The sequence below is a fragment of the Gilliamella sp. ESL0250 genome (assembly GCF_013345045.1).
Classification (GTDB): Bacteria; Pseudomonadota; Gammaproteobacteria; order Enterobacterales; family Orbaceae; genus Gilliamella; species Gilliamella apicola_H.
Genome location: NZ_JAAEDV010000017.1, coordinates 1 through 57,671, shown reverse-complemented (window position 1 = coordinate 57,671; position 57,671 = coordinate 1). Strand labels below are relative to the sequence as shown.

The following is a 57,671-nucleotide window of genomic DNA, read 5'->3' as shown; positions in this document are numbered from 1 at the left end:
TGCATGCCATGATTTTAAATTGCTTATGTCAATTAATTGAAAATACGTTGTTTATTCATAGCGAATAAGTTGAAATAAAAATAGTTTAGTTCTGCATTCATAGTGATTTTATGCTATAATTATCAACTATTTTGAAGACTTAAATTAATAAGAGAACATGGTGTTATGACCGAATTAGCCAAAGAAATAACTCCCGTTAATATTGAAGATGAATTAAAATCCTCTTATCTTGATTATGCAATGTCTGTTATTGTTGGGCGTGCTTTACCTGATGTGCGTGATGGGTTAAAACCTGTTCACAGACGTGTTTTATTTGCTATGCATGAAGCGGGATATGATTGGAATAAACCTTATCGAAAATCTGCTCGTGTTGTTGGGGATGTTATCGGTAAATACCACCCACATGGTGATTCTGCTGTTTATGACACAATTGTGCGTATGGCTCAACCATTTTCATTGCGCTATATGTTGGTTGATGGTCAAGGAAATTTTGGTTCTGTTGATGGTGATTCAGCTGCAGCAATGCGTTATACCGAAATTCGGATGCAAAAATTTGCTGGAGCGTTATTGACTGATCTTGATAAGGAAACAGTTGATTTTTCACCTAACTATGATGGATCAGAAATGATCCCCGATGTATTACCGACTCGTATTCCAAATTTATTAATTAATGGCTCTTCAGGGATTGCGGTTGGTATGGCAACGAATATCCCACCTCATAATCTTGCTGAAGTGATTAATGGCTGTCTTGCTTTTATTGAAGATGAAAATATTTCAATTGATGGTTTAATGGAACATATCCATGGTCCAGACTTCCCGACCGCAGCACTCATTAATGGGCGTAAAGGTATTGAAAATGCTTATCGTACTGGTCGTGGTATTATTTATATTCGTTCTAAAGCCACAATAGAAGTTGATGACCATTCCGGACGAGAAACTATCATTGTTAACGAAATTCCATATCAAGTTAATAAGAAAAAATTAATCGAGAAGATTGCAGAATTAGTCAAAGATAAGAAAGTAGAAGGGATTTCGGCATTACGCGATGAGTCAGATAAAGATGGTATGCGTATTGTTATCGAAATCAAACGAGATGCTGTCGGTGAAGTTGTATTAAATAACCTTTTCTCATTGACGCAATTACAAGTTTCATTTGGCATCAATATGGTGGCGTTACATAAAGGCCAACCGAAACTATTAAACTTACGTGAAATGATTGAAGCCTTTGTACTTCATCGCCGTGAAGTAGTCACTCGCCGAACCATATATGAATTACGTAAAGCACGTGAACGTGCTCATGTATTAGAAGGTTTGGCGATAGCGCTTGCTAATATCGATCCAGTTATAGAATTAATTCGTTCTGCATCAACGCCTAGTGAAGCTAAAACAAAATTATTAGCGCAAGCTTGGCAGCTAGGTCATGTTGCAGCTATGCTAGAAAAATCTGGTAATGATGCGGCTCGTCCAGAAGATTTAGCGCCAGAATTTGGCATTCGTGAGGGGCACTATTATTTATCTGAAGCTCAAGCTCAAGCCATTTTAGATCTTCGCTTACATCGACTGACAGGACTTGAGCACGAAAAAATTCTTGATGAATATAAAGAATTACTTGTGCAAATTGGTGAATTATTACATATCTTGGCTAGTTCAGAAAGATTAATGGAGGTGATTCGTGAAGAGCTTGAAGCTGTTCGAGATCAGTTCCAAGATGTGAGAAAAACTGAAATTACTGCAAGTAGTGCAGATATTAATATTGAAGACCTTATTGCGCAAGAAGATGTCGTTGTCACACTTTCTCATCAAGGCTATGTAAAATATCAACCGCTTTCTGATTATGAAGCTCAACGTCGTGGTGGTAAAGGTAAATCTGCAACTAAAATTAAAGAAGAAGACTTTGTCGAAAAATTATTGGTAGCAAATACCCATGATACGATTCTTTGCTTTTCAAGTCGTGGTCGTTTATATTGGATGAAAGTCTATCAGTTACCTGAAGCCAGCCGTGGATCACGTGGGCGTCCAATTATCAATTTATTACCGCTTGAGGCGGGTGAGCGTATTACTGCGATTCTACCTGTTCGAGAATTTGATGATGAACATTGCGTATTTATGGCAACAGCGCAAGGTACCGTTAAGAAAACGTCTTTAATTGAATTCAGCCGACCTCGTAGTGGCGGTATTATTGCGATTAATCTACGTGATGATGATGAATTAATCGGTGTGGATTTAACTAACAACGACCATTTAGCTGCTACTGATGATGAAGATCTGAATGATGATGCCACTATTGATGAAGGTGAAGATGAGGATAATGAAGTCGCCGAGAGCTCTAATACAGAGGATATTATGCTGTTTTCTGCCAATGGTAAAGTTGTTCGATTCCCAGCTAATAAAGTTCGCTGTATGGGGCGAACTGCCGCAGGTGTTCGAGGTATAAAACTTGATAGTGATGATAAAGTGGTTTCATTAATTGTACCTCGAGGTAATGGTGCAATTCTAACTGCAACTCAAAATGGTTATGGTAAACGTACACAACAAGAGCTATACCCGACAAAATCAAGGGCAACGAAAGGCGTTATATCTATTAAGGTTAGTGAGCGAAATGGCTCAGTTGTTGGCGCTGTACAAGTTGATGAGACTGATCAAATTATGTTAATTACGGATGCGGGTACATTAGTTCGTACTCGTGTTTCAGAAGTGAGTGTTGTTGGTCGAAATACTCAAGGTGTTATGCTTATTCGAACTGCCGAAAGCGAAAAAGTTGTGGGATTACAGCGAATTGCCGAAACAGAAGATGAAGATGGTGAATCTGAATTATTGTCACTAAGTGAAGAACGGAGTGATTCAGAACATGAATCTGAAGAATAATTTTTAATTATTTAAAAGGATTAGTTAAGTATAGCTAATCCTTTTTTATTTAGAATAATCTCGAAAAGGAATAGTATTTGATGTCATTTTCTATAAAAAAAATCTTAACAAATCTTGCATGGCAAATTTTGATAGCTTTGATGTTAGGGGTTGCAGTAGGCGCTTATTTATTTGAACTTTCAGTTCCAAGTCATCCATTACATTCATATTACCAATTTTCAATAGTGAATATATTTCAACCTGCAGGCGATATCTTTATTCGATTAATTAAAATGATTGTGCTGCCAATTATACTGAGCACATTAACGCTAGGTATTGCAGGTATTGGTGGTTCTAAACGATTAGGGACATTAGGTTTTAAAACAATTCTCTATTTTGAAATTATTACAACGATTGCTATTTTATTAGGTCTTTTTTGGGGTAATATTTTTGCACCAGGCGCAGGGATTGATTCCTCCACACTAGCAACGGCAGATATTAGTAAGTATACCCAAGCCGCTGAAGAATTAAGTGGCAAGCCTCATGGTTTAATTGTCATGATTCTTGATATGATTCCTGCCAATATCTTTAAAGCTATGACTGATGGTGCTGTTTTACCTGTCATTTTCTTCTGTGTCTTTTTTGGTTTAGGCTTAATGTCTTTACCAGATAAACAACGCGAACCATTTGTATTCTTCTTAAAAGTAGTGTCTGACACTATGTTTAAAGTCACTAATATGATCATGCGTTATGCGCCTGTGGGGGTATTTGCACTAATTACTGTAACGGTGGCCAAATATGGATTTGCATCTCTACTTCCTTTACTTAAATTAATTTTAACCGTCTATTCAGCAATGATTGTTTTTACATTAGTGGTCTTAGGACTTGTTTGTAAACTTTGCCAATTTAATATTTTTACATTATTGAAAATATTAAAAGAAGAATTGGTTATTGCATTTTCGACCGCAAGTTCAGAAACAGCATTACCTAAAATCATTGAAAAGATGGAAGCTTATGGTGCTCCAAAATCGATAACGAGCTTTGTTATTCCGACAGGTTATTCATTTAATCTTGATGGTTCAACACTTTATCAAAGTATTACGGTAATCTTTTTAGCACAGTTATTCCAGATAGATTTAACTATTTTAGATCAGATTATTATTGTCATCACTTTGATGATAGCATCAAAAGGGATTGCTGGTGTACCAGGCGCTTCAATTCTTGTTTTATCTGCAACGCTTGGTAGTGTAGGTATTCCTCTTGAAGGGATTGGTTATATTATGGGAGTTGAACGTATTTTAGATATGGGCAGAACGGTCGTTAATGTGGTAGGTAATGCATTAGCAGCGATTGTTATTGCACGTTGGGAACATGCTTTTGACGATAAAAAAGCAAGAGCTTATGAACAGCAATATTTGAAATAAAACTACTGCTGTCTTTTAGCAAGCTTCAGGTTAAAAACTGGAGCTTTTTTATTGCTTAGTGCACTCACTAGAGCGATATCAATTAACAAAATATGCGGGTATGTTGTGTGTTAAAAAGGTATAAAAAACCCAGCATAAGCTGGGTTTTTTATTAATTTGTCTAAAACTATTTAATTTTAGCTTCTTTATAAATAACATGCTGACGAACAACAGGATCGTATTTTTTGATCTCCATTTTTTCAGGCATAGTTCTCTTATTTTTGCTAGTGGTATAAAAATGACCTGTACCAGCAGAAGAAACTAATCTAATTTTTTCGCGCACACCTTTTGCCATGATATTGTTTCCTTATTAGTACTTTTCACCACGGGCACGAAGTTCAGCTAAAACCGCATCAATACCCTTTTTATCGATAGTACGCATACCTTTAGCAGATACACGCAATTTTACAAAACGTTTTTCACTCTCAATCCAGAAACGGTGAGTTTGAAGATTTGGTAGAAAACGACGTTTAGTAGCATTCATCGCATGAGAACGATTATTTCCTACTAAAGGACCTTTTCCTGTTACTTGGCATACTCGTGACATGTCAATAATTCTCCGAAATTTCAATGCTTAAGCCTTGGGCGTAATATGTTAATGGAATTAACCTCGTCAGGCTTTTAGTTTGCTGCAGTTCTATCTGAGAAGCAGTCTAACCTCTCACACTACACCCATAATAATGAGGTAGCGAAGTATACGCTGTTATACGCAATTTCTCAAGCATTATCTTATTTTGGTGTAAAAATAGGCGAATTACCTAAATGAATATTAACGAATAGATAACCATTATTGCTATAAAACTATTATTCTATAGTTAGGGTTATCTTAGTTAAATACAAAAACTGTTTAATTTTATAATAAATATGTTTTAATACTATTGATTATAGATTTTATCTATTAGGTCTAATTTTCTAACTTTCAAGGAGATTGTATGAACCCGTTCACGCCATATAGTATATACGGTATTATCGGTTATCCTTTAGGACATAGTATGAGCCCCCTTATTCATACTACATCATTTCAGGATTACGGTATTCCCTCAGTTTTAGTTCCTTTTGCTACGCCACCAGAAGATATTTCAACCTTATTCAAATCTGTAAGATTATTAAACATTCGAGGATTGTGTGTCACAATTCCGCATAAGCAAACGATTATTCCCTATTTAGATAAAGTGACTGAGCATGTAAAAAAAGCCGGTGCTGCTAATTTAGTTTATTGGGAGGGTGATAAGCTTTGTGGTGACAACACCGATATTGTTGGTTTTATGCAACCTCTTGAACAGAAGAAATTACCAGCTGAATATAAAAAAGTTTTATTACTAGGAGCTGGCGGTGCGGCACGCGCTGCGGTTGTCGGATTACAGGATCTTGGTTATACCGATATTACCGTGACCGACATAGCGAGTGACTTACCCAAAGCATTAGCTAAAGAATTTAATCTTAAAATAGTTGCTTGGGAAGAACGTAGTCAAGTTGAAGCGCAAATTATTATTAACTCTACCCCCTTGGGTATGCAAGGCAAGTTTGAAGATCAGACACCTTATGAACAAGCTTGGTTTAAAGGGAAAGGATTAGCTTATGATATTGTTTATACACCATATAATACACGATTTAGACAAGAGGCTGAAAAAGCTGGCTGGGAATCTATTTCAGGGCGTGAAATGTTTATAGGGCAAGCAAATGCACAATTTAAAATTTGGACAGGAAAAGATCTTTCCGATAGGGCAAAACAAGCTGTAATAGCTACTTTAGCTGAAAAATAAAAATTGAAAATAGAACATACATTTCATTAAAGTGAATGAGATGTATGTTAAATAAAATTAGATAGTTACTTTTAAAATAAGTCATATTATTAAAAGGAGTATTTATGACAAACTTAGAATTGCAAGCTTATCGTCGTTTTCTGATGCTAAAAGTATCAGAAGCTAGCCAATATATTGGTAAAACGGATGCTAAAACATGGCATGATTGGGAGAGCGGTACTATACCCGTGCCTGAGTTTGTTGAAATAACAATGCAAAAGCTGAAAAAGCTTCGCAATGATAAAATTAATATTATTATCAATAGTATCAATGATCGTGTTGGCAGTAATACAATACGCTACTTTATGACGTATGAAGAATTTAAAAAAGTGAATTCTGATCTAGACGTGGTGCAATGGCGGTTACATCAATCAATCGCCACAGAGCTTTATTTTCGTGGTTTAGAAAAACTATGTTAATTGACTTTATCAAGATGACTTTTGGAGCCTAAAAGGCTTTTTTATAACCTTAGTAAATAATTATTTACAAAAAATCTTATCGGAATTTAATTTAATTATTTAAAAGATAAAAATTTTTTATTATTTCTATAATATGTAAAAAATATATTGCAAAAATAAGAGTGAATCACTAGCATGGTTAATATATTCTGTAAATCTGAAAAAAATAGAACCCGATATGAATAAAACAATTTTTTTAGTTGGTGCAAGGGCAGCAGGTAAAACAACAATGGGAAAAATGTTAGCAAATAAGCTATCGTTTTCTTTTATTGATACCGATAGCCATTTGTTTGAAACTACTCAAAAAACAGTGGCTGAAATTGTTGAACAAGAAGGTTGGGAAGGATTTAGAGCAAGAGAAAGCCAAGTGCTTGTTGATACAACTAAACCCAATCGTGTCATTGCCACTGGTGGAGGCATGGTATTAGCTGAGCATAACCGCGATTTTATGAAACAAAATGGCACGGTTATCTTTTTATCTGCGTCAGCGGCAACGCTAGCTGCTCGTTTAATGAAAGATCCGAATGTTGCTCAAAGACCCTCGTTAACGGGCTTATCTATTGCTGATGAAATAGATAAGGTATTAGCTGAAAGACTACCTTTATATCATGATGCTGCTCACTATGTGGTGAATGTTGATCAAGATGAAAGCTTGATCCTAGCTAAAATGCTTGAAATGCTTGAAGGCTGAATTTAAGTTTTTTATCAGATACCACTTAAAAAGTGGTATTTTTATTGGTATAGACAACAATAAAATTTAATAAAAATTCTATATAATTTTAATTTTCTGTCAGATTTTTACTATTTTTTAGGAATAAAAAAAGATAAAAGCCAAGTAACAAATCTAAACTTACTTTTTCCGCTTAATATTGATACATATATATTGAATAGAACTAAAGTGTTATGTTTTACATATGGAGTATGACAAATGGAAAATCGAAAGGTCAATTCTTATGGAATTGTTGGATCTATTTATGCCAACTATATTATTCAAAGTATTGCGCTAATTGTGATTATGCAATTTTCTCAAGCGCTTTCAAAGCAACTAAATACTGATATAGTTGGGCTTGGTTATGTTGCATCAGGCATAGGAATTGGCAAAATCTTTTTAATGTTCGTTGGTGGGGTGCTATCAGATAAATTTGGTAGAAAGTTATTTATTTATCTAGGTATGATTTGTTACGCCATTTTTTTTATAGGGATAATTTTTTGTACCAACATTCATATAGCTTTTTGTTTAGCGATTGCCGTGGGAGCGGGTAATTCTTTTTTAGATACAGGTTCTATGCCTGCCTTAACTGAATGCTTTCCTGGATCTGCGAGCTCTGCGAGTGTCCTTATAAAAGCTTTTATTTCCATCGGAACGCTAGTTCTACCTTTTATTGTTACTTTTTTTGATACCAACAAAATATGGTATGGTTGGGCGTTTCTCGGTTTTACTGCTTATTTAATCATTAACAGTTTATTATTATTACCTCAACAATTCCCACATAAAGATACGACAATTAAAGGTTGTGAAGGTTCAGTAAACTATTTTACAGGTAATCCTCGATTTGAATTTGAAGGTATTTTACTGATTATCATGGGATTTACTACAACAGCAACATTTGTCATTATTTTACAATGGTTGCCAACTATCGCTATTAAAGGTGTTAATATGAGCTATATCGATGCAAAACAACTGATCAGCTATTATAGTACCGCATCCATTATTTCGGTATTTGTTACAGCATTTGTGGTTAAACGTTTCTTAAAACCAATATTTTGTATTATTATTCTGCCTGCTTTGTCTGCCTTAGTATTAATTGTGTTTTATTTCAATATTTCACCCGTCATGTGTGTCATTGCCGCAATTGGCGTAGGATTAACTGCTGCAGGTGGCGTGTTACAGTTGACTTTGGTTGTAATGCAACAACTGTTCCCAACTCGTAAAGGTCTTGCAGTTGGTTGTATGTATACATTTAGTGGACTATCGTTTGTTGTCATTCCGCGAATAGTGCCCAAATTGGCGATGCTTAACGTCAGTTACGCTATTTTAATTGATATTTTTATTGCGGCATCAAGTGTTGTACTTGGTTCAATTGTTTTTTATCGTTTTAAAAAAGTGATTGATTTAACAAAAATATAGATCATAACTTTAATAATTTTCAAAAAAATTAATTGATAAGGAAAGAAAAATATATAGGCAAGTTAGTTTGTCTATATATGTAAGCATCTCACCATCGTTAGTACAAAAACCACATCGCAAATTACGTTGCGTGTTTTAGTTTTATATTCAATTGGGGACCATATTATTTATATGCTTAGTGGGGCTTGCCGTGCTATAAATCGTCAACGATTCTTCGGTTTCCATTCTTGCTTACTCGTGGTTGTTAAAAAGATATAAATATACTACTTTATTTTGGTACGATTAAATTGTTCAGTATACTCTATTGATAAAGGGGCTGGGAAGAATGGAATCTATGATTACATTGGATAATTTTATCCATTTTGCAAAAAATGTCTCGGTGAGATCTGATTCGTTATTCACACATAATCTTAATGAAGCCCCTTATTATTCAGTGAGCTTATTAAGATAGTAAATAATTTGCATGAAATATTAGTGCTGTTTACTGAATTTGAGCTATGATTGTCATGGATAGATAAAAAAAATTAACGTTTTATCAAAGACAAGAGATAGAGCGATGATATCATAAAGAAAAAATAACCGTCACAGATTCCCACAAAGCAATTTTTGATAACGCTTTATGAGCTTTAGTGGATTATTTTTATAATAAAATGAAAACACAGAGGTATTTTCTGCGCATTATGCACTCTTTTCGTCTATAGCATGAGTTAACGGTTGAGCGTGATGAGCATTGTTAATTTGAATTGAGATATTATTTGGTGACTGCTGATTATATTTACTTTTATAGATGCAATTAGCATAATCAACCATACCGCTAGTTAGAAAAATGTCTAGAATCCATCCAATACCGAACAAACCTAAAGTAAATAACCAAATAAAACCTGAAATCCATTTACCGCAGTACATTCGATGGATTCCCCAAAAACCGAAAATATCATTTCTCGAAATAAAATAAAACTAATTTTTATACTCAAACATCTAGTTACCTGAAACTTTTTGACAAAAATTTCAAAATCACACTAGCCCCAAAAAACTCTAAAACATCTAAACTAAAAAACAGAAACTATCATATAAATGCTTTATTTTTTAAAGTTACAAAATAAAATAAATAATATCAATTACATAGATGAAGTGTTTTTAATAAAAATAACAACTATTATGGAATACCTATATAATAATACAATAAATAAACCCGCTGATTTAAAGCGGGTTTATTTTTTAATTTAAAATAATAGTTAAACTTCTAAGTAATCTAAGATTCCTTCTGCCGCTTTGCGCCCTTCACTAATCGCCGTTACCACTAAATCTGATCCCCGAACAGCATCGCCACCGGCAAAGATTTTAGCATTACTAGTTTGGTAGCCATTAGCTTCTGGAGCAATGATTCGACCTTGCGCATCAAAATCAACACCTTGTTCTTCCAACCAAGGCATAGCATGTGGTTTAAACCCAAATGCCATCACGACAGCATCGGCAGGTAGGACAAATTCTGAACCTTCAATCATGACTGGTGAACGTCGACCTTTTGCATCGGGTTTTCCAAGCTCTGTACAGGCCATTTTTACGCCTGTCACTTGCCCAGTGCTGTTAATTTCAATGCTTAGTGGCTGTACATTAAATTGAAACTGTGCGCCTTCTTCTTTGGCATTTTTTACTTCTCGCTTTGAGCCTGGCATATTGGCTTCGTCCCGGCGATAAGCACAAGTGACTTCGGTAGCGCCTTGACGAATCGAGGTTCGTACACAGTCCATTGCAGTATCACCACCACCAAGCACAACCACACGTTTATTTTTCATGTCAATGTAAGGTGTATCTTGGGTTTGTTGATGTTGCATGAGGTGCTTGGTATTGGCAATTAAAAATGGCAGTGCATCGTAAACACCATTAGCATCTTCGTTCTCAAGCCCTGCTCGCATTGATTGATAAGTACCTGCACCAACAAATACGGCATCAAATTCATTGATTATGTCAGCTAATTGAACGGTTTTGCCTACTTCAGTATTTAGCCTGAATTCAATACCCATTTCGGTAAAAATGCGACGTCGGTTAATGAGTACTTCTTTGTCCAATTTGAAAGCGGGGATACCAAATGTCAGTAATCCGCCAATTTCAGGGTGGCGATCAAACACCACAGGTGTTACACCATTGCGCACTAAGACATCAGCACATGCAAGGCCTGCTGGGCCTGCACCAATAATAGCGACTTTTAACCCTGTTTGTTCGACATTCGATAGGTTGGGTTTCCACCCCATTTTAAAGGCTTCATCAGTAATATAACGTTCAATATTTCCAATGGTAACCGCACCAAATTCGGCATTTAAAGTGCAAGAGCCTTCACAAAGACGATCTTGTGGACAGACTCGACCACAAACTTCGGGCAGGCTGTTGGTTTGGTGCGAGAGTTCTACCGCTTCTATAATTTTACCTTCGTTAACCAGTTTTAACCAATTGGGAATATAGTTATGTACAGGGCAGCGCCATTCACAATAAGGATTACCACAAGCCAGACAACGATCGGCTTGTGCTTGTGATTGCGAAGCAGAAAAGCCCTCATAAATTTCAACAAATTCAATTTTGCGGATGTTTAACGATTTTTTAGGCGGATCAACACGTTGTAAATCGATAAACTGATAAACATTTTGACTCATTTTCGTGTTCTCCTTACTGTGCTTGAACGTGCAGTTCTGTCGATGAGCGACTGCGATGTCCAAGTAATGCTTTGACATCACTGGATTTTGGTTTGACTAGGGCAAATTGCTTAGCAAAATTGTCCCAATTAGCCAAAATATTTTCGGCTCGTGATGAGTGGGTTAGTTGAGCATGTTCCATAATTAAACCGCGAAGGTGTTCTTCATGAATGGCGTAATTTGCGACGTTTAGCATTTCGACCAGTTCTTTATTGATGCGTTTGTGTAGTTCGCCATCTTCATCTAAGATATAAGCAAACCCACCAGTCATACCAGCACCGAAGTTAACCCCCGTTTTTCCAAGTATACAAACAATACCGCCTGTCATATATTCACATCCATTATCACCAATGCCTTCAACAACGCTGATGGCACCGGAATTACGTACGGCAAATCGTTCACCTGCTCGGCCTGCGGCAAATAATTTGCCACCTGTTGCGCCGTATAAGCAGGTGTTGCCCGCGATGGTCGCTTCATGGCTTAAAAATGCCGAGCCTTGCGGTGGGCGAATGACAATACGTCCACCAGCCATGCCTTTACCAACATAGTCGTTGGCATCGCCAGTTAGGGTTAGATCTACACCACCAGCATTCCATACACCAAAACTTTGCCCCGCCGTGCCGTTGAAGTTTAGCGAGATCGGATCGGTGACTAAGCCTTGATCGCCATATTTTTTGGCAATATAGCCTGATAGGCTTGTGCCAACCGAGCGATCAGTGTTTTGAATGTCAAAATAGAAGCTTTTGCTTTGACGGTTATCAACAAATTGTTGTGCTTGTGTGAGGATCTCTTTATTGAGTACCCCTTTATCAAATGGTTTGTTATCTTCTATGCAGTAAACCGGTTTACCTTCAAGCGGGGTAGCGGTTTTTAGCAGTCCAGATAGATCCAGTTTTTGTTGTTTTGCCGTGATGCCGTCAAGTTCTAATAATAAATCAGTTCGTCCGATTAAATCGACAATTCGACTTACGCCTAGTTCTGCCATCACTTCTCGTGTATTACGTGCAATAAAGCGGAAGTAGTTCATGGCTTTTTCAGGCAGGCCATGATAGTGCTCGCTACGTAATTTTTCATCTTGTGTTGCAACACCTGTTGCACAGTTATTAAGGTGACAAATACGGAGATATTTACAACCCAAAGCGACCATTGGACCGGTTCCAAATCCGAAGCTTTCTGCCCCTAAAATGGCTGCTTTGACAATATCGGTACCGGTTTTTAATCCACCGTCAACTTGTAGACGGATTTTGTGGCGTAACCCATTGGCGACTAAGGATTGTTGTGTTTCAACCAGACCAAGTTCCCAAGGTGAACCGGCATATTTGACTGACGTTAATGGGCTAGCACCGGTTCCCCCGTCATAACCAGAAATGGTGATGAGATCAGCATAAGCTTTAGCAACACCGGTTGCAATGGTTCCAACCCCGGGTTCAGATACTAATTTGACCGAAATCATTGCGTTAGGGTTAATCTGTTTAAGGTCAAAAATAAGTTGTGCCAAGTCCTCAATTGAATAGATGTCGTGATGAGGCGGCGGCGAAATCAATGTGACACCGGGTACCGAAAAACGTAATTTTGCTATATACGGTGTGACTTTATCACCAGGTAGCTGACCACCTTCACCTGGTTTTGCTCCTTGTGCGACTTTAATTTGAATAACATCAGCACTCATTAAGTAACTTGGCGTTACGCCAAAACGGCCTGATGCAACTTGTTTTATGCGTGAAACTTTTATGGTGTTGTAGCGTGCTGGATCTTCACCGCCTTCACCTGAATTGGAGAAACCACCGAGTGTATTCATGGCTTCGGCAAGCGATTCGTGCGCTTCAGGGCTCAGCGCACCAATTGACATAGCGGCTGAGTCAAATCGTTTGTATAGCGATTCTTCAGGTTCGACTTGTTCCAGTGGAATAGCTGCATCTTTAGGTGGATTGAGCCTTAATAAATCACGTAATGTGGCAATAGGGCGATTATTGACGATATCAGCATAACGTTTGTAATCGTCATAATTGCCATTATTGACCGCTTTTTGTAGTGACTGTACCACATCAGGGTTATAGGCATGATATTCGCCACCATGGACAAATTTAAGTAGTCCACCTTGTTCTAATGGTTTTCTTTTTAACCATGCACTTTTCGATAAGTTAAATTGGTCTTGCGTAAAATCATCAAAATTAGCGCCACTAATACGACTAGTGACACCTTGGAAACAAAGTTCAACCACATCCTTATGTAATCCAACCGCTTCAAACAATTTTGAGCAGCGGTAAGAGGCAACGGTTGATATCCCCATTTTAGACATGATTTTATATAGGCCTTTGTTAATTCCATTACGGTAATTAAGAATTGCTTCACGATAAGATTTATTTATCGTGCCATTATCGACCATTTGACCTAAGGTTTCATACGCTAAGTAAGGGTAAATTGCCGTTGCTCCAAAACCAAGCAGCACTGCAAATTGATGTGGGTCACGACAACTTGCGGTTTCAACAATGATATTGGCATCACAACGTAAATTCTTTTCAACTAAGCGCTGTTGTACAGCACCAACCGCCATTGGTGCCGGAATTGGTAAGCGATCGGCCGTGATGTTTTTATCTGATAAAATCAGTAATACTGTGCCATTACGAACTTTTGCCTCGGCATCACCACATAATTGTTCAATGGCATCACGTAAGCTGCCATCAATGTCATAGGTGATGTCTAATGTTTCTGATTTGTAGTAACGCGATTCTAACGCGGTTAATTGTTGTAAATCAGAATAAACTAAAACTGGATATTTAAATGCCACACGATGCGCTTGACCTTCTGCTTCGGCAAATACATTCATTTCTCGGCCGATGCTGGTTGAAAGTGACATAACATGCGCTTCACGTAGTGGATCGATAGGCGGATTTGTGACCTGTGCAAATTTTTGGCGGAAATAATCATAAATTAAACGAGGTCTACTTGATAATACAGCAAATGGAGTATCATCACCCATTGATCCGGTGGCTTCTTGGCCATTTTCACCGAGTACACGAATGCACTGGTCAAGCTCTTCAGCGCTATAACCAAACTGTTTTTGATAAGTTGCAAGTAACGTATCGTCGTAATTGCGTGAACCAATGTTATCATCAGGTAGGTTTTCAAATGGTATTAGCTGTTTAACATTTTTTGCCATCCATTCTTTATAAGGATGACGTTTTTGTAAATCGTTGTCTGTTTCAGACGATTGTAATATGCGACCTTCTTCGGTATCGATAACTAATAATTCACCTGGGCCAACACGACCTTTAGTGACGACTTCATCAGGTTGATAGTCCCAAATACCAATTTCAGAGGCACAGGTAATAAGTTTGTCTGTCGTTATTACATAACGTGCAGGACGTAATCCATTACGGTCTAAATTACATGCCGCATAACGTCCATCTGACATCACAATACCCGCAGGTCCATCCCAAGGCTCCATATGCATTGAGTTGAAATCGAAAAAGGCACGCAGGTCTTCGTTCATGTCAGGATTATTTTGCCAAGCAGGAGGAACAAGCAGGCGCATAGCTCGTACAATATCCATTCCACCAACAAGGAATAGCTCTAGCATGTTATCTAATGAACTCGAATCAGATCCAGTGACATTAACAAACGGTGCGGCATCTTGTAAGTCTGGAATGAGTGGCGTTTTAAATTTGTATGAGCGCGCTTTTGCCCATTGGCGGTTACCTTCTATGGTATTAATTTCACCATTATGCGCCAGATGTCGAAAAGGTTGCGCTAATGGCCAACGTGGCACGGTATTAGTTGAGAACCGTTGATGGAATAAACAAATAGCCGTTTCCATGCGAATATCAGCCAAATCTAAATAGAATCGAGGTAAATCTTTAGGCATACATAAGCCTTTATAGATATTGACCTGATTGGAGAAGCTGCAAACGTAAAATGTATCGTCTTTCACCCGTTTTTCTATTCGACGACGCACCATATATAAACGACGCTCTAAATCGATTTTTGTCCAACCGGCTGGGGCGTTGACAAACACTTGTTCTATTTTGGGTAGTGATGATAATGCAATTTCGCCCAGTACGCTTTTATCAATCGGTACTTCGCGCCAACCTAGAATAGATAAGGTTTCTTCAGCAAGTTCTTGTTCAACAATATCACGGCTAGCTTGTGCTTCTTTTTCGTCTTGGCTTAAAAATAGCATACCAACGGCATAATTGGTCGCTAATCGCCAACCTGCATCTTGTGCTACTAATCTAAAAAAACGGTCGGGTTTTTGCAATAAAAGACCACAACCGTCGCCAGTTTTTCCATCAGATAAAATGGCGCCACGGTGTTGCATTCTGGCTAAACCGTGAATTGCTGTACGCACCACTTTATGACTTGGTTGCCCTTCAATGTGAGCAATTAGCCCAAATCCGCAGTTATCTTTTTCATGATGCTGGTTATATAACATATCATTGCCTCTAATTCATCGCTTTTATAATTTGAGAAGGTATAGGCATTAATCCCATATTAGGTGTGAAGTTAATTAAAAATCAGTTTTTGGTCAAATAAATATTACTTATAACTTAATTTTTTGATAACTAAGACTAAACTTATTAATAAAACTAATAAGAGGCAGTTCTAGATGAACTCAATATAGTGATTATGTAGTGAAAAAAGGAAGGATGTTAATGATGGTAATTTATTGTCAATTTTTGTAAATAAGTTTAATAAACGGTGTACTTTTAAGTGATAATCTTATGCTGTATTTTACAAAAAGTATGAATTAGGCTTGCTAAATAACTGATTGAATCTTTCAAAATTAAATTTGTTTAAAACTGATTATTTAAAAAAATTAATCAACACTCTCAATTTGTACTTAATGCGCTGATTATTGATATCACTCATTTTTTTCTTTATATCAACCTTACATAAGTTCTACTCTTAGCAATGCAATGTTCAAAAAACACGCTTGCAAAAGTCGTTAATTAGGTGTTTAATTAAGCAGCAAATTCTTCTAATTAGGAGAGTTGAATTAAAAAAAAGCAGTAATTAACGACTCAATTAACTAAATAATATCTCAAAACAATAAAGAAATTTTAGGGAAAGTTATTATGAAATATTTTGCTTGGTCCATTTCGCTTTTAGTTGGGCTTATGAGCTTAGGGCAAGAGATGCTATGGTTTAGAATAGTGAGCTTTATTTTGGGTGGGGCTCCTTTTGCTTTTGCTCTGGTATTGTTTTTCTTTCTATTAGGCATTGCCTTTGGAGCAAATAGAGGTAAGGCTATTTGTGCTCGTTATTCTAACCTATTCTTCGCTGGTGGGACGGTTTTAATTTTTGCTGGTTTTATTGATATATCGATCCCATTGATTATCCAATACATACCTCAAAAAAGTGCTATAGGAGAATTGTTAGGTATATGTTGTATTTTAATATTCGTCGTTGCTGCTTTAAAGGCAATATTATTTCCGATCGTACATCATTTAGGTACGAATATTTCCAATGGGAAAGTAGGTGCATCTGTATCTAAAGTCTATTTCTTTAATATTGTTGGCTCAACGCTTGGTAGTTTATTAATTGGAGGCATTCTTCTTGATTATATCTCTATTTCATCTATGTTTATTCTAATTGGTATCGCTTGTATTTTATTAGGCGCGTTGATGATAGTGAAAAAATCGATGATTTCTGTCATCGCTGTTGTTATGCTTGGTAGCTGTTGCTTTTATTTAGTGAATAAACACTCGGATTATATGTTTAGAAATGCGTTTGAACAAGGAATATCTATCAATTCTTATATTGAAAATCGTTACGGTGTAATCCATATCGTCAATGACGATAGGGATGGTAGAAAAAATATTGTATTAGGTAATAAGATGTATGATGGGATATTAAATATCGATCCTGATATCGATATAAATGATCTAAATCGGCTTTACTTATTATCGGCAACCCATCCAAATCCTAAAAAAGCGCTAGTTATTGGTGTGAGCGGTGGTGCATGGACTCGTGCCTTATCAAGTTTTCCAACATTAGAAACCATTGATGCCATTGAAATCAATAAAGGGTATCTGGATATTATTAAACAATACCCTATTGTTTCGCCAATATTAAACGATCCTAAAATTAATATTTATATTGATGACGGACGGCGTTGGCTTAAACGAAATAGTGACAAAAAATATGATTTAATCATTATGAATACCACTTACCATTGGCGTTCAGGCGCAACCAATTTATTATCACAAGAGATGATGAAATTAGTAAAAAATTCATTAAATCCTAATGGTATTCTGGCTTTTAATAGTACTCGATCTCCTGATACATTAAAAACAGCACAATCGGTATTTAAATATGCCTATTGGGGAACACTTGGCTTTATTTATGCCTCCGATTCAATGATTAAACTTGATGAAGTTGTTGCTAAAGAGCGTCTTGATAAGTTAGTTTTAGATGGTAAACCTTTGTTTAATAAAGAATCCAAACAAATTGAAAATGGCGCTTATAAAAAAACATTAGCGACAAAACTATTAAGCTTAGACGAAGTTGAAAAATTTTATCATTTAGGGAGAGATACGGAAATCATTACCGATAGCAACATGATAACAGAATATAAATACGGACTTTTGGGAAATAAATAAGGAACCTTTTATGTTAAGCAAAAAAAAATTACTACTATTAAGTACTCTATTTTTTATTTCTGGAATGAGTGGTTTAACTTATCAAGTTGCTTGGCAACGGGCACTTTATTCGGCTTTTGGTTCCGATGTTGATTCTGTTGCAATTATTGTATCAGCATTTATGTTAGGACTTGGTTTAGGAGCCCTCGGTGGCGGAAGGATTGTCGATAAATACCCGAATAAAGCGCTACAGTTTTTTTGTTTTAGTGAATTTGGAATTGGTTTATTTGGGCTAATTAGTTACCCGCTTATTTTGTTTATCGGCGATATTTTTATTGTTTATAATTTGGCCGTTGTTGCAGTTGTTAATTTTTTATTGGTGCTTGTTCCTACACTTTTGATGGGGGCAACGCTTCCAATTTTAATCACTTATATTGCACAATTTTGGAAAAATATTGGTCAAACAACTGGACATCTTTATGCTATCAATACTTTTGGTGCAGCAATCGGTGCTGCTTTAACAGGATTCATACTATTTAACTATTTTGGTCTTAATGTTGTAACGATATTAGCAGCTTTAGGTAATTTTATAGTCGCTATACTTGCTTATCTATTTTTTAATAAAGCACAGATAAAAAAAGTTGATAATAAAATAGTATAAAGCCATTTAGAATGATAAATCGGCGGTAATTATCGCTGATTTATCAATATATTAAAACATATTGTTAAAGTCAACGAGTTAAGAATTATCCTTGATATCCCCCCTTTACCATTAAATTCACATAAGTAATAAAGTTTACCTTTATGTATTTGTCCATGATGCTTCACCGTAATAAAATCAATAGCAGGTAAGTTTAGAAAAACGTTCAGTATCATCGCTTGAAATCTATAATAATAAACATTGAGTGACCTAGCCCCACGCAAAAATCACATAACAATATATTATAATTGAGCAAAAAGTAACATAAAAAGAAATGCTGACTAAATAAATATTACTTATAAGTCAATCTGTTAATAATTAACATTGACTTTTTAATAAAGCTAATAGTGGTAAATATCACAATGATTTTTGTGAGTTTGGTAAGTTAAAAACAGATTGTGACAATTTTGGGCACTATTTTTGATATAAATTCTTTTCTTTTTTGTTAAAAAGTTTCAGGAAAATATGTGTTTTAGTATAAGAACTAAGGTTTATTCCAACAACTATGAGTGACAATTGTTATACTGTTATAATCTGTTATCTTTTATTTTTAATCTATTAATAATGCAAACTAAAATTACAATTGTAGGTGCTGGCGCTGCTGGGCTTTTTTGTGCGGGCTTACTCGGTCAAAAAGGGTATGATGTTACTGTGTTTGATAATGGTAAAAAGCTGGGACGTAAAATCTTAATGTCTGGCGGGGGAAAATGTAACTTTACTAACTTAACAGTTGAGTCGAGTAATTATATTTCTGACAATCCGCATTTTTGCAAATCGGCTTTAAAACGATTTACTCAGTGGGATTTTATTCAATTAGTGAATGAATATCATATTGCCTATCACGAAAAAGAACATGGACAATTATTTTGCGATAATTCAGCGCAAGATATTGTGGATATGTTATTAAAAGAGTGTCAAAAAGGGCATGTTAAGTTTATGATGCAAACCCAAGTTGAAGATATTGATAGTGATGGACAAGGATTTAAGTTGCATACTTCTCGTGGCATGATTGATTGTGAAAATCTTATTATTGCAACTGGTGGTTTATCTATGCCAGCTCTTGGTATGACTTCAATTGGTTATAAAATTGCCGAAAAATTTGATATTCCAGTGGTGCCTGTAAGAGCAGGGCTAGTTCCATTTACATTGCATAAACCTTTACTGGATGGGTTATCAACCTTGTCAGGCATTGCAATTCCTGTTGAAGTTTCTAATAAAAGAATTAGTTTTAAAGGAAATCTATTATTTACTCATCGAGGGCTTTCAGGACCTGCTATTTTGCAGATATCAAGTTATTGGCAAGCAGGTGAGTCAATTACTATCAATTTATTACCCGATTTAACATTTGATTCATCGTTTAAACCATTATTAGCACAAAATCGTAATCAAACTATAAAAAATTGCTTAGCAAAAATTTTACCTAAAAGGCTTATTGAAGAATTAATAAAACTGAAGTTGATAAATGACGTAACAGTCAAGCAGCTAGATCTTAAACAACAGCAAGACTTGTATAATACATTAACACACTGGAGCATTACTCCAAATGGTACAGAAGGTTATCGTACTGCCGAGGTGACACTAGGTGGTGTGAGTACTGATGCGTTGTCATCTAAAACTATGGCCGTTAAAACACACCCGAACCTTTATTTTATTGGTGAGGTTGTTGATGTATCAGGCTGGTTAGGAGGTTATAATTTCCAATGGGCATGGAGCAGTGCATTTGCGTGTGCTCAAGGGTTTAATTGATGATTACATTAATCATCAATGACCCCCATGTGAATATTGTATTTTTTGACCTTATATTGTAGCGTTGTGCGCGAAATATTTAATTGTTTTGCGGCCGTGATAATTTTGCCATTGGCTTGATTTAATGCATTAATGATAAGTTGCCGTTCATAGTTCTCAACTTGTTCAGTTAAGCTGTTTTCATGAGTAGATTTATTGATAGGTGTTTTGTCAGGTTTATGTGTCTTATCGTCTTGGAAAAATGCACTGTTAAGCTCAAAGAGCTCTTCATCAAGGGTAATATGCTGTAATTCACCTGATTTGTTTTGTAATACCATGCTTCTGACAATTGCATTTTCAAGCATACGCACATTACCAGGCCAAGGGGCAGTCATTAATTGTTGCAGAGCCTGTTCACTGATACCACTAATTACGACATTGACATCGTTTTTATGTTTATCAATAAAATAGCGTGCTAAAACGGGAATGTCTTCTGTTCTGTCACGTAAAGCAGGAAGTTTTATTAAACCGACATTTAATCGATAAAATAGATCGCTTCTTATTTTTCCTGTTTTTAATAGTTCTGTTGGTGATTCATTCATGGCTGCAACAATACGAACATCAGAACGCATTTCTTTATTACCACCTAATTGCCAATAGGTTTTCTCTTGAAGAAATCGTAATAATTTGCTTTGCATTTCAAGCGGCATCGCGTTTAATTCGTCAAGAAACAATGTACCGCCGTTAGCGAGTTCTAAGTAACCTTGACGGTTTTCAGCACCTGTAAATGCACCTTTTACTGTACCAAATAAAGTACTTTCAATCAGTGTAGTTGGTAATGCACCACAATTAAGCGAGATGAAAGCTTTATCACGGCGCTGGCTTGTTTTGTGTATTAAACGAGCAAATAGCTCTTTGCCTGTTCCGGTTTCACCCACAATTAACACAGGAACATCATTGCGCCCTAACATATTGGTTTGGTCGATAACTTTTTGCATTTTTTCTGAAACAAAAACAATATCGGGTAATGGTTGCTCTTTATTGTGGTATAACTTACTGTTTAGTTTCAGAACTTGATCTTGTAGGTGTCGAACTGTTGATAGGTTTCGACCTATTTCAATTGCACCGATGATCTCTTTTTTCTCATTATAAAGTGGAACGGTGGTATGCAAGTAATCAACCACCTTGCCAACATGATTATAATAAGATTGGTAGTTGTCTTGATATTCTTTACCGAACAGCAAGGCTTGCAACATCGTACTGTCTTCCTTTTTTAAATTAGGATAAACCTCAAGCATTGGTTTGCCAATCGCTTGTTCCTTAGGGTAGCCATCCAGTTCTGCGCTTTCCTGATTATAATAAATATAATTGCCTTTTTTATCGATAATAGCGATCGGTTGATGGATTAAATCAAAAAAATGTTTAAATATTTCCAATGCTTGTAATAATTCAGGATCAATGGTCATGATATTAGTACCTTTTAATATTTGGATTATTTGCTAAATTTAGCCAAATTTAATTTAAATCCCTTTCAACCATCATATGAAAATGACAAATTTTTGTCATAAAAACATATTTTATACTAAATGACTAAATCTTTATTTCTGTTTTTTTGTTAACAAATTGATTATTTGTAATTTTAAAGTTGGCATGCTGATTGCACTATATGTGAGAAGCCATTTTTTATTTTTTGTACTTTTTATGTACTAATTAACTGGAGGTCATATGTCCGACGCAATTATGTCAAATTATAACAAATTACGCACAGATCTTGTAACTAAAGATCGCCGTTTCAGTGCCGAAAACGGTAAATTATGTTTAGATGGCGTTAATTTAGAAGAGTTAGCAAAAAAATATCCAACCCCTTTTTATGTGTTTTCTGAAAAGGAAATTGATCGTAATGTGCAAGAGATTAAAGATGCATTTAAGGCTCATCCGAATACAAAGATTTTCTATGCATCAAAAACTTGTTCTGTTATGGGGGTGCTAAAAGCGATTAAAGATGCGGGTATCTATGCTGAGGCGAATTCTATGTTTGAAGTACGCAAATGCTTAGAAATCGGCTTTAGCGGTAGTCAAATTGTGTTTAACGGCGTGGTAAAAAAACCGGTGGATTTAGAGTTTGCCATCCAAAATGATCTGTATATCATCAATGTCGACAGTTTATATGAACTTGATATTATTGATGAAATATCAACACGTTTGAAAAAAGTAGCAAACGTTTGTGTGCGCGTTGAACCGAATGTCCCATCTGCAACTCACGCAGAATTGGTAACGGCTTACCATGCTAAATCAGGTATCGATTTAGAACAAGCAGAAGAGACTTGCCGTCGAATTCTGGATATGCCTTATGTACATTTACGTGGTTTACATATGCATGTTGGGGATCAAGTGCCTGAAGCAGAGCCTTTTGCAAAAGCAACTAAAGTATTAGTTGATGAATCACGCCGTTTAGAAGAAGTACTTGGCATTAAATTTGATTTAATCAATGTTGGTGGTGGTATTCCTGTTCCATATAAATATGACGAAGAAAATGGTAATCCATTGCAAGATAATATGTATGCAGGTATAACCGCACAAGACTTTGCTGATGCAGTGATTAGCGAAGTGCACAAATGGCGCACCGATGTTGAAATTTGTATTGAACCTGGTCGTAAAGTAACTGGTTCAGCGGGAGTGCTTGTAACTGAAGTTGCCTGTGAAAAACGTAAAACCAATTACGATTTAGACGGCAACATTGAAGAGCATGTTGAATGGAAATTTGTTGATGCAGGCTATAGTGTTTTGTCTGATAGTCAGCACTTTGATTGGTTTTTCTATGTTTATAATGCTTCAAAAATCAATGAAGCACATGACGAATACATTAAGCTAGCAGGACCTTTATGTGATGGTGGTGACTATTACCATGTTGGTGTGAAAGGTGAAGAGTTCTTAATGCCAAAAGACACTCAAGTTGGTGATATTGTTGCTTTCTTGGATGCCGGTGCTTACACCATTGAAAGCCAAACAGTCTATAACAATCGTCCTCGCACATCGGTTGTCATGATCGATAAAGACGGCAAAGATAGATTAATTCGTCGTGAAGATACTTACGAAGATATGGTTGGATACGATATATACTAATCATCAATTATCTGGGGCATTTTATGCTCCAGATATTATAATACGAGGTTATTATGAGTGATTCTAAAGATTCAAGTTTACTTGGTATCAAAGACATTGTGTTTATGAATGTCATTGCGATACTAAGTTTACGCCAAATTCCTAATGTTGCTCCATATGGGGCGTCAGCAATGGTGCTTTGGCTACTTGCAGCATTTTGTCTATTTTTCCCATTAGCGATGGTTTGTGGTGAGCTTTCAACTGGCTGGCCAAAAGATGGTGGGATTTTTGTTTGGGTTAAAGAAGCCTTTGGTAAACGCATTGGTTGGATTGTTGTGGTGTGTTTCCTATTCTCGTGTGTGCTATTCTTCCCGTTAATGTTGCAATTCGGTTTTACTGCAATTGGGTACATGTTTAGTGCCGAGTTAGCTCAGAATCAAGTATTTATTGGTGTAGGATCTATGGTTGTATTCTGGATTTTGACACTGATGAATATCAAAGGGATGCAATGGACTAAAATTATTAATAGTGTTAGTGCATGGCTTGGTGTATTTATTCCTGCTGCTATTATTGTTGTCTTAGCTATTGTATGGTTGTTGATGGGACATCCTATGGCAACGAGTTATAGTCATGCTAGTGATTGGCTTCCTGATTTAAGCAGTTGGGATACTATCGTATTTTTATCTAGTATGATGTTTGCATTCGCAGGCCTTGAAGTAGCACCAATGATTGCAGGGCGTACACGAGATCCACAACGTGATTTCCCTAAAGCGATGTTGGTTTCAGCGGTTGTGATTGTGGGCATTTATATGGTAGGAACATGGGCTATTAATACTTTATTACCAGCAGCCGATACTGATATTGTAGCGGGTGTCATGCAGGCAATGGAGGCAGCAGCTAACGAATTACATATGCCTTGGTTATTACCAGTAATGGCAATTTGTTTATTTTTTGGTGCATTAGGCCAAATCAACTCGTGGTTAGTTGGTCCTATCTATATGCTACAAGAAGCATCAAAAGAGGATAATTTACTTGGCGAACGTATTGGTCGTTTACACCCAGTGTATAAAACGCCAGCCTTTGCGTTAATAATTCAAGCGATTATCGTTACTGTACTTTGTTTTTCAACCTTTGTGTCACCAAGTATTGCTGCAGCATATTGGATGTTAACTGCATTAACGACAATCTGTTATTTTATTCCGTACTTGGTAATGTTTATTGCTTATTATCGTTTACGTATTACTCAACCGGATGTACCTCGTAGCTTTAAAATTCCAGGTAAAGTGATGCCAGTTGTATTACCAGCACTTGGGTTCTTATCTACTCTATTTGCTGTAATATTAGTATTTATTCCACCTGCGCAAATCGATATGGGGGGATATGTTGAGTATATTGCTAAAATCGTTGGTGGTGCTGTGCTTGCCATTGGTTTAGCTGAATGGATCTATTATCGAGCACAAAAACGTAATCGTTTGCAGTAATAATAGTATATAGAGGAGTAAAAGTATGTACAAACCTATATTAGAAATTGATTTACGCAAATTAACAAGCAATGCTCGTGTTGAAAAAGATCTGTTAGCTAAACACGGCATTGAAGTTATGGCGGTTAATAAAGTCTTTGATGGCTGCGTTGAAACGGCCAAAGCCGTTCTTGACGGCGGTATTGATGTGATTGCTGAGTCAAGAACATATAATCTTAAGAAATTAAAAGATGCATTAGATTGCAAAACCTGCTTATTACGTAGCCCTTGTTTAAGCGAAATTAGTGATGTTGTTAAATATGCTGATATTAGCTTAAACAGCGAAAAAGCAGTAATTCAAGCACTTTCTGATGAAGCGGTTAAACAACAAAAAGTTCATCAAGTTTTATTAATGGTCGATATGGGGGATTTACGCGAAGGGATTTGGTTTGAACATATTGATGAAATTATTGATATGGTAAAACTAATTCTTTCTTTACCTGGTGTTGAGCTCTATGGGCTTGGCACTAACTTTAACTGCTATGGTACGGTGCTACCAACAGTTAAAAATGGGGTAGACTTTTTAAATATAGCGCGTAAAGTAGAGCAATCTTGTAATATTAAGATAAAGTATTTATCGGCTGGTAATTGTACTAGTTACCACTTATTGGACAAAGGTATTTGGCCAGAGGGATTGAATCATTTGAGAATTGGTGGTTTACACGAGTTTGGTATTGAATATGTAGATATGAAATATCTTGATGAATTTCATCATTCAAATAAACCCGTGGATAAAGCATGTAGTAATATCTATAAATTATATGCGCAAATCATTGAACTCAATAGTAAACCGACAGTGCCTGTTGGCGAGTTAGGTGTAGATGCTTTTTTGAATAGTAAAACCTTTGTTGATCATGGTATACGTAAGCGAGCCTTGCTGGCTTTTGGGCGTCAAGATGTGCCAGCAGAAAGTTGCATACCTATCAATGATGATATTACTGTATTGGGTCAAACCAGTGATCATACGTTAGTCGACATCGAAGATGTTACTCAAACTCTTCGTGTTGGCGATATGATTGGATTTGAACTCGATTACACTGCCTTGCTAATGGCTTGTCAAACTAATGGTGTAGAAAAACGGTTTATTTATTAATTTGTGTTAGCTGCTGGGTAACCAGCAGTTTTTATTAATTACTAGGCGGTTTATATGACAACATCTGAATCACAAGAAAGCCCTTATCCCAGCAGTAATTTAAAGAAAAACTTAAAAAATCGTCATTTGTTGATGATTTCATTAGGTGGATCAATTGGTACCGGATTATTTATTGGTATTGCAGCTCCACTGAGCACCGTCGGTCCATTAGGAACCATTGTTGCTTATTTAATGGCCGGAAGCATAATGCTTTCAACCATGCTATGTTTAGGTGAACTTTCTTGTGCATTTCCTCATGCTGGTTCATTTCAACACTATGCGTTGATGTTTATCCCAAATCCAATTTGGAGCTATACCATAGGTTGGCTGTATTGGCTAAGTTGGGTATTGTCTATGGCTGCAGATTTAACTGCCGCCTCAATGATTGCTCACCAAGCCTTCCCTTTAATTCCTATTTATCTTTTTAGTTTGTTAATTCTAATTGTTATTACTTCAGTACATTTAACTTCTGTTCGTGCATTTGGTGAAAGTGAGTATTGGTTTTCAACCATTAAAGTACTCGCGATTATTGCTTTTATTGGGGTGGGAATTTATTTACTTCATCATCAATATACCGAAACTCATGTTTTACCGACATTCAAAACAGAAAATGGCTGGTTTCCTAATGGCTTTTTAGCCATATTTGTGTGTATGACTATCGTGACTTACTCATTTCAAGGGGTTGAATTAATTGGTAATGCAGCTGGCGAAGCGCAATCCCCACAGTCGGTGTTACCTAAAATTATTACTGGTGTGGCTTTTCGCATTATTCTATTTTATATTCTAGCTATTGCTGTATTAGCCCTCGTTTACCCGTATGGAACAGTGCATTCTGAAATTAGTCCATTTGTGTGGGTATTTAATAAAGCAGGAATTACATTTGCTTCATATGCGATGCTTTTTGTGATCTTTTGTGCCGCGATATCAGCAACGAATTCAGCCATTTATGCCAGTTCAAGAATGCTGTGGTCTATGGCGCAAGATAACTTAGCTCCAAAATACTTTTCCGAAGTCAATCAACGGGGTGTGCCAACAAAAGGTATTTTATTTATTGCGGTTATTGCATTAGTCTCATTATTTTCAAAATATATTGCCGCTGAAAAATTATATATTTATTTAGTCGCAGGCACAGGACAAGTGGGTTGTTTTGCATGGATAATCATTGCTTGGTGTCAGTATCAATTTCGTAAGGGTGTAAATAGCGGCAAATATCCAAAAGAAATGATAAAATTTAAATCACCGCTATTTCCTTGGCTGGCTGGTATTTCTATCATTGTAAATGTTGTGATTATTGTTGGCGTTTGGTTTGGTGAGTCAGGTTATTTTATTTTACTTTCTGAAATAATATTAATTGCGATTATTCTAATATCTTATTTTTTCTATAAAAAAAGAATTGTTTCAATAAGTCATAATTAATTTTATATTGCTTAGTTATGTAATCACTAATTCAAGGTTTATCATTGTTAGTGATTACACACTATTAGGAATTAATAAAGCGTAAAATGGTTTAGCTAAATACTATTTTTATATCTCAATATTGTTATTATCGTACTATCAAAAATTGAAACTAATGTTTATTTTAAGAAAGCAGCTATACCTGTAAACACAACTTGTGCAGCAATAGCAGATATGAGTAAGCCGGTTAGTTTTGATAATATCGCGATCCCTGTATTTTTTAGTACTTTTGCAATACTTTTAGCGCATAACAGCATAATATAAATACCTATTGAAGCGACGAATAATGAAATCGCGCCAATTAGGTTTGATACAATACCAATTGAGCTAGTTCCCATAACAATGATAGTCCCGATGGATGCGGGCCCCATGCATAGAGGAATAGCGAGAGGGACAACACTAATATCATCATCGCTACTAATTTTGTTTTTTTCTGGCGAATCGTTCATTAGCGATACCGCAGTGATAAATAGTAATGCTCCCGAACCAATTCGAAATGCATCAAGGGTAAAACCAAAAACACTAAACATGGTATTGCCGAAAAAGAATAGAATGATACCGATGATAAATACCGCACATGATGTTTTTAGGGCTATTTTACGTCTAAGTTGTTCATCATATTGTTTTGTGCCACTTAAAAAGGCACTTAAAACCGCAGGCGGTGTCATTAATGCAAACAATTTTACTGTTGTAGACAAAATTGCAAAAATATACTCAACCATTGCACCACCTTTTACACCATCAAAAAAATTGCTTTAATTCTACCAACTATTATTGTTGGATTGAAATTATGTTTTCCATATATAAAAACGGTCACCACAAAGGTGACCATCTTAATCTGATATTTTTATTGATAATCAATAAAAATTAGTTAAGGCGCTCTTTAATACGAGCCGCTTTACCACGAAGTTCGCGTAAGTAGTAAAGTTTAGCTTGACGTACTTGACCACGACGTTTCACAGTAATTGAATCAACAATTGGTGAGTGAGTTTGGAATACTCGTTCTACACCTTCGCCATTGGAAATTTTACGTACGGTAAATGCAGAGTGTAAACCACGATTACGAATTCCAATGACAACACCTTCATAAGCTTGAAGACGTTTTTTATTACCTTCAACAACCCATACTTTTACTTCAACCGTGTCACCAGGGCGAAAAGACGGGATGTCTTTCTTCATTTGTTCTTGTTCTAATTGCTGAATAATTGCATTTTTCATAATATTATCTCTTACTAGTTATACTGAAATATTAATTGCCTTGTTTATCACTGTATTCACGTTTAAATTCAGCGAGTAAACATTGCTCTTCATCAGTCAGAGCTAGATTTGCAAGAAGATCTTCTCTTCTTAACCAAGTTCGCCCTAGTGATTGTTTTAATCGCCAGCGACGAATCGCTTCATGGTGACCAGACATTAATACATCAGGCACCGCCATTCCATCTAACACCTCAGGCCGAGTATAGTGTGGACAGTCAAGTAAACCATTAGCAAAAGAGTCTTCTTCTGCCGATGATTGGTGATTTAGCACGCCAGGAATAAACCTTGCTAGTGCATCAATCATAGTCATCGCCGGTAATTCACCGCCACTTAATACGTAATCACCAATTGACCATTCTTCATCAATTTCAGTTTGGATAACGCGTTCATCTATACCTTCGTATCGTCCACAAATCAAAATTAATTTTTGTTTTTGTGACAACTCGCAAACACCTTGTTGGTTTAATTTGCGCCCTTGTGGGGAAAGATAGATCACTTTTGTACCGTTACCAGCAACTGCTTTTGCTGCATGAATCGCATCTTTAAGTGGTTGTACCATCATTAACATGCCAGGACCACCACCGTAAGGCCTATCATCGACAGTCTTATGCTTATCATGCGCAAAATCGCGCGGGTTCCAATATTCTACTGTTAACAGCCCGTTTTTAACGGCTCGACCAGTTACGCCATAACAGGTAATAGCTTGAAACATTTCGGGAAAAAGGCTAATTATGCCAATCCACATAGTGTTACCTTACCAATTAAAAAGCAGGATCCCAATCGACCACAATCATTTTTGATGTCAAATCAACTTGTTTTATAAATTGATCATCAACAAAAGGGATTAAACGTTCTGTTGCACCAAATGCATCTTTTAGATTTGCTTTTACCACTAATACATCATTAGAACCGGTTTCCATCAAATCAGTTACCTGACCTAAATCATAACCGTTAATTGTTTTGACTCGGCAACCAATCAGATCTTTCCAATAAAAATCACCATTACTAAGTGTTGGTAATTTTTCTGCATCAACAAATACTTCAATATTGGTTAATGCTATTGCTTGATCACGATCATCAATACCTTTGAGTTTCACAATCATATCATGATTATGCGGTTTAAAACTTTCTACGATTACTTCTTGCCATTTTCCAGCACGTTGGATATACCAAGGCGTGTAATCAAAAATGCTATCTGGGAATTCTGTAAACGAAAAAATCCTGAGCCACCCGCGAATGCCGTAGCTTGAACCAAGTTTACCAACAACGATGAGATTCTCAGTATTCATCATTACAGTGACTATTAATAACTAAATTAAGCAGCTTTTTGTGCTTGTTTGATTAGTGCATTAACACGATCAGAAACAGTTGCACCTAAACCAACCCAATGATTTACGCGATCAAGATCTAAACGTAATTCTTCTGCTTTACCTTGTGCAATTGGATTAAAAAAGCCAACGCGCTCAATAAAACGACCATCACGTGGGTTACGGCTATCAGTGACAACTACTTGATAAAAAGGGCGCTTTTTAGAGCCACCACGAGCTAAACGAATAGTTACCATAACATCCTCTTAAATTAAAAAATAATCTTTTTTCTGTCCAACATGGACAAAATCAAAGCCCCAGAATTATACTCTTTCTAGTAAAAAGTGCAATGACTGTTTGTTGGCAATGGGATGTAATATTGTTTGCTTTAGGCTAAATTAGAAAAGAATGGATGAAAATAATACTGACTATGATTTATTTAATTGTAAGCGCAAACCAATAGATATTACAAAACAGGAAATTTTATTTATGGTTAATTTATTGGTGTTCATTATTTTGGCAATACTATTTTTTGTTCTTTTTTGGGAAAAAAGCGAGTTTTAAAACGTTAAAGAAACCTAGTGACCTGACCATTTTTTGTCCGTCAACGTAAACCCGAATCGCTTTTAACACTTTTTTAGGTTCTTTAGATGCAAAGTTAAAAGTACCATTTCTTTTGGTTTGGATTGAATATCGTGGTATCCATCTACCAGCAAATAATACAGATGCTATCACATAATCAATCTCATCCCATGGTATTTGGATATATTTGTGAGGATCATGTTGATGATAAAACTCAAATGCTTTATCGCCAATCATAATTTGTCCATATTCGGTAAAGGCGGTAAAAAATGTAGCTTTAACGGTTAGGTCTATTTTTGTGTTTAATGATTGGACCATTTATGTGATTTCCGTATAAGAATTAGGCTAATATAATTGTTTTTTATTATTTGATAAGTTATAAAATTGCCAATTAATTTTTCAAAATTTATCAAGAATAAAAGCATAATTTTTAAATTATGCTTTTATTCTATTTTACTTAACGTCTAAAAATTATAAAAGACCAATGGCATGTCCGATAATGCCCACTATAAATAGACCAAGGATAATTAAAATTGGCGATACTTTTTTACGTAATAACCACATACAGAAAAATGTTAATAGTAGTGGCATTAGCCCTGGTATCAATTGGTCTAAGTTATTTTGTAAAGTAGTGACTTTTTCTCGAGTGAGTGATAGCCCACTTTGCATATCAATAAGTGCTTTTTGAATACCTTCAGCACTTATTGGTAATTTATTCCAATCAATAAACGCACCATTGTCTAGTTTGACGGTAGATACGACAGGTTGGAATTTTATTGATACCCACCGTTGTACTAGCGCTGCAAGGACAAACATTCCTAAAATAGAAGCGCCTTTGGTGATTTTTTGTAGTAAACCGCCCGATAAATTATCGGTAATTTTAGAACCAGTACGATAACCAAATTCTTGGGTATACCACATAAATCCCCAACGAATAATATTCCATAATAAAAAGAATAAAATAGGCCCCATAATATTGCCACTAAGTGCAAGTGAAGCACCAAGCGCACCTAGCATTGGGCGCACAGTAAACCAAAATACAGGATCGCCCACACCAGCCAATGGCCCCATCATACCGACTTTTACCCCTTGAATGGCAACATCATCGACTGCGGCGCCATTTGCTCTTTCTTCTTCTAAAGCTAGTGTAACGCCAAGTACAGGTGAAGCTAAATATGGGTGAGTATTAAAGAATTCTAAGTGACGTTTGAGCGCTGCTGATCGGTCTTCTTTAGTCGTATACAATTTTTTAATCGCAGGAATCATTGAATACACCCAACCACCATTTTGCATACGTTCATAGTTCCAAGAACCTTGGAGAAAGGTTGAGCGCCAAGCAACGGCTAAACGGTCTTTTTTGCTTAATTGAATTCTATCAGTCATTTTTTTCTCCAAGTTTCTAGTAATCATTTAAAATATCATCAAGTGGATCACCTTTGTTACCGCCATTGGATGAATTGCCACGTTCCGAAAGACTGAGGTAAATTAGTGCTAATGCGACGCCTAAAGCGCCAAGTGCAATGAGTGTTAATTGTGATATCGCTGCAACGACAAAACCAATAATGAAAAATGGCCATACTTCGCGGTTTGCCATCATATTAATCACCATGGCATAACCGACTGCAACGACCATACCGCCACCGATCGCCATACCAGTTGTTAGCCATTCAGGCATTGAATTTAATATCCCCTTAACTGTTTCTGCTGGAATAAATAATAAAGCAGTGGCAGGAATAGCAATACGTAGACCTTGTAAACAGATGCCTAAAATTTGTAGCCATTCAATTTCTCTAATATTACCTTTTTCTGCTGCAATATCCATCATATGGACTAAAGGAACTGCAATGGTTCTAACAATCATAGTTAAGAATAATCCAGCAACAGCAAGGGGAATAGCAACCGCTATAGCTGTCGATACACCAGCTATACCTTGTCCGCCTAATACTAAAATAATGGACGATGCAACAGCTGCAAGTGCCGCATCAGGTGCAACTGCAGCGCCGATATTGGCCCAACCTAAAGCAATCATTTGCAACGAGCCACCCAATACAACTCCGGCTTCTAAATTACCGGTGACAAGTCCAATCAAAGTACAAGCCACTAAAGGTTGGTGGAATTGAAACTGATCTAAAATACCCTCTATCCCTGCTAAAAAGGCAATAATTATTACTAAAATGATGGCAATAATTGATAATGTCATAATATACCCCTTAAATAAACTAATTCTTTTGCTGCGCTAATTCTTCTTTCGCTTTTTTCAATAATTCGTCCATATTGCTGTTAGAATCGTTAGGTACTTTGCGAACATCAAATTTTACGTTTTTAGCTTTCAATTTTTCGAATGTATCAACATCATCGGCATTCATTGACAATACTTTATTAACCATGACTTTGCCAACGGAATGCGCCATTGAACCAATATTAAGGACGTCGATATCAACACCACCATCTATAGTTCGCAGTACATCTTGTGGGTTTTCAAATAGGAGTAACGCTTTAGTATTACCAAAACGTGGGTCACGAGATACCTCAATAATTTTTTTGATTGGAACCACATTTGCCTTTACGCCAGGAGGTGCTGCTTCTTGGATGAGCTTTTTTCTTAATTCATCTTTTGCAACTGAATCCGAAACAACAATAATTCGGTTGGGGTTGGTTGATTTTGTCCATGCTGTTGCAACTTGGCCATGTAATAAGCGAGAATCGACACGAGCTAACACGATTTTCATTTTACCATTACCAAGCACTGTTCCTTCTGGGATGCTATTTGCAGTTTTTGCATTAGCTAAGGATTCTGTAGGTATTTCGACAGTTGCTCGGATTCCTTCTTTACCTGATTCAATAATTGCTCTTGCAATTTCTTTCGCAGTTTCCATTGAAAAACGAGAAGAATAGGCTTCAATTAACATGGGTAAGTTTAAACCAGTAACAATAGCCCAATTACTATGTTCTCCACATAAATTATTAGCCTGATTAAATGGGGTGCCCCCCCATAAATCTACTAAAAAAAGTACTTCTTCTGGATTATCAAATGTTGCTATTGCTTCAAGCATTCGTTCTTTTAAATTTTCAGGACTATCACTTGGATGCAAGGTAACAGCTTTAACATTTTCTTGTTCTCCAAATATCATCGATCCTGATTGTAGAATACCTTCTGCAAACTCACCATGAGTTGCTAGGATAATTCCAACCATAACAACTTCCTCCTAATTTTTATATTAATTGCATAATATAAAAGTATATAAAATAAAAATACCTGGTTATTTTACACCTTAAAATAAGCTTAAAATAACGTGTCTATCACATTTTGTTAAAAAACTTAAATTTTCTATTGTTTATCAAACTATGATTTATGTAGTAGTGCTTGACGAATAAAGCCGTGTTCTTTTTTTAGTTTATTTCTAGCTTGCTTTGCATTTAGACCTGAAAGGATCATCAAAATAGCGGTTTTACAATGCCTATTACTCTCGGCTAATGTGACAATGGCTTTTTCTCGACTGCAATCGGTGGCTTGCATAACAATGGATATTTGCCGTTCAATCAGTTTGGCGTTGGTAGCTTCTACGTCAACCATCAAATTACTATAGACTTTGCCTATTTTGATCATGCTGGCTGTGGTTAACATGTTGAGAACTAATTTTTGTGCCGTGCCAGCTTTCATTCTTGATGAGCCAGTAATTACTTCTGCACCAACAATCGGTGTAATGGCGATATCGGCTAAATTAATCATTGGAGCTTTGGGATTACAGCATAAGCTTATAACCGTTGCTTGGATTGATTTAGCATATTGCATACCGCCTATTACATAAGGTGTGCGCCCACTAGCAGCAATACCAACTAAAATGTCGTTTGAGCTAAAATTGATGTTTTTCAGGTCATTAACTACCAATTTAGGGTTATCTTCGGCATTTTCAACCGCCTTAAAAATAGCAGGCTGCCCCCCTGCAATTAAGCCAATAACTTGTTCAGTTGGCGTGCCATAAGTAGGTGGGCATTCACTTGCATCCAAAATACCTAGGCGCCCAGAAGTCCCTGCCCCTACATAGATTAGCCTACCTTGATTTGAAAATGCCAAGCTAATTGCATCAACAGCTTTTGCAATATTGGATAATTCTTTTTCCACTGCCAATGCGACTTTTTGATCTTCACGATTGATGATTTGTAACATTTCTAGCGTTGAATAGCTATCAATTTCTTCGCTGTTGGGATTGCGACTTTCGGTTAACATAGTTGATAGATTAATTTGTTGCATTTTTTCTTAATCCTAGCCATAACAAAAATATCACTATAGCAAATAAACTACCAAAGCCAACACCGATAGTAATAACTGATAAATTCAGGTAAACAGCTAATGTATAAAGTCCTAGCATTAGCATCATTGCCGTATATTCGCTTAAGTTTTGTACCGAAATGACACTGCCGGCACCGACTAAATCTTTACCTATTTTTTGAATAAAAGCATTCAATGGTACTAAAAAGAAGCCACCTAATGCCCCAATAATAATAAGTAAAATATAAGATGAAATGATATTGCTCTGCAATGTGAAGGCGATTACTGCTATGCCCATCATTATCCCTGCTGGAATGCAACGTAACGTGTTGTTGATTGAAATAAATGTACTTGCCAGCCCTGCTCCAATAACAATGCCGATAGCGACAATCGCGTTTAGATTTGTTGGTGTTGCATTGTCGTGTATGTTTAAAATAGCAGGAACCCAACTAATTAACAAAAAGCGTAAAGTAATACCCGCTCCCCAAAATAAACTAGTACCTAATAATGTGAATAAGACATGCTTATCGGCGAAGATGATTTTAATTGTGTTCGCAAAATCTTTTACCATACCTATAAATTGCCATGGAATATTTTGTCGTGCGGCAGGTAATTTAGGAATAAAAAGGTTAGCAATAATTGCTAGCCCATACATTAATACACAAATCAATATAGATATACTTACATTAATATCGGCAATATGACCACCCGCTAGCGAACCAAGTAAAATTGCCGCAATGGTTGATGCTTCAATTAAACCATTTGCTTTAACCAAATTATCGCCTGTGGTGAGCTCACCTAGAATACCATATTTAGCTGGAGAGTATGCTGCTGCACCTACCCCAACTAAAAAATATCCAGCAAAAGGACTAATGTTTAAACAGATACAACCAGCACCGAGTAATTTTATACTATTTGAAATCATCATAGCCTTGCCTTTTGACATGCTGTCAGCAAATTGACCAACAAAAGGGGAAAGAATGATGAATGGCAGCACAAAACTAATTTGTAATACAGATTGGCTCCAAGCTGGATAATGTAGATTTTTGATGAAAGCAAGGATAGCAAAAAAGATGGCGTTATCGGCAAATGCTGAAAAAAACTGTGCCAGCATGGTTGCGACCATGCTTTTGCTTAAAAGAGGATATTGATTCATGTGGCATCCTTTTATTTATTCGTCAGCCATTTTTCGTAGTGTAATAAAGTCGATTTTACCTGTACCAAGTAGTGGTAATTCTTTAACTACACGAATATCACGAGGAATAGCTAATGTAGGAATACCAAATTCTTGAGACACTTGGTTAAGTTGCTCTCGATTTAATTTGGTTGAAGTAGTAAATAAAACAATAGCTTCTCCTTTTGCTGCATCGGCTTTAACTGTTGCGCCGTGCATGGCATCAATGTCGACTTTTTTTGCCAAGGCTTCAACACTTTCTAATGAAACCATTTCTCCCGCAATTTTAGCAAATCGTTTTAAGCGCCCTTTAATTGTGATAAAGCCTTCGTTATCAATAGCAACGATATCGCCGGTGTCATACCAACCTTTTTCGGATTGCCCATGTTCATCGATTGCAATTGGTTCTTCAAGTTTGCCTGGATTTTCAACACGTAAATAGCCTTTCATCACATTAGGGCCTTTAACTTGCAATTGACCGCCATCGCTAATACCTGGAACATGAATTAATCTTGATGTCATACCTGGTAATAATCGACCTACTGTACCGGCTTTAAACGCCATTGGGACATTAAGTGCCACTACGGGCGCACACTCAGTAACACCATAGCCTTCTAAAATACGGATACCATATTTATCTTTCCATTGCTCGCGTACTGTGTCTGATAATTTTTCTGCCCCAGCAACAACATAGCGTAAACGCATAAAATCATATGGATGTGCGTAACGAGCATAGTTTGCTAAGAAAGTCGGCGTACCAAATAAGACAGTGCAATTTTGATCATAAATTATTTCAGGCACCATACGATAATGTAATGGATTTGGATATAAAAATGTGCGGCTACCAGAAAACAGCGGTAAAAACAATCCAGCAGTAATGCCAAAAGCATGGAATAACGGTAGTGCAGACATAAAGCGATCAGCTGGTGTTGGATCAATGACGGTTCGAATTTGTTCAACATTAGCAAGCAAGCTACCATGGCTATGGGCAACACCTTTAGGATTACCTTCTGACCCCGACGTAAACAATACGAGAGCCTCGTCATCACTTGATTGAGAGCGTTTAACCAAACGAGGGATATACTGATGAACTGCAACATAAAGTTTATCCGTAAGAGTTAAACTGTTACGCAGATCTTCAAGAAAACACCATTTAACATCTTTTATTTGTTCCAGAAGATGATCAAGTTTCCCTTTTTGAATAAATTTGCGTGAAGTTATGATAGTTTTAATTTCCGCAGCTGCAATTGCACAAGTCAGTCCTTTGGTACCAGCAGTATAATTAAGCATAGCTGGAATTCGGTTTTTAACCGATAAACCAAAAATTGTCGCAACGGTAATGGTTGCATTAGGTAATAAGACACCAACACGTTCTTTTTTCTGAGTGATTTTAGCAACAATACAGCTAACACCAATGATTTGTTTTAATAAATTACGATAAGATGCTTCATGAGTTGTCGGATCTTGGACCATTCGCGATTTGACGCCATAGCGCACTTGCGCTTCAAGCAAAGCTTCAAATAGTGTTAATTTGGGGCGACTTGCCATACGTGCATTCATCATAATTTGATGAAGCTTTTCGCCTGCAATATAACGCCTTTCACTAGCTTTAGGTGCATCAGGCATAGCTATAGATGTCGGCTCAAGCACATGAATGGTTATTTTAGGAAATAAACGACGTTTAAATAATCCTTTTAAACGACTGGTTAAAGTAAATTCAGCTCCTTCAATCCAGACAGGTACAATTGTTGCTTGAGAACGGGCTGCAACAAAAGCAGCACCATCATAAATTTTCATTAATGAGCCAGTTACCGTAATTCTTCCCTCAGGGAATATGACTATTGGACGGCCTTTTTCAACTTCGCGAACTAATCGCTTAATTGCCATTGGACTCAGTGGATCCATAGGCACAAAATCAACATAACGCTTTGCTAAACGGACTAACCAATGGTTAATATAACCCGCATAAATAGCAAAGACAGGCCTTATTGGCAAAAAAACACCGATTAAAATACCATCAAGAAAAGATACATGGTTAGGTGTAATAAGAAGTCTGTTTTGTTTTAAATTGTCAAAATTACCCTTAATTTTGACATGGAATAAAATCTTTAAACAAAATTTTAATATTGTAAATAACATCTGATTTCTCAATTATCGTGCAAAATTGCACCATGTAATGATAGTGAAAATGCAAATAATATACAAGGGATGATGATTTTACTATATCAAATATATAGTTAAGTTTTAATTAACAATGATTCTTGATTTAAAAAATAGATAATAGATACTAAAGTGTAAAATAAATATGAAAAACTAATAAGGAACAAGCATGCTCATTTTAACGCACAAAGATATTGAAAAATTTTATACCATGAAAGAAGCGATAGTAGCGGATAAACAAGCGTTGAAAATCTATACCCAAGGAAACAGTGATGTACCATTACGAATCAATTTTGATATGCAAAAAGGTCAATGCTTATTTATGCCCGCACATATTAAAGGTAGCGATATTGTGGGTATCAAAATTGTCTCCGTATTTCCTGACAACCCAAAATTGGGCAAACCATCAGTTCCTGCTCAAGTTTTAATGTTAGATCCACAAACAGGTGAAGTTTGTGCCATATTAGATGGTACCTTTGTCACTCAGCTTCGTACAGGTGCCGTTCAAGGTGCGGCAACTGATTTGTTGGCTCGTAAAGATGCCAGTCGAGCTGTGTTGATCGGTACTGGCGGGCAAGCGATATCCCAATTAGAAGCAATGTTAACTGTCCGCTCACTTAATGATGTAGCTATTTTTGATATTGATATGCAAAAAGCAAAAAAATTTACTGATGATATGAAACACCGTTTTGCCCATTTTTCAACTAATTTTTATTTTTCACAGAATTTGGATGAAGACATTAGCCAAGCTGATATCATTACTTCGGTGACAACATCAAAAGTTGTAACGTTTAATGGCGATAAAGTAAAACCCGGTACACATATTAATGGTATAGGTGCTTATACACCAGAGATGCACGAAATTCCAAAGAACATTGTTGAGAAAGCTAATATTCGAGTGGTTGATACCAAAGAAGGGGTGTTTGCTGAAGCCGGTGATATTATTGATCCAATTAAACAAAAATTAGTATCGAAAGATGACTTTTTGGAGTTAGGAGATTTAGTGCTAGACCCAACTCAATGTCGGCAAAATGATCAACAAATTACGTTGTTTAAAACGGTTGGAACCGCAGTATTAGATGTGTATATTGGTTACGATATCTATCTTAAAGCCAAAGAAAAAGGAATAGGTACGTATTTATAGTAATTATTTGTTAGAATTATGGTGATTTTTTGTCAAAAAGTTTCAGGTAACTAGGTGTTTTAGTATAAAACTAGCTTTTTAGTTCTGCTTTTTGTGAACGTCCGAGTAATGCCATCGCTGCTTGTTTTGGATCTTTATGCTCATAAAGGATTTGATAAATTTGTTCAGTGATTGGCATATCAACATGATATTTTTGGGCGAGTAACCAAACTTCTTTTGTATTTTTACAACCCTCAACAACTTGAGCTATGGCTTCTTGCGCTTCTTGAATTGATTTGTTTTGACCAAGTAACATGCCAAAACGACGATTACGAGATTGATTATCGGTACAGGTTAAAACCAGATCGCCTAGTCCAGCCATTCCCATAAAGGTTGCAGGATCTGCGCCTAATACTGCCCCTAATCGCATCATTTCGGCAAGTCCACGCGTAATTAATGCTGTTCTTGCATTGGCCCCAAATCCAAGACCATCAGATAATCCAGCACCAATGGCGATCACATTTTTGATTGCACCACCAAGTTGCACACCTATAAAATCTTTACTGCTATAAACTCGGAAGCTTTTACTACAATGGAATAATGTTTGTAGTTGATTTAAAAAATGTTCATCTGTTGATGCCACAGTTACCGCTGTAGGTAATCCAGAAGCGACTTCTTTGGCAAATGTTGGGCCAGAGATAACCGCTAGTGGAATTTTATCGCCTAGAATTTCCTTCGCTACATCCTGTAGTAATCGACCTGTATCCACTTCAAGCCCTTTTGTCGCCCAAACAATTTTTGTATCTTGGCGTAAAAATGGTTTGATTTGAATTAGAATGCTTGCAAATGCATGACTAGGTACCACAATAAGCAAAATGGGTGAGGCTGAAACTGCTGTTTTTAAATCACTTTCAATCTGTAATCGATCTGGAAAATGAATATCTGGCAAAAATTGCTTATTTTGCCTATCATGCTGCAAAATGGTCATTTTATCTGGGTTATGTCCCCACAATAAAGTTGAGTAACCATTTCGTGCCAGTAGAATAGCTAAAGAGGTTCCATAAGATCCTGCGCCAATTACTGTTACTGCAGCATTTTTTTTCATAATAATCCAATAAATGTATTGTTAATTCACTAAAAGACAATAATTATTGCAATGTTTCTGTAGGTTCAGCTTGCTGTTGTTGTTGAAGATAATTAATGAATAACGCTTCAAAATTTACCGGCTCTAAATTTACTTGCGGGAATGTCCCTTTATTGACTAAACTCGAAATAACTTCACGCGCGTAAGGGAATAAAATGTTTGGACAATAAGCGCCAACACAATGTTGAATTTGACCTTCGTCGAATCCAATAAGTGAGAAAATACCAGCTTGAGTCACTTCACAAATATATGCAACTTCGTCTTGCTGTTTTACTGTCACTGTGACACGAAGCGCAACTTCGTATACATTTTCACTCAATACTTGTGAAGATGAATTTAATTCAAGATTCAACTCAGGTTGCCATTGTTTGGTAAAAATTTCAGGAACATTGTTAGTTTCAAATGATACGTCTTTGGTATAAATACGTTGAATAGCAAACTGTGTTTCGGGTTGTTGTGTATTGTTTTGTTCTGTCATGATAAAACCTTATTTTTAAATAATATTATTTTCTAACCAGTGGTAAATTTTCGCCGTTCCATCCAGCAATACCGTCCTTTAATGTAAAGACATTTAAAAAACCTTGTTTAACAAGTATTTCACCTATACCTGCTGATGATAAACCATTTTCATCAATCAAAATAACGATGTTTTCTTTAAATTTTTCAATTGTTTTTGCGCTCGCATTTTTAATATCGATAGGTAAAATATTGTGAGAATCAGTGATATGTCCTTTTTTAAAGCTATCTGCAGAACGAATGTCAACAATAACAGCTCCTTGCTTATTAATCATATGGATTGCTTGAGCATTATTGATGATTTTAACCTTAGATAGTTTACTTTTGATGGTTAGTACAATAATTGCAACAAACAACACAACCCAACCTACAGAAAGTAAAAGATGATTTTTTATAAAAGGCAGCATTTCGAGAGTGATAAAGTCCATACTTGTATAATTACCTAGTTTTTTCAATATAAGGAGAGATTATAGCGATATTGCGTGATGAAATATAGTGCCAATAATTGAAAAATTGATTTATAGTAAATTGTTTTATTTTAAAAGATTGTAAAACATGTCTGATATAAGGCAAATTTTTAATGCAATTTAAGGTGCCTATCTTACTATTTTTATTATTTTTTCTGTTTAGTCTGTGATTGCTGAGAGTGATATAGATGATTGCCACTACGGCATGGTAATGTATCATTGATTCAAGTGTAAATATTGTCGATTTAGACGGTTAAACGGCAGTGAAAGTATCATGAATGATTTTGGTGCATCAGATTGGTGCTTATCTAACTATTATGGTGCAATATTGGGATCCATGTTACTATTTTTAGCGTTTGCTTCATAAATGTATCGTTGGAAAATTGGCATAATCTTTGCATACAATTTATTTTATATAGATGAATATAGCCAATTATCTTTAAAAATTGCTTTTTATACAGAATAATTAAATTATTTGTTCTTAATGGAGAATATAAATGTCTACACTAAAAGTTTTAACACTAATTAAAGAAAATGATGTTAAGTTTGTTGATTTACGTTTTACTGATACAAAAGGTAAAGAACAACACGTTACAATTCCTGTTAGTCAAATTGATGCCGATTTTTTTGAAGATGGTAAGATGTTTGATGGTTCATCAATTGCAGGTTGGAAAGGTATTAATGAATCAGATATGGTGTTAATGCCTGATACATCAAGTGCTGTTATCGATCCGTTTTTTGAAGATGTGACATTAAATATCCGTTGTGATGTTTTAGAGCCAGCAACGTTGCAAGGTTATGATCGTGATCCACGTTCAATCGCTAAACGTGCAGAAGAGTATCTAAAATCATCAGGTATTGCTGATACGGTTATTTTTGGACCTGAACCAGAATTCTTTTTATTTGATGATGTCCGTTTTGGTTCGCCAATGTCTGGTAGTTTTGTGCATATTGATGATATTGAAGCAGCATGGAATTCTGGTACAAAATATGAAGAAGGCAACAAAGGGCATCGTCCAGGCGTAAAAGGTGGATACTTCCCACTTCCACCCGTTGATTCATCGCAAGATATCCGTTCTGAAATGTGTTTAATTATGGAGCAACTTGGCTTAGTAGTTGAAGCTCACCATCATGAAGTGGCAACTGCGGGTCAAAACGAAATTGCTTGTCGCTTTAATACGCTAACTAAAAAAGCCGATGAAGTGCAAATCTATAAATATGTCGTACAAAATGTGGCTCATGCTTATGGCAAAACAGCGACCTTTATGCCAAAACCGATGTTTGGTGATAATGGTTCAGGTATGCATTGTCACCAATCATTAGCGAAAGATGGTGTAAATTTATTCGCTGGGGATAAATATGCGGGTCTTTCAGAAATGGCACTATTCTATATTGGCGGTATTATCAAACATGCGAAAGCCATCAATGCATTTACTAACCCTGCAACTAACTCTTATAAACGTTTAGTACCAGGTTATGAAGCGCCAGTTATGCTTGCTTATTCTGCACGTAACCGTTCTGCGTCAATTCGTATTCCTGTTGTGACTAGCCCTAAAGCACGCCGTATTGAGGTTCGCTTCCCAGATCCAGCAGGTAATCCATACTTATCATTTGCTGCACAGTTAATGGCTGGTTTAGATGGTATTATTAATAAAATTCACCCTGGTGATGCGATGGATAAAAACTTATACGATTTACCACCAGAGGAATCTAAATTAATTCCTCAAGTTGCGGGTTCGCTTGAAGAGGCTCTTAATGCATTAGATGCAGATCGTGAATTCTTAACGCGTGGTAATGTCTTTACTAATGATACTATTGATGCATACATTGATTTAAAACGTCAAGATGTTGATCGTGTACGTATGACGCCACATCCGGTTGAATTTGAATTGTACTATAGCCTATAAATTATTTTTTATATAACTTAATGTTTTACCCACCGCTTGTTGGCGGTGGTTTCTAATCAGGACGGAAATCCAACGATGACATTTAATAATGAATCTGATGCTAATCTTGTTCTCGATTCTATGATTACAAGTATTTTATTACTTGATACAAAACTCAATATTCTCTATGCCAATACTGCTGCACAGCAGTTATTAGCGCAAAGTTCTAAAAAATTATTAGAAAGTTATCTTCCCGATTTATTGGGGTATTTCTCTTTAGATATTGATTTGATGCTTAGTGCATTAGCACAAAATCAAGGTTTTACAGATAATGAAGTCAATTTAGTTATTAATAATGAGTTACATATTTTATCGCTGACAGCTCAACTATTAGGTAATGGTCGAATATTAATTGAAATGGTGCCGTTAAATAATCATAAACGCCTTAGCCAAGAACAATTACAACAAGCTCAGCAAAGTGCTGCTCGTGAATTAGTTCGAGGACTTGCTCATGAAATTAAAAATCCACTAGGTGGGCTCAGAGGTGCAGCTCAATTATTATCACGAGAATTACCAAAAAACGAATTACAAGATTACACAAAAATTATTATTGAACAAGCCGATAGACTAAGAAATCTTGTTGATAGGTTGTTAGGTCCACAACAGCGATTACACCAAAAAGAACAAAATATTCATCAAGCAATAGAACGAATCTATGCTTTGTTGTGTTTGGAAAAACCAATCAATATTGAAATTCTGCGTGATTATGATCCTAGTCTACCGGATTTAACTCATGACTCTGAACAAATAGAGCAGGTAATTTTGAATATTGTTCGTAATGCTTTACAGGCTATTGGTTCTAAAGCTGGCACAATTACCATTAGAACAAGAACGGCTTTTCAGGTTACTTTACATGGCCAGCGTTATCGGCTTTGTGCTCGTATTGATATTGAAGATAATGGACCGGGTGTTCCTGTTCACATACAAGATACCTTGTTTTATCCTATGGTTAGTGGCTATGAAGGAGGGACAGGTATTGGGCTTTCGATTGCACATAATATTGTTGATCAACATCACGGTAAAATTGAATTTAATAGTTGGCCTGGGCATACAGCGTTTTCTGTCTATTTGCCAATTAGGCAGTGAGGTAAATTAAAATGAATGTTTGGATTGTTGATGATGATAGTTCTATTCGGTGGGTACTTGAAAAAGCATTAGCGAATGCTCATTTCAACTGTGTCAGTTTTACCAGTGGTCAAGAGGTTATTGATGCATTAGATGCACATGTGCAAAAACCAGCTGTATTGATTTCTGATATTAAAATGCCAGGGCTTGATGGTTTAACATTGCTTCATCACGTGAAAGAGCAAATGCCAAATTTACCAGTAATTATTATGACTGCGCATTCAGATCTTGATGCGGCAGTAAATGCTTATCAAAAAGGGGCTTATGATTATATTCCTAAGCCCTTTGATGTCGACGAAGTTATTCAGCTTGTAGAACGAGCTATTTTACAAACTCAAAATAACAAAACCAGCAATAATACAACCGCGAAAGCATCAACTGGCATTATTGGTGAGGCACCTTCAATGCAAGACGTGTTTCGTATTATTGGTCGATTATCTAAATCATCTATCAGCGTATTAATTAATGGTGAGTCAGGAACGGGTAAAGAGTTGGTTGCTAAGGCATTACATACCCATAGCCCTCGTTCTCAATCACCTTTTATTGCATTAAATATGGCGGCAATCCCTAAAGATCTCATTGAATCTGAGCTTTTTGGGCATGAAAAAGGCGCATTTACTGGTGCGGCTCAAATTCGTCATGGACGTTTTGAACAAGCTAACGGCGGGACTTTATTTTTAGATGAAATTGGTGATATGCCACTTGATGTACAAACCAGATTATTAAGAGTGCTTGCCGATGGGCAGTTTTATCGTATTGGTGGTTATTCGCCAGTAAAAGTAGATGTGCGTATTATTGCTGCCACACATCAAAATTTAGAAACAAGAGTAAAAGAAGGTAAATTTAGAGATGATTTATTTCATCGTTTAAATGTGATTCGTATAGTGCTTCCTCCTTTACGGGATAGAGCGCAGGATATTCCAAAACTTGCTGAACATTTTTTACATACTACAGCGAAAGAATTAGGTGTTGATGGTAAAGTATTGAGTCCCGAAGCATTAAGTGTTTTATGTCGATTTAATTGGCCTGGTAATGTGCGTCAGCTTGAAAATACCTGTCGCTGGGTGACGGTAATGTCCTCAAATCAAGAGGTTTTAGTTCAAGATTTGCCACCAGAACTGTTGCAATTATCAACGACAAAAACAATGGTCACAAATGAAAATATTACCATGCACGAAAACCACTTTGCTCAACAAGAAACCGATTGGAAAGTATTACTAGAACAATGGGCAAAACAAGCGCTCACGGAGGGTAAAAGCGGTATTTTGACTGAGGCAATAAACGATGTTGAACATATCTTATTAAAAAGTGCACTTAATTTTACACGAGGCCATAAACAAGAAGCGGCTTATCTATTAGGTTGGGGGCGAAATACATTGACTCGAAAACTTAAAGATTTATCGCTAGATCGCAATAAAAATCTCTAACTATCAATATTAATTATGCTATTGAATAAATCAATAGCTTTTTTATCTACTTATTCATATCACTACTATTTATGCCATTTATGGCACATTGCGTTGCTAAACACTTAAAGTTCATTGAACCCTACCTATTTTTTGGTTACAATCATAATGTAAATGATAATTATTATAATTATCGTTTTTTGTTTTTTATTCGGCTGATAATTAGGAGTTATAATGTATTCATATATCAAAGTGAAATTTTTAGTTTTACTTACCGTATTACTTGTTTTGGTTGGATGTGACAATAAAAAAGAACAGCAAATACCAGCGAAAACGATTACCGTTGAGCATGCTCAAGGCAAAACCGATGTACCTGAAAATCCAAAAAAAGTTGTTGTTTTTAATATTGCAACGCTTGATATTATTGATGCTTTAAATATTCCTGTCTCGGCTGTTCCGCAATCTGATGTGCATTTACCTGATTTTTTATCTAAATATAGTGATAAAACCTATACTAATGCTGGAACCTTGTTTGAACCAAATTATGAAGTATTAAGCACAATTGAGCCTGATGTTATTATTGCTGGTGGTCGTGCTAATGATGCTTATAAAAAATTGAATGACATTGCACCGACAATTTCTTTAGATATTGATCCAAAAGACTTTTTAGGTAGTTTAACTCAACGAACAGAGCAGTTAGGCACTATTTTTAATAAGCAAGACGAAGCTAAAAAGCTTATTACTGATTTTAATCAAAAGATTGAAAAATTAAAGCCAAAGACAAGCACTGCTGGAAGTGCATTAGTGATTATGGTTAATGGCGGTAAAATGTCGGCTTATGGTCCAAAATCTCGTTTTGGTTTTGTGTTTGATATACTTGGTTTTCAACCTGCAACCACATTCCAAGAAGCTGGACGTCATGGTAATGCGGTGACCTCTGAATTTATCTTAAGTGTTAATCCGCAGTGGTTGTTTGTGTTAGATAGAGATAGTGCAATTGGTAATAAAGAAGCACAATCTGCACAGCAAGTACTAAGCAATGACTTAATTGAAAAAACAGCCGCATGGCAAAATCAACATATTATCTATTTAGATTCATCATCTATGTATATTGCAGGCGGTATTCAAACTTATAGCCGTTTGATAGATCAAATTAGTGAAGCTTTACAAAAAACATCAACAAATTGATATAAAACATGATTAAGTCCTTTTATATTATTGCAGGCATTTTCATTTTATTGATAATGGCTGCAATAAGTTTATTTATTGGCGCAGGGCATGTGACGCTATCTGAACTATGGTCTGATAGCAACATGCGCGAGATTTTTTTTGTAAGCCGTGTGCCTAGAACTGCTGCTTTATTACTAGCCGGCAGTGCTATGAGTGTTGCTGGTTTAATTATGCAACTGTTAACACAAAATCGATTTGTTGAACCCTCGTTGGTCGGTACAACTCAATCTGCAAGTCTTGGCTTATTAGTGATGATGGTTTTAGCGCCTGGTGCAAGTGTTATGACTAAAATGGTCGTTGCCAGCTTATTTGCCATGCTTGGTACAATGATTTTTATGGCAATTTCTCGAAAAGTCATTTTTAAATCTGCTTTGATGGTACCACTTATTGGTATTATGTTAGGAGCAGTTATTAGCGCAATTACAACTTTTTTTGCCATGTATTTTGATTTGTTACAATCACTTGGTGGTTGGGAATCGGGTGATTTTTCTGGAGTTTTACAAGGTCGTTACGAATTATTATGGCTGGTCGGCGGATTGACATTACTCGCTTGTTGGAGTGCAGATCAATTTACTGTAGCTGGTTTAGGTCGAGATTTTTCAATTAATGTCGGGCTTAATTATCGACTTGTTATGTTGACAGGACTTATTGTTATTGCATTAATTGGCGGTATTGTGGTTGTAGTAGTGGGTGTTTTACCATTTTTAGGATTGATTGTACCAAATATTGTTAGTTTATTATTTGGTGACAATGTCCGTAAAACCATGCCATGGATCTGTTTATTTGGTAGTGGGTTAGTTTTAATTTGCGACATCATTGGGCGCATTATTCGCTATCCATTTGAGATTCCAGTTAGTGTGATTCTAGGCGTGGTTGGCGCTATTATTTTTTTAATATTGTTGGGTCGAAAACGCCATGTTAGTTAACCAAAAACGCCATGCTTTATGCCAAAAAAGAGTATTTTTATTGTTTATTATTGCACTAATTTGCGTAACTTGCTTTATGACCTTTGGTCTTAAGGGCAATATCAGTTACATTTTGGTCCATCGAACATGGATTGTGCTAACTATGATCCTAGTTGCTTTTTCGGCTGCGACGTCAACATTACTTTTTCAAACGGTCACCAACAATCGAATCTTAACCCCTTCAATTATGGGATTTGAATCTCTGTTTGTGCTCATTCAAACTGTTGTGATCTTTTGCATTGATACACAAGGCATTCCTTATATCGGTACTATTGGCAAATTTGTATTTGAATCACTTTTATTAATCTTATTTTCTCTATTTTTGTATCGAGGTTTGTTTACCAAGCTCAAACAAAACTTACATTTGGTGTTATTAATCGGCATAATTTTAGGTACATTATTCCGTAGTTTTTCTAATCTATTACAGCGTTTGATGACGCCGTCTGAATTTGCTGTATTACAAAGTCGTATTTTTGCGACATTTACACGCGCAGAGCCTGTATTGATTATCTTTTCATTAATGATTGCAGCTATTATTGGTCTATTTTTATGGCGCATGCGATTCAAGTTTGATGTGCTAGCATTGGGGCGTGATAATGCAATAAATTTAGGTATTGATTACCAAAAAAATATCACTATTATTTTGTTGCTAGTTTCTATTTTGGTATCGATATCAACAGCATTAGTTGGACCGTTTACTTTTTTAGGTCTTTTAATTGCTAATTTAGCTTATAGTATTAGTGGATCAAGCCAACATCGTTTTTTGCTTCCTACTGCTTTTTTATTAGGCGTTATTTTTCTTGTTGGTGGGCAAATGTTCTTAGAGCGAGTATTAAATATGGTTGGTGCATTATCCATTGTGATTGAATTTATTGGTGGTTCTTTGTTTATTTTCTTGTTATTGAAAAAGGTTAGGATGTGATAAAAATAGCTAATGTTAGTAAAAACTATCAAACAATACCTGTACTAAAAAATGTCAATGCGACAATTTCACAAGGTGGGATCACTGCCATTATTGGTCCAAATGGAGCGGGTAAATCGACGTTACTATCGATTATCAGTCGACTTTTATTCGCTGACGAAGGGCAAGTCAAAATTCAAAATATGGATGTAGTTAATACACCAAGTGATAAGCTTGCTACCTATTTATCTGTATTAAGACAGGAAAACCGTTTTACCAGTAGATTAACTGTTTTTGAGTTAGTCGGGTTTGGGCGTTACCCTTATACCAAAGGGCGCTTAAATGCTGATGACTATAATCATATTAATCGTGCACTTGATTTTTTAGATCTTACTGAATATAAAGAGCGCTTTTTAGATGAATTATCTGGTGGGCAACGGCAACGTGCTTATGTTGCCATGGTACTTTGCCAAGATACTGAATATGTATTACTTGATGAACCACTCAATAATCTCGATATGAAACATGCTGTCACTATGATGAAACAATTGCGCCGTGCTGCCGATGAACTGGGTAAAACCATTGTGATTGTTATTCATGATATCAACTTTGCATCTGTATATTCAGATTACATTTTAGCCATGAAAAATGGCGAGCTAATATACCAAGGCAGGCCACAACAAATTATGAATTCGACTATTTTAGAAGATATATTTGATACACCCGTCAAAATTGAAAATGTCCATGATCAAAATATTGCTATTTATTACTAATGATTAATGAACTTATCATTTTTGGTAAGATCTAACGAAATCCTATTTTTTTGATTAGTCATTTTATCTTTAGGCTTTTTGTATAAAACGTAAAATACAGCTAACTTATTGAGTAGACATTAGAATCGGTATTTACAAATTATTTTGATTCAGGTTAAATAACTACTATATTGAGTTGGGATGGTGTTATGAAATTAGAACAAATCGCTCTTTTGGCTGGTGTTTCAACAACAACAGCGAGTTATGTGATCAATGGAAAAGCCAAAAAGTACCGCGTAAGTGACAAAACAATTGAAAAAGTCATGTCGGTGGTAAAAGCGCATAATTACCAACCTAATGCTGTAGCAGCAGGCCTTAGAGCCGGTAAAACACGTACTATCGGTTTTATTATTCCTGATTTAGAAAACAACAGTTACACCCGCATTGCCAATTATTTAGAACAACTAGTAAGAAAAGAAGGGTATCAATTATTACTAGCATGTTCTGAAGATGATCCACAAATCGAAAAAGAGTGCGTCAAGCATCTTCAGCAACGTCGAGTAGATGCTTTGATTATTTCATCATCATTCGTTTCTGCTCAGGATTATATTTTTTATGATGACTGGCAAAACGAAAAGATTCCATTATTCGCACTTGATAGAATATTATCTATATCTAAATTTAGAAATATTGTAGGTGCCGATAAACAAGATTCTAAATCACTGGCCCAAGCATTTAATAACTTTGTAAAAGATTCAGTGGTTTATATTGGGGCTTTACCAAACTTGTCGGTTAGTCAACTTCGTCTAGATGGCTTTAAAGGTATCAAATTTAATAATTGTAGTAAAATTGATTTTTTATATGCAAATAACTATAGTCGTCAAGATGCTGATTTTGCCTTTAGTCAATGGTTAGAAAACCATGAAATGCCTAATGGCATTTTTACTACTTCTTTTTCTTTATTGCAAGGAAGTATTGATGCAATTTTAAGAAAATTTGGACATCTACCCGAAGCCTTAACGATTGCTACCTTTGGTGATAATGAGTTATTAGACTTTTTGCCATGTAAAGTCATATCGCTTTCACAAGATCACAAAGAAGTTGCCAATGTAACAATAAAATTGTTTTTAAACTATCTGCATAACGAGAATTATCAATCAGGTACGACAATAATTCCGAGGCGATTGATCTATCGAGGTAGCTTAAGCCGTTAAGATATTGATAGACACCAAACGCAATATTGGCTTTAAAACAGTTTAAATTTTAAATAAAAAATAAGATCCAGATCACAAATTATTGATCAATAGAAATAATTTATTTGATAATTAATATTAATTTATTCATTATTGCTGAAACGATTCAATAATGTTAATTCAAGGATTTATATTTGCTGAGTCATTTTAGTCGACCCAACATTTTAACCCAGAGGTATTTATTATATGTTTCATTTAGTTAAAGAAAACATTCATTTAAATGAACAAGCTACAAATAAAACAGAAGCAATAAAGAAAGTTGCATCGGCATTAACCCAAGCAGGATATGTTGAAGATGGTTATGTCGATGGCATGCTTGAACGAGAATCTCAAGCAGCGACATATTTAGGCATTGGTCTTGCTATTCCCCATGGCACCACTAAAACTCGCCATTTAGTGAAAAAAACAGGGGTGCAAGTATTTTGTTTTCCTAATGGTGTTGAATGGGGGGATGATGGTGAAAAGGCCTATCTTGCAATTGGTATTGCAGCAAGTTCTGATGAGCATTTAGAATTACTTCGTCAACTCACTCATGTGCTTGGTGCTGATGGGGTAGAGGAACGAATCAAAAAAATTCAATCGGCTGACGAAGCAATTGCCATTTTAACTGGCAAAACAAGTCCAGAAGATAGTCAATTTACTGTAAATGAATCTGCATTATTATTGGATATTCCTGCTGATAGTTTATCAACACTACAAGCATTAAATGCATCACGTTTAAAACAGCAAAATGCAGTCAATGCAAGTTTTATTGCTGATGTATTAGATAATAAACCAACTTACCTAGGCGAGGGTGTTTGGTTAAATGATAGCAAAGAAGGTAATTTAAAAAATGCGGTGGCGATTAGCCGTACCACTAGTAATCTCAATGAAGATGGTAAGCCTGTTAAGTTACTTATTACTATGTCAGTCGTTGATGATTCTGTTTCTGAAATTATAAATAACATTGCTACTTTAGCTTTTAATCAAAAATTAGCGTTACTATTATCAGCAAATATTGATGGGCTTATCAATCTTCTGTTATCTGGTTGTCAAACTGTAGGATCTGATGAATCAGAAATTCAATCAACATCTCCAAATGAGTCGGCTATTACCGAATCAAACAATGAATCATTAAGTCGTGAATTTATCATTCCTAATGAGAATGGTTTACATACTCGCCCATCGTCTGTTTTAGTCAAACTCGTTAAAGAATTTAACAGTAAAGTAACTGTTGCTAATTTAGATGGCAAAGGCGAGCCAGTGAGTGCAACAAGTTTAATGAAAATTGTTGCATTGGGTGCCAAAAAAGGCAGTCGATTAAAATTTACAGCGGTTGGTGATGATGCGGCTCAAGTACTTGATGCTATTGGTAAAGCGATTGAAAGCGGTCTAGGTGAGGGTGTTTAAATGACTTATCGTATTGCAACAATCACCTTAAATCCTGCTTATGATCTTTTAGGTTTTTGCCCAAAAGTGGAGCTTGGTGATGTTAATTTAGTCCAAACTAATGCATTACTTGCTGCTGGTAAAGGCATCAATGTAGCTAAGGTTTTGTCTGATTTAGACGTTCAACTAACTATCGGTGGATTTTTGGGTAAAGAAAATCGTGATGGCTTTAATTTATTATTTAAATCATTAAATGTGGTTGATAAATTCGAAACAATTACGGGGCGTACACGTATTAATGTTAAGTTGACCGAAGAGAATAGTGAAGTAACAGATTTGAACTTTTCGGGCTTTACTATTAGTGAGCAAGACTGGCAAAACTTTGTAAAAAACTCTCTTGAATGGTTAAAAGACATTGATATGGTTGCTATTAGTGGTAGCTTACCTGCTGGAGTATCACTTGATAAATTTACAAATTGGATGGAACAAGTTAAAGCGATTTGTCCAAAAATTGTATTCGATAGTAGTCGAGATGCATTGGTCGCAGGATTAAAAGCAAAACCATGGTTAATCAAACCAAATGATAAAGAGCTTGAAATGTGGATAGGTCGTAAATTATCGACATTGGATGATGTAAAAAAGGCTGCTATGGAGTTAGTTAATGGCGGCGTTGACAATGTCATCATTTCGCTTGGAAGTAAAGGTGCATTATGGGTCACTAAAAATGAAGCATGGTTAGCAAAACCACCTAAATGCCAAGTAGTTAGTACTGTGGGGGCTGGCGATTCAATGGTCGCTGGTTTAATGTATGGTTTAATCACTGAGCAATCAATTAAAGACACTTTAGTCTTTGCATCAAGTGTTGCGGCTCTATCGGTTGGACAGGCTGGTGTTGGCATTGCTGAGCGCCAAGCTGTAAATAATATGCTAGAAAAAATTGAAATAATTGCTGCATAAGGAGTATTCATGAATATATATATTATTGAAGGTAGTCATGCAGGTCCAGTTAATGGACGTTTAGCTAAAGCAGAATTAGCTTTAGCGGCAAATGCCTTAAATTTAAACATCGTTGACACTGCTGCATCAGCAGATATTATTGTTGCTGTCGGTTCGGGAATCATTAGTGATAAATCTGTGGTTGGCAAAAAAGTGTATGTCGTTGAAGACTTAAATCAACTTTTTGCTAATCCAAAACAGATTTTAACTGATGCACAAAATAAAGCGAGTGTTTATGAACAATCTGCCGAGGTGACACCAACAGCAACGTCAAGTCATGGTGTAAAACGTATTGTTGCTGTTACTGCTTGTCCAACAGGCGTTGCTCATACTTTTATGGCGGCAGAAGCCATTGAAGAAGAGGCCAAAAAACGTGGTTGGTGGTGTAAAGTTGAAACTCGTGGTTCAGTTGGTGTTGGTAATGAATTAACACCAGAAGAAGTCGCTTCTGCTGATGTGGTTATCGCTGCTTGTGATATCGATGTCGACTTAAGCAAATTTGCGGGTAAAAAACTTTATCGCACCAAAACAGGTCCTGCCCTGAAAAAAACAGCACAAGAATTTGATAAAGCATTTGAAGAAGCAACGGTTTATCAACCAGCAAACGCTGCAAAAACTGAATCAAGCAATGATAAAAAAGGTGTTTATCAACATCTATTAACTGGCGTATCTTACATGTTACCAATGGTGGTTGCAGGTGGTTTGATTATTGCGCTTTCATTTGCTTTTGGTTCATTTGAAATGGTTGAAGGGGTGCAAAAATTAATAGGTGAACCGCATTTAGCTCAAATTGGAGGGCTTGCTTTCTCACTTATGGTACCATTGCTTTCAGGTTATATTGCTTATTCTATTGCTGATAGACCTGGGCTTGCACCGGGGCTTGTGGGTGGTTTACTTGCGGTATCAACTGGTGCAGGCTTTTTAGGTGGGATTATTATTGGTTATTTTGCTGGTTATTTGGCGCTATTAATCACAAAATATTTACCATTACCAAAAACGCTAGAGGCATTAAAGCCAATATTAATCGTACCACTATTTGCAACGCTTATTACAGGTCTTGTGATGCAATTTATTGTTGGTACCCCTATTGCATGGTTAATGAATGCTGTAACAGTATGGCTAAATTCAATGGGTACGGCGAATGCGGTTATATTGGGAGCTATTTTAGGCGGAATGATGTGTACTGATATGGGTGGGCCAATTAATAAAGTTGCTTACGCATTTGGTACTGGTTTAATTTCAGCACAAGTTTATGCACCAATGGCTGCGGTTATGGCTGGTGGTATGGTTCCACCTTTAGCTATGGGCTTAGCAACACTTATTGCGAGCAAAAAATTTGCTAAAACTGAACAAGAAAGTGGTAAAGCTTCATTGGTATTAGGCTTGTGCTTTATATCCGAAGGGGCAATTCCATTTGCTGCTCGTGATCCATTACGTGTTATCCCATGTTGTATTATTGGTGGGGCAATTACTGGTGGCATGGCGTTAGCCTTTGGTTCAACATTAATGACACCACATGGTGGGTTATTTGCCTTAGCAATTCCTGGCGTGGTTAAACCTGTAGTTGGTTACTTGTTATCTATTGTGACTGGTTCTGTTATTGCTGGTGTGGCTTATGCATTTATCAAACAACCAGAGTCAGAAGCTGCAACTGCCGCTTAATTTTAATCATATAAATAAAAGCGCCATCAAAAGATGGCGTTTTTTATCATCAATACATTATTTTTTTACCCAACGCTGTAGATCTTTAGGAATAAAGTGATCTATTTGTTGTAATATCAATTGTGGATCTTCCGAAACGATTAATGTTTTATAAAAACTATCTCGAACAAATCCTTCGTTCACGGCATGTTGTAAAAAATTGAGCATAGGCTGCCAAAATTCAGCTGGATTAAACAAAGCCACGGGCTTTTCGTGATAACCGATTTGCATACCCGTCCAGACTTCAAAAATTTCTTCTAGCGTACCTGTTCCGCCCGGCATTGCAATAAAGCCATCGGCAAGCTCAGACAGTCTTGCTTTGCGCTGATGCATATTATCCACCACTTCTAAACGAGTGATACCGTGGTGAGCCGTTTCGGCTTTGACTAAACGTTCAGGAATGATGCCAATTACCTCGCCTCCATGAGCTAAGACTGCGTTAGCAATAATACCCATTAAGCCTTTATTACCACCACCATAGATTAAACGCCTGTTTTGCTCAGCTAATATTTTACCTAATTGTTCAGCATGAGTCCGATATTCTAGGCGACTACCATCGCTTGCACCACAAAAAACACAAATATTTTTTTTCATCAATTTTATTCTACCTTTTATATCATTTACCTATTATTTTAACACAGTAATTACAGAATTTGCTTATAAGCTGAGCAGTTGATTTTGTTTAGTGTTTTAGAGATTGACATTGTCATTATAAATAGTTAATATTCCGCGTGTTAAGTGTTCCTCCATAGTTCAGTCGGTAGAACGGCGGACTGTTAATCCGTATGTCACAGGTTCAAGTCCTGTTGGAGGAGCCAATTTCCGAATCCTTATAGCCTGTTTATAGCAGGTTTTTTTATATCTTAAAATACCTACTTATTTATTTCGTTGTTACAACAAATACGCTTAAAATCACGTTTTTTGGGATGTGCATTTAATTTTTTAATCTTCTTATCAAATTAATGAGTTGCTAAAAGAAATTTAAATGATCACATTGGATTGAATGTTATTATTGTAGTTATTTTTAAATATTAATTAAAATCAACTTGATAAATGAACAGTTTTTTATAGTAAAAAACATTCCCATAATATTGTAAGGTCAATATGGCTGCCCTTTCACCGCGCTAGAATGCGTCGACAACTAAGCGAGGTTAGCACAATAAGTATGAATGTTTGGCGAGTTTGGGCTTTGTTAGGAATAAATTTGAACACCTGAGCAAAGTGAAGATGACATCAAAAGGCGAGTATCAGGTTGATACGAGTAAATATAAGGCGGTCGCATTCTGTAGTGTGAGGTGTTAAGGAATTTGCTAATTTCCTAACTCGACCGTTGTCACTGTTGCTATTTATTTCACCAACAGCTCAACACGTCCGAAATCCAAACCCGAAAATTATAAAAAAATTAGATAGAGTATTTATTTTATTATATTTTTTGTTGTTTTTTAACAAAAACTAAGATTTTCAATCCTTTAAAGCTTTTCCCAAAGCTTAACCCATTCTTTCCTTTACATTCCCTTACAAAAAATCCCCAAAAAAACTAGCTAAGTTTTTTTAAGCCTTATAATTTTAACGGTGAAAATTAAGTTATCTTATTTTATAAGTTAACGAACATAAAAAAGACAAGTAAAAAATATTTTAATTAACGGACAGGATGCTATGAAGTATAATTATGGACAACTGACATGGCAAACCGATGTCTTAAATTTATCCAATAATCGCATTAGACAGTTTTTTATTCTTTCCTTGTTTATATCATCAAAATTATCTACCGAATTTTTTGCAAAAATCCCGTTGGCATTAACGCCAGTGTTGTTATTGCCGTATTCGCTCAGCTCACAGGCATTAACAGCGCATACTAGCCAAGTGATTCAAGGTAGTGCGCCGTATTTAACGTTTGATGGAGGTCAAACTAAAGTGACTACCACTGATGCGTTGTTGTTTATTACCTTGCCGGATGGTACAACGGTTACGCCATCAACCAATACATCAAGTGCGACAAATCCAATAAGGCTAATAAATGAAAGTAATCTTAGTAATATAGGGATGTTGGTGCCGCCGTCAACCAACTCAATAGGATTAGATGCACTTATTCGAGCGCCGTATAACTATTGGGGAGATGATGATGGAGATGGTCAGGGTACTAATGGGGTGACTGCAACGGGGAATTTATCGGTGAGTTTTACTGATAAGAATGGCAGTACAGTAAGTCGTAGTGATACATTAGATATATGTAGTGCACCTTATAAGGTAACATTAAGTAGTACAGATGGTAATTTAACTACCCAGTATGGTATACCGAATAGCAGGAATTTCGAGGGGAGTACGGTGACGTATTATATCAATCCAAATTCACAGCCTAAAGTTTGTTACGCAAGGCCGAGTCTTTACTATGGTGAAGATGAAGCAGCAGGACCTGCTAGCATATGGAATT

48 protein-coding genes, 1 tRNA gene and 2 pseudogenes (1 of these 51 running past the window's edge) are annotated in these 57,671 nt (G+C 36.2%); 28 read left to right on the top strand and 23 right to left on the bottom strand.

Annotated elements, in window-relative coordinates; translation table 11 throughout:
* From GYY69_RS11940 to gltP, 3 genes are all read left to right on the top strand, one after another.
* Positions 1 to 68 carry the end of an SIS domain-containing protein gene (locus GYY69_RS11940; RefSeq protein WP_160403447.1) on the top strand. 511 nt of this gene lie to the left of the window's left edge, so 68 of the gene's 579 nt are visible here — the last part of the coding sequence; the start codon falls outside the window, past its left edge; its stop codon occupies positions 66 to 68.
* A gap of 97 nt (positions 69 to 165) precedes the next feature.
* Positions 166 to 2,865, top strand: coding sequence for a DNA topoisomerase (ATP-hydrolyzing) subunit A (gyrA, locus tag GYY69_RS11935; RefSeq protein ID WP_174797876.1), 2,700 nt, complete (start codon positions 166 to 168; stop codon positions 2,863 to 2,865).
* 92 nt (positions 2,866 to 2,957) lie between these two features.
* A complete protein-coding gene (gene gltP, locus GYY69_RS11930; protein WP_174797887.1) occupies positions 2,958 to 4,268 on the top strand; it encodes a glutamate/aspartate:proton symporter GltP in 1,311 nt (436 codons plus the stop codon).
* Positions 4,269 to 4,434: 166 nt separating this feature from the next.
* Here gltP and rpmG read toward each other — a convergent pair whose 3' ends face one another.
* Entirely contained in the window at positions 4,435 to 4,602 is a 168-nt protein-coding gene (rpmG, locus tag GYY69_RS11925; RefSeq protein ID WP_025314526.1) for a 50S ribosomal protein L33, read from the bottom strand.
* Positions 4,603 to 4,617: 15 nt separating this feature from the next.
* Positions 4,618 to 4,854 (bottom strand): 50S ribosomal protein L28, encoded by a 237-nt coding sequence (gene rpmB / locus GYY69_RS11920; RefSeq protein WP_034884345.1) that lies wholly within the window; start codon positions 4,852 to 4,854, stop codon positions 4,618 to 4,620.
* A gap of 385 nt (positions 4,855 to 5,239) precedes the next feature.
* On the opposite strand from rpmB, the gene aroE reads away from it, so the two are divergent.
* The 4 genes from aroE (at position 5,240) to GYY69_RS11900 (ending at position 8,695) form a co-directional block, all read left to right on the top strand.
* Entirely contained in the window at positions 5,240 to 6,070 is an 831-nt protein-coding gene (gene aroE, locus GYY69_RS11915; RefSeq protein WP_174797875.1) for a shikimate dehydrogenase, read from the top strand.
* A gap of 104 nt (positions 6,071 to 6,174) precedes the next feature.
* The gene (locus GYY69_RS11910) at positions 6,175 to 6,528 is read left to right on the top strand and encodes an Aca2/YdiL-like domain-containing protein (protein WP_160431985.1); all 354 of its coding nucleotides are present in this window, start codon (positions 6,175 to 6,177) and stop codon (positions 6,526 to 6,528) included.
* A 217-nt stretch (positions 6,529 to 6,745) separates the two neighbouring features.
* Positions 6,746 to 7,258, top strand: a complete 513-nt coding sequence (gene aroL, locus GYY69_RS11905) for a shikimate kinase AroL (protein ID WP_174797874.1) — start codon at positions 6,746 to 6,748, stop codon at positions 7,256 to 7,258.
* Between the two features lie 237 nt (positions 7,259 to 7,495).
* Positions 7,496 to 8,695, top strand: coding sequence for an MFS transporter (locus tag GYY69_RS11900; RefSeq protein ID WP_174797873.1), 1,200 nt, complete (start codon positions 7,496 to 7,498; stop codon positions 8,693 to 8,695).
* A gap of 678 nt (positions 8,696 to 9,373) precedes the next feature.
* Here GYY69_RS11900 and GYY69_RS11895 read toward each other — a convergent pair.
* The 3 genes from GYY69_RS11895 to gltB form a co-directional block, all read right to left on the bottom strand.
* Positions 9,374 to 9,628 carry an NINE protein gene (locus GYY69_RS11895; RefSeq protein WP_342354083.1) on the bottom strand — a complete coding sequence of 85 codons (255 nt, stop codon included), beginning with the start codon at positions 9,626 to 9,628 and terminating at the stop codon, positions 9,374 to 9,376.
* 302 nt (positions 9,629 to 9,930) lie between these two features.
* The gene (locus GYY69_RS11890) at positions 9,931 to 11,343 is read right to left on the bottom strand and encodes an FAD-dependent oxidoreductase (protein ID WP_174797871.1); all 1,413 of its coding nucleotides are present in this window, start codon (positions 11,341 to 11,343) and stop codon (positions 9,931 to 9,933) included.
* 13 nt (positions 11,344 to 11,356) lie between these two features.
* A complete protein-coding gene (gltB, locus tag GYY69_RS11885; protein ID WP_174797870.1) occupies positions 11,357 to 15,814 on the bottom strand; it encodes a glutamate synthase large subunit in 4,458 nt (1,485 codons plus the stop codon).
* 643 nt (positions 15,815 to 16,457) lie between these two features.
* Between gltB and GYY69_RS11880 the strand changes: the two genes are divergently transcribed.
* From GYY69_RS11880 to GYY69_RS11870, 3 genes are all read left to right on the top strand, one after another.
* Positions 16,458 to 17,984, top strand: a complete 1,527-nt coding sequence (locus tag GYY69_RS11880) for a fused MFS/spermidine synthase (protein WP_174797869.1) — start codon at positions 16,458 to 16,460, stop codon at positions 17,982 to 17,984.
* 10 nt (positions 17,985 to 17,994) lie between these two features.
* On the top strand, positions 17,995 to 18,624 hold the full coding sequence (locus GYY69_RS11875) for a fused MFS/spermidine synthase (protein WP_174797868.1): 630 nt from the start codon (positions 17,995 to 17,997) through the stop codon (positions 18,622 to 18,624).
* Positions 18,625 to 19,227: 603 nt separating this feature from the next.
* Positions 19,228 to 20,409 (top strand): NAD(P)/FAD-dependent oxidoreductase, encoded by a 1,182-nt coding sequence (locus GYY69_RS11870; RefSeq protein ID WP_174797867.1) that lies wholly within the window; start codon positions 19,228 to 19,230, stop codon positions 20,407 to 20,409.
* Between the two features lie 8 nt (positions 20,410 to 20,417).
* On the opposite strand, the gene GYY69_RS11865 is transcribed toward GYY69_RS11870, so the two are convergent.
* On the bottom strand, positions 20,418 to 21,857 hold the full coding sequence (locus GYY69_RS11865; protein WP_174797886.1) for a sigma 54-interacting transcriptional regulator: 1,440 nt from the start codon (positions 21,855 to 21,857) through the stop codon (positions 20,418 to 20,420).
* Between the two features lie 256 nt (positions 21,858 to 22,113).
* On the opposite strand from GYY69_RS11865, the gene lysA reads away from it, so the two are divergent.
* The 4 genes from lysA to GYY69_RS11845 are packed head-to-tail and all read left to right on the top strand — an operon-like array spanning position 22,114 to position 27,558.
* Positions 22,114 to 23,511 carry a diaminopimelate decarboxylase gene (lysA, locus tag GYY69_RS11860; RefSeq protein WP_174797866.1) on the top strand — a complete coding sequence of 466 codons (1,398 nt, stop codon included), beginning with the start codon at positions 22,114 to 22,116 and terminating at the stop codon, positions 23,509 to 23,511.
* 53 nt (positions 23,512 to 23,564) lie between these two features.
* Positions 23,565 to 24,971 carry an APC family permease gene (locus GYY69_RS11855; protein WP_174797865.1) on the top strand — a complete coding sequence of 469 codons (1,407 nt, stop codon included), beginning with the start codon at positions 23,565 to 23,567 and terminating at the stop codon, positions 24,969 to 24,971.
* Positions 24,972 to 24,996: 25 nt separating this feature from the next.
* A complete protein-coding gene (locus tag GYY69_RS11850; RefSeq protein ID WP_174797864.1) occupies positions 24,997 to 26,103 on the top strand; it encodes an alanine/ornithine racemase family PLP-dependent enzyme in 1,107 nt (368 codons plus the stop codon).
* 54 nt (positions 26,104 to 26,157) lie between these two features.
* The gene (locus GYY69_RS11845) at positions 26,158 to 27,558 is read left to right on the top strand and encodes an amino acid permease (RefSeq protein ID WP_202985010.1); all 1,401 of its coding nucleotides are present in this window, start codon (positions 26,158 to 26,160) and stop codon (positions 27,556 to 27,558) included.
* A gap of 158 nt (positions 27,559 to 27,716) precedes the next feature.
* Here the strand turns inward: GYY69_RS11845 and GYY69_RS11840 are convergent, their stop codons facing one another.
* From GYY69_RS11840 to aas, 13 genes and pseudogenes are all read right to left on the bottom strand, one after another.
* On the bottom strand, positions 27,717 to 28,319 hold the full coding sequence (locus tag GYY69_RS11840) for a MarC family protein (protein ID WP_065637635.1): 603 nt from the start codon (positions 28,317 to 28,319) through the stop codon (positions 27,717 to 27,719).
* A 145-nt stretch (positions 28,320 to 28,464) separates the two neighbouring features.
* Positions 28,465 to 28,815: a 50S ribosomal protein L19 gene (rplS, locus tag GYY69_RS11835; RefSeq protein ID WP_034913735.1), complete on the bottom strand. Its 351-nt coding sequence runs from the start codon at positions 28,813 to 28,815 to the stop codon at positions 28,465 to 28,467.
* A gap of 31 nt (positions 28,816 to 28,846) precedes the next feature.
* Positions 28,847 to 29,599, bottom strand: a complete 753-nt coding sequence (gene trmD, locus GYY69_RS11830) for a tRNA (guanosine(37)-N1)-methyltransferase TrmD (protein WP_174797863.1) — start codon at positions 29,597 to 29,599, stop codon at positions 28,847 to 28,849.
* 16 nt (positions 29,600 to 29,615) lie between these two features.
* Positions 29,616 to 30,146 (bottom strand): ribosome maturation factor RimM, encoded by a 531-nt coding sequence (gene rimM, locus GYY69_RS11825; protein ID WP_174797862.1) that lies wholly within the window; start codon positions 30,144 to 30,146, stop codon positions 29,616 to 29,618.
* A gap of 23 nt (positions 30,147 to 30,169) precedes the next feature.
* On the bottom strand, positions 30,170 to 30,418 hold the full coding sequence (gene rpsP / locus GYY69_RS11820) for a 30S ribosomal protein S16 (protein ID WP_034900786.1): 249 nt from the start codon (positions 30,416 to 30,418) through the stop codon (positions 30,170 to 30,172).
* A gap of 268 nt (positions 30,419 to 30,686) precedes the next feature.
* A complete protein-coding gene (locus GYY69_RS11815) occupies positions 30,687 to 31,061 on the bottom strand; it encodes a DUF956 family protein (protein ID WP_174797861.1) in 375 nt (124 codons plus the stop codon).
* Between the two features lie 153 nt (positions 31,062 to 31,214).
* Positions 31,215 to 32,126 carry a PTS system mannose/fructose/sorbose family transporter subunit IID gene (locus GYY69_RS11810; protein WP_174797860.1) on the bottom strand — a complete coding sequence of 304 codons (912 nt, stop codon included), beginning with the start codon at positions 32,124 to 32,126 and terminating at the stop codon, positions 31,215 to 31,217.
* A 16-nt stretch (positions 32,127 to 32,142) separates the two neighbouring features.
* Positions 32,143 to 32,943, bottom strand: coding sequence for a PTS mannose/fructose/sorbose transporter subunit IIC (locus GYY69_RS11805; RefSeq protein ID WP_174797859.1), 801 nt, complete (start codon positions 32,941 to 32,943; stop codon positions 32,143 to 32,145).
* A 19-nt stretch (positions 32,944 to 32,962) separates the two neighbouring features.
* Positions 32,963 to 33,505 (bottom strand): annotated as a pseudogene (locus GYY69_RS13235) (PTS system mannose/fructose/N-acetylgalactosamine-transporter subunit IIB); the annotation flags it as partial.
* A 65-nt stretch (positions 33,506 to 33,570) separates the two neighbouring features.
* A pseudogene (locus GYY69_RS13230) lies at positions 33,571 to 33,937 on the bottom strand (PTS sugar transporter subunit IIA); the annotation flags it as partial.
* 149 nt (positions 33,938 to 34,086) lie between these two features.
* Positions 34,087 to 34,995 carry an N-acetylmuramic acid 6-phosphate etherase gene (gene murQ / locus GYY69_RS11795; RefSeq protein WP_174797857.1) on the bottom strand — a complete coding sequence of 303 codons (909 nt, stop codon included), beginning with the start codon at positions 34,993 to 34,995 and terminating at the stop codon, positions 34,087 to 34,089.
* Positions 34,982 to 36,169: a lysophospholipid transporter LplT gene (lplT, locus tag GYY69_RS11790; RefSeq protein ID WP_174797856.1), complete on the bottom strand. Its 1,188-nt coding sequence runs from the start codon at positions 36,167 to 36,169 to the stop codon at positions 34,982 to 34,984. Before lplT ends, murQ begins: the two co-directional genes overlap by 14 nt.
* 15 nt (positions 36,170 to 36,184) lie before the next feature.
* Positions 36,185 to 38,326 carry a bifunctional acyl-ACP--phospholipid O-acyltransferase/long-chain-fatty-acid--ACP ligase gene (gene aas / locus GYY69_RS11785; RefSeq protein ID WP_174797855.1) on the bottom strand — a complete coding sequence of 714 codons (2,142 nt, stop codon included), beginning with the start codon at positions 38,324 to 38,326 and terminating at the stop codon, positions 36,185 to 36,187.
* A 190-nt stretch (positions 38,327 to 38,516) separates the two neighbouring features.
* Between aas and GYY69_RS11780 the strand changes: the two genes are divergently transcribed.
* Complete coding sequence (locus GYY69_RS11780; protein ID WP_174797854.1) at positions 38,517 to 39,491, top strand: ornithine cyclodeaminase family protein; 975 nt, start codon at positions 38,517 to 38,519, stop codon at positions 39,489 to 39,491.
* A 70-nt stretch (positions 39,492 to 39,561) separates the two neighbouring features.
* Here GYY69_RS11780 and gpsA read toward each other — a convergent pair whose 3' ends face one another.
* The 3 genes from gpsA to GYY69_RS11765 are packed head-to-tail and all read right to left on the bottom strand — an operon-like array spanning position 39,562 to position 41,558.
* Positions 39,562 to 40,575 carry an NAD(P)H-dependent glycerol-3-phosphate dehydrogenase gene (gpsA, locus tag GYY69_RS11775; protein WP_194240647.1) on the bottom strand — a complete coding sequence of 338 codons (1,014 nt, stop codon included), beginning with the start codon at positions 40,573 to 40,575 and terminating at the stop codon, positions 39,562 to 39,564.
* Positions 40,576 to 40,618: 43 nt separating this feature from the next.
* Positions 40,619 to 41,092 carry a protein-export chaperone SecB gene (gene secB, locus GYY69_RS11770; protein WP_174797853.1) on the bottom strand — a complete coding sequence of 158 codons (474 nt, stop codon included), beginning with the start codon at positions 41,090 to 41,092 and terminating at the stop codon, positions 40,619 to 40,621.
* A 25-nt stretch (positions 41,093 to 41,117) separates the two neighbouring features.
* Positions 41,118 to 41,558 carry a rhodanese-like domain-containing protein gene (locus tag GYY69_RS11765; protein ID WP_174797852.1) on the bottom strand — a complete coding sequence of 147 codons (441 nt, stop codon included), beginning with the start codon at positions 41,556 to 41,558 and terminating at the stop codon, positions 41,118 to 41,120.
* Positions 41,559 to 42,094: 536 nt separating this feature from the next.
* On the opposite strand from GYY69_RS11765, the gene glnA reads away from it, so the two are divergent.
* From glnA to fruA, 11 genes are all read left to right on the top strand, one after another.
* On the top strand, positions 42,095 to 43,504 hold the full coding sequence (gene glnA / locus GYY69_RS11760) for a glutamate--ammonia ligase (RefSeq protein WP_174797851.1): 1,410 nt from the start codon (positions 42,095 to 42,097) through the stop codon (positions 43,502 to 43,504).
* Positions 43,505 to 43,579: 75 nt separating this feature from the next.
* Positions 43,580 to 44,629 carry a nitrogen regulation protein NR(II) gene (gene glnL / locus GYY69_RS11755; RefSeq protein WP_174797850.1) on the top strand — a complete coding sequence of 350 codons (1,050 nt, stop codon included), beginning with the start codon at positions 43,580 to 43,582 and terminating at the stop codon, positions 44,627 to 44,629.
* 11 nt (positions 44,630 to 44,640) lie between these two features.
* On the top strand, positions 44,641 to 46,095 hold the full coding sequence (gene glnG / locus GYY69_RS11750; RefSeq protein WP_174797849.1) for a nitrogen regulation protein NR(I): 1,455 nt from the start codon (positions 44,641 to 44,643) through the stop codon (positions 46,093 to 46,095).
* Positions 46,096 to 46,308: 213 nt separating this feature from the next.
* Entirely contained in the window at positions 46,309 to 47,262 is a 954-nt protein-coding gene (locus GYY69_RS11745) for a siderophore ABC transporter substrate-binding protein (protein WP_174797848.1), read from the top strand.
* A gap of 8 nt (positions 47,263 to 47,270) precedes the next feature.
* Positions 47,271 to 48,230: an ABC transporter permease gene (locus tag GYY69_RS11740; protein WP_194240646.1), complete on the top strand. Its 960-nt coding sequence runs from the start codon at positions 47,271 to 47,273 to the stop codon at positions 48,228 to 48,230.
* Positions 48,220 to 49,191, top strand: a complete 972-nt coding sequence (locus GYY69_RS11735; protein WP_174797847.1) for an iron chelate uptake ABC transporter family permease subunit — start codon at positions 48,220 to 48,222, stop codon at positions 49,189 to 49,191. Before GYY69_RS11740 ends, GYY69_RS11735 begins: the two co-directional genes overlap by 11 nt.
* Positions 49,188 to 49,943 carry an ATP-binding cassette domain-containing protein gene (locus tag GYY69_RS11730; RefSeq protein ID WP_174797846.1) on the top strand — a complete coding sequence of 252 codons (756 nt, stop codon included), beginning with the start codon at positions 49,188 to 49,190 and terminating at the stop codon, positions 49,941 to 49,943. The genes GYY69_RS11735 and GYY69_RS11730 overlap by 4 nt, the downstream gene beginning before the upstream one ends.
* Positions 49,944 to 50,131: 188 nt before the next feature.
* Complete coding sequence (cra, locus tag GYY69_RS11725; RefSeq protein WP_174797845.1) at positions 50,132 to 51,136, top strand: catabolite repressor/activator; 1,005 nt, start codon at positions 50,132 to 50,134, stop codon at positions 51,134 to 51,136.
* A gap of 225 nt (positions 51,137 to 51,361) precedes the next feature.
* A complete protein-coding gene (gene fruB, locus GYY69_RS11720; protein ID WP_174797844.1) occupies positions 51,362 to 52,564 on the top strand; it encodes a fused PTS fructose transporter subunit IIA/HPr protein in 1,203 nt (400 codons plus the stop codon).
* Positions 52,565 to 53,500 carry a 1-phosphofructokinase gene (gene fruK, locus GYY69_RS11715; protein WP_174797843.1) on the top strand — a complete coding sequence of 312 codons (936 nt, stop codon included), beginning with the start codon at positions 52,565 to 52,567 and terminating at the stop codon, positions 53,498 to 53,500.
* A gap of 9 nt (positions 53,501 to 53,509) precedes the next feature.
* Positions 53,510 to 55,201, top strand: coding sequence for a PTS fructose transporter subunit IIBC (fruA, locus tag GYY69_RS11710; RefSeq protein WP_174797842.1), 1,692 nt, complete (start codon positions 53,510 to 53,512; stop codon positions 55,199 to 55,201).
* Between the two features lie 57 nt (positions 55,202 to 55,258).
* Here the strand turns inward: fruA and GYY69_RS11705 are convergent, their stop codons facing one another.
* Positions 55,259 to 55,834 (bottom strand): LOG family protein, encoded by a 576-nt coding sequence (locus GYY69_RS11705; protein WP_174797841.1) that lies wholly within the window; start codon positions 55,832 to 55,834, stop codon positions 55,259 to 55,261.
* Between the two features lie 148 nt (positions 55,835 to 55,982).
* Between GYY69_RS11705 and GYY69_RS11700 the strand changes: the two genes are divergently transcribed.
* Together GYY69_RS11700 and GYY69_RS11695 are read left to right on the top strand one after the other, a co-directional pair.
* Positions 55,983 to 56,058 (top strand) — tRNA-Asn (locus GYY69_RS11700).
* A gap of 838 nt (positions 56,059 to 56,896) precedes the next feature.
* Positions 56,897 to 57,671: hypothetical protein (locus GYY69_RS11695; protein WP_174797840.1), on the top strand; the 775-nt coding region annotated here is incomplete at its 3' end.

Excerpts from the sequence above, each read along its gene's own strand:
- gyrA (WP_174797876.1), top strand. The coding sequence starts at position 166 with ATGACCGAATTAGCCAAAGAAATAACTCCCGTTAATATTGAAGATGAA.
- rpmG (WP_025314526.1), bottom strand. The coding sequence starts at position 4,602 with ATGGCAAAAGGTGTGCGCGAAAAAATTAGATTAGTTTCTTCTGCTGGT.
- rpmB (WP_034884345.1), bottom strand. The coding sequence starts at position 4,854 with ATGTCACGAGTATGCCAAGTAACAGGAAAAGGTCCTTTAGTAGGAAAT.
- aroE (WP_174797875.1), top strand. The coding sequence starts at position 5,240 with ATGAACCCGTTCACGCCATATAGTATATACGGTATTATCGGTTATCCT.
- GYY69_RS11910 (WP_160431985.1), top strand. The coding sequence starts at position 6,175 with ATGACAAACTTAGAATTGCAAGCTTATCGTCGTTTTCTGATGCTAAAA.
- aroL (WP_174797874.1), top strand. The coding sequence starts at position 6,746 with ATGAATAAAACAATTTTTTTAGTTGGTGCAAGGGCAGCAGGTAAAACA.
- GYY69_RS11900 (WP_174797873.1), top strand. The coding sequence starts at position 7,496 with ATGGAAAATCGAAAGGTCAATTCTTATGGAATTGTTGGATCTATTTAT.
- GYY69_RS11890 (WP_174797871.1), bottom strand. The coding sequence starts at position 11,343 with ATGAGTCAAAATGTTTATCAGTTTATCGATTTACAACGTGTTGATCCG.
- gltB (WP_174797870.1), bottom strand. The coding sequence starts at position 15,814 with ATGTTATATAACCAGCATCATGAAAAAGATAACTGCGGATTTGGGCTA.
- GYY69_RS11880 (WP_174797869.1), top strand. The coding sequence starts at position 16,458 with ATGAAATATTTTGCTTGGTCCATTTCGCTTTTAGTTGGGCTTATGAGC.
- GYY69_RS11875 (WP_174797868.1), top strand. The coding sequence starts at position 17,995 with ATGTTAAGCAAAAAAAAATTACTACTATTAAGTACTCTATTTTTTATT.
- GYY69_RS11870 (WP_174797867.1), top strand. The coding sequence starts at position 19,228 with ATGCAAACTAAAATTACAATTGTAGGTGCTGGCGCTGCTGGGCTTTTT.
- lysA (WP_174797866.1), top strand. The coding sequence starts at position 22,114 with ATGTCCGACGCAATTATGTCAAATTATAACAAATTACGCACAGATCTT.
- GYY69_RS11855 (WP_174797865.1), top strand. The coding sequence starts at position 23,565 with ATGAGTGATTCTAAAGATTCAAGTTTACTTGGTATCAAAGACATTGTG.
- GYY69_RS11850 (WP_174797864.1), top strand. The coding sequence starts at position 24,997 with ATGTACAAACCTATATTAGAAATTGATTTACGCAAATTAACAAGCAAT.
- GYY69_RS11845 (WP_202985010.1), top strand. The coding sequence starts at position 26,158 with ATGACAACATCTGAATCACAAGAAAGCCCTTATCCCAGCAGTAATTTA.
- GYY69_RS11840 (WP_065637635.1), bottom strand. The coding sequence starts at position 28,319 with ATGGTTGAGTATATTTTTGCAATTTTGTCTACAACAGTAAAATTGTTT.
- rplS (WP_034913735.1), bottom strand. The coding sequence starts at position 28,815 with ATGAAAAATGCAATTATTCAGCAATTAGAACAAGAACAAATGAAGAAA.
- trmD (WP_174797863.1), bottom strand. The coding sequence starts at position 29,599 with ATGTGGATTGGCATAATTAGCCTTTTTCCCGAAATGTTTCAAGCTATT.
- rimM (WP_174797862.1), bottom strand. The coding sequence starts at position 30,146 with ATGATGAATACTGAGAATCTCATCGTTGTTGGTAAACTTGGTTCAAGC.
- rpsP (WP_034900786.1), bottom strand. The coding sequence starts at position 30,418 with ATGGTAACTATTCGTTTAGCTCGTGGTGGCTCTAAAAAGCGCCCTTTT.
- GYY69_RS11815 (WP_174797861.1), bottom strand. The coding sequence starts at position 31,061 with ATGGTCCAATCATTAAACACAAAAATAGACCTAACCGTTAAAGCTACA.
- GYY69_RS11810 (WP_174797860.1), bottom strand. The coding sequence starts at position 32,126 with ATGACTGATAGAATTCAATTAAGCAAAAAAGACCGTTTAGCCGTTGCT.
- GYY69_RS11805 (WP_174797859.1), bottom strand. The coding sequence starts at position 32,943 with ATGACATTATCAATTATTGCCATCATTTTAGTAATAATTATTGCCTTT.
- murQ (WP_174797857.1), bottom strand. The coding sequence starts at position 34,995 with ATGCAACAAATTAATCTATCAACTATGTTAACCGAAAGTCGCAATCCC.
- lplT (WP_174797856.1), bottom strand. The coding sequence starts at position 36,169 with ATGAATCAATATCCTCTTTTAAGCAAAAGCATGGTCGCAACCATGCTG.
- aas (WP_174797855.1), bottom strand. The coding sequence starts at position 38,326 with ATGTTATTTACAATATTAAAATTTTGTTTAAAGATTTTATTCCATGTC.
- GYY69_RS11780 (WP_174797854.1), top strand. The coding sequence starts at position 38,517 with ATGCTCATTTTAACGCACAAAGATATTGAAAAATTTTATACCATGAAA.
- gpsA (WP_194240647.1), bottom strand. The coding sequence starts at position 40,575 with ATGAAAAAAAATGCTGCAGTAACAGTAATTGGCGCAGGATCTTATGGA.
- secB (WP_174797853.1), bottom strand. The coding sequence starts at position 41,092 with ATGACAGAACAAAACAATACACAACAACCCGAAACACAGTTTGCTATT.
- GYY69_RS11765 (WP_174797852.1), bottom strand. The coding sequence starts at position 41,558 with ATGGACTTTATCACTCTCGAAATGCTGCCTTTTATAAAAAATCATCTT.
- glnA (WP_174797851.1), top strand. The coding sequence starts at position 42,095 with ATGTCTACACTAAAAGTTTTAACACTAATTAAAGAAAATGATGTTAAG.
- glnL (WP_174797850.1), top strand. The coding sequence starts at position 43,580 with ATGACATTTAATAATGAATCTGATGCTAATCTTGTTCTCGATTCTATG.
- glnG (WP_174797849.1), top strand. The coding sequence starts at position 44,641 with ATGAATGTTTGGATTGTTGATGATGATAGTTCTATTCGGTGGGTACTT.
- GYY69_RS11745 (WP_174797848.1), top strand. The coding sequence starts at position 46,309 with ATGTATTCATATATCAAAGTGAAATTTTTAGTTTTACTTACCGTATTA.
- GYY69_RS11740 (WP_194240646.1), top strand. The coding sequence starts at position 47,271 with ATGATTAAGTCCTTTTATATTATTGCAGGCATTTTCATTTTATTGATA.
- GYY69_RS11735 (WP_174797847.1), top strand. The coding sequence starts at position 48,220 with ATGTTAGTTAACCAAAAACGCCATGCTTTATGCCAAAAAAGAGTATTT.
- cra (WP_174797845.1), top strand. The coding sequence starts at position 50,132 with ATGAAATTAGAACAAATCGCTCTTTTGGCTGGTGTTTCAACAACAACA.
- fruB (WP_174797844.1), top strand. The coding sequence starts at position 51,362 with ATGTTTCATTTAGTTAAAGAAAACATTCATTTAAATGAACAAGCTACA.
- fruK (WP_174797843.1), top strand. The coding sequence starts at position 52,565 with ATGACTTATCGTATTGCAACAATCACCTTAAATCCTGCTTATGATCTT.
- fruA (WP_174797842.1), top strand. The coding sequence starts at position 53,510 with ATGAATATATATATTATTGAAGGTAGTCATGCAGGTCCAGTTAATGGA.
- GYY69_RS11705 (WP_174797841.1), bottom strand. The coding sequence starts at position 55,834 with ATGAAAAAAAATATTTGTGTTTTTTGTGGTGCAAGCGATGGTAGTCGC.